This is a genomic window from Amycolatopsis coloradensis (assembly GCF_037997115.1).
Classification (GTDB): domain Bacteria; phylum Actinomycetota; class Actinomycetes; order Mycobacteriales; family Pseudonocardiaceae; genus Amycolatopsis; species Amycolatopsis coloradensis_A.
The window spans coordinates 5,102,568-5,157,301 of sequence record NZ_CP150484.1; the positions used below are offsets into that span (position 1 = coordinate 5,102,568).

General features: G+C 68.3%; 46 protein-coding genes. 22 read left to right on the plus strand and 24 right to left on the minus strand.

What is annotated here, in order from left to right:
* The first annotated feature begins 269 nt into the window (after window positions 1–269).
* Together LCL61_RS23850 and LCL61_RS42650 are read left to right on the plus strand one after the other, a co-directional pair.
* Window positions 270–584, plus strand: a complete 315-nt coding sequence (locus tag LCL61_RS23850; RefSeq protein WP_340681763.1) for a hypothetical protein — start codon at window positions 270–272, stop codon at window positions 582–584.
* Between the two features lie 476 nt (window positions 585–1,060).
* The gene (locus LCL61_RS42650; protein ID WP_425341931.1) at window positions 1,061–1,369 is read left to right on the plus strand and encodes a beta/gamma crystallin-related protein; all 309 of its coding nucleotides are present in this window, start codon (window positions 1,061–1,063) and stop codon (window positions 1,367–1,369) included.
* A 108-nt stretch (window positions 1,370–1,477) separates the two neighbouring features.
* On the opposite strand, the gene LCL61_RS23855 is transcribed toward LCL61_RS42650, so the two are convergent.
* Entirely contained in the window at window positions 1,478–2,092 is a 615-nt protein-coding gene (locus tag LCL61_RS23855) for a RidA family protein (RefSeq protein ID WP_340688662.1), read from the minus strand.
* Between the two features lie 339 nt (window positions 2,093–2,431).
* Here LCL61_RS23855 and LCL61_RS23860 point away from each other — a divergent pair, with 339 nt between their 5' ends.
* From LCL61_RS23860 to LCL61_RS23870, 3 genes are all read left to right on the plus strand, one after another.
* Window positions 2,432–3,487 (plus strand): AraC family transcriptional regulator, encoded by a 1,056-nt coding sequence (locus LCL61_RS23860; RefSeq protein ID WP_340681764.1) that lies wholly within the window; start codon window positions 2,432–2,434, stop codon window positions 3,485–3,487.
* A 425-nt stretch (window positions 3,488–3,912) separates the two neighbouring features.
* Window positions 3,913–4,353, plus strand: a complete 441-nt coding sequence (locus LCL61_RS23865; protein ID WP_340681765.1) for a hypothetical protein — start codon at window positions 3,913–3,915, stop codon at window positions 4,351–4,353.
* An 819-nt stretch (window positions 4,354–5,172) separates the two neighbouring features.
* Window positions 5,173–5,457 (plus strand): DUF1540 domain-containing protein, encoded by a 285-nt coding sequence (locus LCL61_RS23870; protein ID WP_340681766.1) that lies wholly within the window; start codon window positions 5,173–5,175, stop codon window positions 5,455–5,457.
* A 295-nt stretch (window positions 5,458–5,752) separates the two neighbouring features.
* On the opposite strand, the gene LCL61_RS23875 is transcribed toward LCL61_RS23870, so the two are convergent.
* The gene (locus LCL61_RS23875) at window positions 5,753–6,997 is read right to left on the minus strand and encodes a serine hydrolase domain-containing protein (protein ID WP_340681767.1); all 1,245 of its coding nucleotides are present in this window, start codon (window positions 6,995–6,997) and stop codon (window positions 5,753–5,755) included.
* 33 nt (window positions 6,998–7,030) lie between these two features.
* Window positions 7,031–7,867, minus strand: coding sequence for a hypothetical protein (locus LCL61_RS23880; protein WP_340681768.1), 837 nt, complete (start codon window positions 7,865–7,867; stop codon window positions 7,031–7,033).
* A gap of 224 nt (window positions 7,868–8,091) precedes the next feature.
* Here LCL61_RS23880 and LCL61_RS23885 point away from each other — a divergent pair, with 224 nt between their 5' ends.
* Window positions 8,092–8,574, plus strand: coding sequence for a hypothetical protein (locus LCL61_RS23885; protein WP_340681769.1), 483 nt, complete (start codon window positions 8,092–8,094; stop codon window positions 8,572–8,574).
* Window positions 8,575–8,605: 31 nt separating this feature from the next.
* Here the strand turns inward: LCL61_RS23885 and LCL61_RS23890 are convergent, their stop codons facing one another.
* The 7 genes from LCL61_RS23890 to LCL61_RS23920 all read right to left on the minus strand — a co-directional run bounded on the left by LCL61_RS23890 (window position 8,606) and on the right by LCL61_RS23920 (window position 19,018).
* Window positions 8,606–8,989, minus strand: coding sequence for a hypothetical protein (locus tag LCL61_RS23890; RefSeq protein ID WP_340681770.1), 384 nt, complete (start codon window positions 8,987–8,989; stop codon window positions 8,606–8,608).
* A 43-nt stretch (window positions 8,990–9,032) separates the two neighbouring features.
* Complete coding sequence (locus LCL61_RS23895; protein ID WP_340681771.1) at window positions 9,033–9,407, minus strand: hypothetical protein; 375 nt, start codon at window positions 9,405–9,407, stop codon at window positions 9,033–9,035.
* Window positions 9,408–9,437: 30 nt separating this feature from the next.
* A complete protein-coding gene (locus LCL61_RS23900) occupies window positions 9,438–13,463 on the minus strand; it encodes a hypothetical protein (protein WP_340681772.1) in 4,026 nt (1,341 codons plus the stop codon).
* A 1,113-nt stretch (window positions 13,464–14,576) separates the two neighbouring features.
* A complete protein-coding gene (locus LCL61_RS23905) occupies window positions 14,577–17,075 on the minus strand; it encodes a tetratricopeptide repeat protein (protein WP_340681773.1) in 2,499 nt (832 codons plus the stop codon).
* Between the two features lie 11 nt (window positions 17,076–17,086).
* The gene (locus LCL61_RS23910; protein WP_340681774.1) at window positions 17,087–17,491 is read right to left on the minus strand and encodes a hypothetical protein; all 405 of its coding nucleotides are present in this window, start codon (window positions 17,489–17,491) and stop codon (window positions 17,087–17,089) included.
* A 225-nt stretch (window positions 17,492–17,716) separates the two neighbouring features.
* Window positions 17,717–18,514 carry a hypothetical protein gene (locus tag LCL61_RS23915; RefSeq protein ID WP_340688663.1) on the minus strand — a complete coding sequence of 266 codons (798 nt, stop codon included), beginning with the start codon at window positions 18,512–18,514 and terminating at the stop codon, window positions 17,717–17,719.
* A 51-nt stretch (window positions 18,515–18,565) separates the two neighbouring features.
* Window positions 18,566–19,018 carry a hypothetical protein gene (locus LCL61_RS23920; protein ID WP_340681775.1) on the minus strand — a complete coding sequence of 151 codons (453 nt, stop codon included), beginning with the start codon at window positions 19,016–19,018 and terminating at the stop codon, window positions 18,566–18,568.
* A 220-nt stretch (window positions 19,019–19,238) separates the two neighbouring features.
* Here LCL61_RS23920 and LCL61_RS23925 point away from each other — a divergent pair, with 220 nt between their 5' ends.
* The 4 genes from LCL61_RS23925 to LCL61_RS23940 are packed head-to-tail and all read left to right on the plus strand — an operon-like array spanning window position 19,239 to window position 22,820.
* Window positions 19,239–20,561: a M20/M25/M40 family metallo-hydrolase gene (locus LCL61_RS23925; protein ID WP_340681776.1), complete on the plus strand. Its 1,323-nt coding sequence runs from the start codon at window positions 19,239–19,241 to the stop codon at window positions 20,559–20,561.
* Window positions 20,561–21,448 carry an alpha/beta hydrolase gene (locus LCL61_RS23930; protein ID WP_340681777.1) on the plus strand — a complete coding sequence of 296 codons (888 nt, stop codon included), beginning with the start codon at window positions 20,561–20,563 and terminating at the stop codon, window positions 21,446–21,448. Before LCL61_RS23925 ends, LCL61_RS23930 begins: the two co-directional genes overlap by 1 nt.
* A gap of 31 nt (window positions 21,449–21,479) precedes the next feature.
* Window positions 21,480–22,076, plus strand: coding sequence for a winged helix-turn-helix domain-containing protein (locus LCL61_RS23935; RefSeq protein WP_007029600.1), 597 nt, complete (start codon window positions 21,480–21,482; stop codon window positions 22,074–22,076).
* Window positions 22,077–22,820: an SRPBCC domain-containing protein gene (locus tag LCL61_RS23940; RefSeq protein ID WP_340681778.1), complete on the plus strand. Its 744-nt coding sequence runs from the start codon at window positions 22,077–22,079 to the stop codon at window positions 22,818–22,820.
* On the opposite strand, the gene LCL61_RS23945 is transcribed toward LCL61_RS23940, so the two are convergent.
* The 3 genes from LCL61_RS23945 to LCL61_RS23955 all read right to left on the minus strand — a co-directional run bounded on the left by LCL61_RS23945 (window position 22,813) and on the right by LCL61_RS23955 (window position 25,123).
* Window positions 22,813–23,034 (minus strand): DUF5703 family protein, encoded by a 222-nt coding sequence (locus tag LCL61_RS23945; protein ID WP_016334446.1) that lies wholly within the window; start codon window positions 23,032–23,034, stop codon window positions 22,813–22,815. The genes LCL61_RS23940 and LCL61_RS23945 overlap by 8 nt on opposite strands.
* Window positions 23,031–24,044 (minus strand): hypothetical protein, encoded by a 1,014-nt coding sequence (locus LCL61_RS23950; protein WP_340681779.1) that lies wholly within the window; start codon window positions 24,042–24,044, stop codon window positions 23,031–23,033. Before LCL61_RS23950 ends, LCL61_RS23945 begins: the two co-directional genes overlap by 4 nt.
* A 113-nt stretch (window positions 24,045–24,157) precedes the next feature.
* Complete coding sequence (locus LCL61_RS23955; RefSeq protein ID WP_340681780.1) at window positions 24,158–25,123, minus strand: aldo/keto reductase; 966 nt, start codon at window positions 25,121–25,123, stop codon at window positions 24,158–24,160.
* Window positions 25,124–25,259: 136 nt separating this feature from the next.
* Here LCL61_RS23955 and LCL61_RS23960 point away from each other — a divergent pair, with 136 nt between their 5' ends.
* From LCL61_RS23960 to LCL61_RS23975, 4 genes are all read left to right on the plus strand, one after another.
* Window positions 25,260–26,306, plus strand: a complete 1,047-nt coding sequence (locus LCL61_RS23960) for an LLM class F420-dependent oxidoreductase (protein ID WP_340681781.1) — start codon at window positions 25,260–25,262, stop codon at window positions 26,304–26,306.
* Window positions 26,306–27,145, plus strand: coding sequence for an undecaprenyl-diphosphate phosphatase (locus LCL61_RS23965; RefSeq protein ID WP_340681782.1), 840 nt, complete (start codon window positions 26,306–26,308; stop codon window positions 27,143–27,145). Before LCL61_RS23960 ends, LCL61_RS23965 begins: the two co-directional genes overlap by 1 nt.
* A gap of 64 nt (window positions 27,146–27,209) precedes the next feature.
* Entirely contained in the window at window positions 27,210–27,920 is a 711-nt protein-coding gene (locus tag LCL61_RS23970) for a histidine phosphatase family protein (RefSeq protein WP_340681783.1), read from the plus strand.
* 103 nt (window positions 27,921–28,023) lie between these two features.
* Window positions 28,024–30,066, plus strand: coding sequence for a M3 family metallopeptidase (locus tag LCL61_RS23975; protein ID WP_340681784.1), 2,043 nt, complete (start codon window positions 28,024–28,026; stop codon window positions 30,064–30,066).
* A gap of 54 nt (window positions 30,067–30,120) precedes the next feature.
* On the opposite strand, the gene LCL61_RS23980 is transcribed toward LCL61_RS23975, so the two are convergent.
* On the minus strand, window positions 30,121–31,311 hold the full coding sequence (locus tag LCL61_RS23980) for an aminotransferase class V-fold PLP-dependent enzyme (protein WP_340681785.1): 1,191 nt from the start codon (window positions 31,309–31,311) through the stop codon (window positions 30,121–30,123).
* A gap of 31 nt (window positions 31,312–31,342) precedes the next feature.
* On the opposite strand from LCL61_RS23980, the gene LCL61_RS23985 reads away from it, so the two are divergent.
* The gene (locus LCL61_RS23985; RefSeq protein WP_340681786.1) at window positions 31,343–32,716 is read left to right on the plus strand and encodes a PLP-dependent aminotransferase family protein; all 1,374 of its coding nucleotides are present in this window, start codon (window positions 31,343–31,345) and stop codon (window positions 32,714–32,716) included.
* Window positions 32,717–32,742: 26 nt separating this feature from the next.
* Here LCL61_RS23985 and LCL61_RS23990 read toward each other — a convergent pair whose 3' ends face one another.
* Together LCL61_RS23990 and LCL61_RS23995 are read right to left on the minus strand one after the other, a co-directional pair.
* Window positions 32,743–33,372: a hypothetical protein gene (locus tag LCL61_RS23990; protein WP_340681787.1), complete on the minus strand. Its 630-nt coding sequence runs from the start codon at window positions 33,370–33,372 to the stop codon at window positions 32,743–32,745.
* Between the two features lie 70 nt (window positions 33,373–33,442).
* Window positions 33,443–35,242, minus strand: a complete 1,800-nt coding sequence (locus LCL61_RS23995) for a right-handed parallel beta-helix repeat-containing protein (RefSeq protein ID WP_340681788.1) — start codon at window positions 35,240–35,242, stop codon at window positions 33,443–33,445.
* Window positions 35,243–35,330: 88 nt separating this feature from the next.
* On the opposite strand from LCL61_RS23995, the gene LCL61_RS24000 reads away from it, so the two are divergent.
* Both LCL61_RS24000 and LCL61_RS24005 read left to right on the plus strand, forming a co-directional pair.
* Window positions 35,331–36,200, plus strand: a complete 870-nt coding sequence (locus LCL61_RS24000) for a TetR/AcrR family transcriptional regulator C-terminal domain-containing protein (RefSeq protein WP_340681789.1) — start codon at window positions 35,331–35,333, stop codon at window positions 36,198–36,200.
* Between the two features lie 91 nt (window positions 36,201–36,291).
* Entirely contained in the window at window positions 36,292–37,440 is a 1,149-nt protein-coding gene (locus tag LCL61_RS24005; RefSeq protein ID WP_340681790.1) for an SWIM zinc finger family protein, read from the plus strand.
* Here LCL61_RS24005 and LCL61_RS24010 read toward each other — a convergent pair.
* From LCL61_RS24010 to LCL61_RS24025, 4 genes are read right to left on the minus strand one after another with little or no spacing between them, the layout of a single operon-like run.
* Entirely contained in the window at window positions 37,423–39,870 is a 2,448-nt protein-coding gene (locus LCL61_RS24010) for a DUF6493 family protein (protein ID WP_340681791.1), read from the minus strand. The two genes, LCL61_RS24005 and LCL61_RS24010, sit on opposite strands and share 18 nt — an antisense overlap.
* A 49-nt stretch (window positions 39,871–39,919) precedes the next feature.
* Window positions 39,920–40,945, minus strand: coding sequence for an NAD(P)-dependent alcohol dehydrogenase (locus LCL61_RS24015; RefSeq protein WP_340681792.1), 1,026 nt, complete (start codon window positions 40,943–40,945; stop codon window positions 39,920–39,922).
* Window positions 40,942–41,658 (minus strand): iron-sulfur cluster assembly protein, encoded by a 717-nt coding sequence (locus tag LCL61_RS24020; protein WP_340681793.1) that lies wholly within the window; start codon window positions 41,656–41,658, stop codon window positions 40,942–40,944. Before LCL61_RS24020 ends, LCL61_RS24015 begins: the two co-directional genes overlap by 4 nt.
* A gap of 1 nt (window position 41,659) precedes the next feature.
* Window positions 41,660–42,673 (minus strand): amidohydrolase family protein, encoded by a 1,014-nt coding sequence (locus tag LCL61_RS24025; RefSeq protein WP_340681794.1) that lies wholly within the window; start codon window positions 42,671–42,673, stop codon window positions 41,660–41,662.
* Window positions 42,674–44,213: 1,540 nt separating this feature from the next.
* Here LCL61_RS24025 and LCL61_RS42655 point away from each other — a divergent pair.
* Window positions 44,214–44,357, plus strand: a complete 144-nt coding sequence (locus LCL61_RS42655; protein ID WP_425342062.1) for a helix-turn-helix domain-containing protein — start codon at window positions 44,214–44,216, stop codon at window positions 44,355–44,357.
* Here LCL61_RS42655 and LCL61_RS24035 read toward each other — a convergent pair.
* Window positions 44,354–45,190: an NAD(P)-dependent oxidoreductase gene (locus LCL61_RS24035; RefSeq protein WP_340681796.1), complete on the minus strand. Its 837-nt coding sequence runs from the start codon at window positions 45,188–45,190 to the stop codon at window positions 44,354–44,356. The genes LCL61_RS42655 and LCL61_RS24035 overlap by 4 nt on opposite strands.
* A 54-nt stretch (window positions 45,191–45,244) precedes the next feature.
* Here LCL61_RS24035 and LCL61_RS24040 point away from each other — a divergent pair, with 54 nt between their 5' ends.
* Window positions 45,245–45,628, plus strand: coding sequence for a MerR family transcriptional regulator (locus tag LCL61_RS24040; protein ID WP_340681797.1), 384 nt, complete (start codon window positions 45,245–45,247; stop codon window positions 45,626–45,628).
* Between the two features lie 13 nt (window positions 45,629–45,641).
* Here LCL61_RS24040 and LCL61_RS24045 read toward each other — a convergent pair whose 3' ends face one another.
* Window positions 45,642–46,631, minus strand: coding sequence for a malate dehydrogenase (locus tag LCL61_RS24045; protein ID WP_340681798.1), 990 nt, complete (start codon window positions 46,629–46,631; stop codon window positions 45,642–45,644).
* A 500-nt stretch (window positions 46,632–47,131) separates the two neighbouring features.
* Here LCL61_RS24045 and LCL61_RS24050 point away from each other — a divergent pair, with 500 nt between their 5' ends.
* Window positions 47,132–47,713 (plus strand): DUF4360 domain-containing protein, encoded by a 582-nt coding sequence (locus tag LCL61_RS24050; RefSeq protein ID WP_425342063.1) that lies wholly within the window; start codon window positions 47,132–47,134, stop codon window positions 47,711–47,713.
* A 197-nt stretch (window positions 47,714–47,910) separates the two neighbouring features.
* Complete coding sequence (locus tag LCL61_RS24055; RefSeq protein WP_340681800.1) at window positions 47,911–48,555, plus strand: DUF4360 domain-containing protein; 645 nt, start codon at window positions 47,911–47,913, stop codon at window positions 48,553–48,555.
* Here LCL61_RS24055 and LCL61_RS24060 read toward each other — a convergent pair.
* Entirely contained in the window at window positions 48,503–50,635 is a 2,133-nt protein-coding gene (locus LCL61_RS24060) for an FUSC family protein (RefSeq protein WP_340681801.1), read from the minus strand. The genes LCL61_RS24055 and LCL61_RS24060 overlap by 53 nt on opposite strands.
* Complete coding sequence (locus LCL61_RS24065; protein WP_340681802.1) at window positions 50,632–53,193, minus strand: GH92 family glycosyl hydrolase; 2,562 nt, start codon at window positions 53,191–53,193, stop codon at window positions 50,632–50,634. The genes LCL61_RS24060 and LCL61_RS24065 overlap by 4 nt, the downstream gene beginning before the upstream one ends.
* 168 nt (window positions 53,194–53,361) lie before the next feature.
* Here LCL61_RS24065 and LCL61_RS24070 point away from each other — a divergent pair.
* The coding region (locus tag LCL61_RS24070; RefSeq protein WP_340688664.1) for a discoidin domain-containing protein at window positions 53,362–54,734 on the plus strand (1,373 nt) is incomplete at its 3' end.

The window sequence follows — 54,734 nt, forward strand, 5'->3', positions numbered from 1 at the left end:
GGGTCCCGTGATGGGCCCGGCCGTCCATCGCGTGCCGAGCGCCAAGATGCGGGTCTGTACCCGGCAAACTTCTTCCCGGCGGGTAGGCGATCCTTCGGCGGACGCAGGGCCATCACTCGATGACGGTTCATGGCGGGAATGCACCCGTTGATGTCTTTTCCGACACGCGGCGGAGGGCCTGCTGTGTCGCTCCTGAACGGAACGTATCGGGGCCGGGTGTCGCTGCCGGTGCTCGGCCGCATCGCGAGGCAGGGCTGCGCCCCCTCGCGGTGGGTTTTCCCGGGCTGGGGCGCTCGGGAGGCGAGCTCACGCCGGAAACGGCCACGGTCCCGGCACTCGCGGACTGGGCGGCGCGATGCGCCTCCGCGCTGAAGATCTCCGGGCCGATCGCCGTGGCAGGTCATGACATCGGCGGCGCCGTCGCCCAGCACCTTCTCGCATCCGGTCGGCTGGAGGTGTCCCGGCCGGCCTTGGTCAACTCGGTCCTTTACGTCTCCTGGCCGGCGCCGCCACCGAGCAGCGGATCGCTGACTATCCGGATCCACCATCGCCAACAACTGGTGCTGTACACGGGGCTGTGGTGACAAGATGCGGCTACGTCCCGGGCAGGACTCGGCCGACTACAAGAAATTCAAGGACACCGACGCCGTGTACGTCCCGAAGGGGTGCCTGCTGACCCGTCCCGGCGGGCACCGGCCCCCATACGGCGACCAAGAATCCACACTCGCGGCCCCGCGCCACCCCTCCTGCCGCCTGGCCCGGCCGGACACGCACGGCGGCATGTGCGGACATTCGGAGGCTCGGCACAGGGCGGGTTCGGCTGTGCCCGCTGTCGGATCGGCGGCCGTCGCGATGCAGGGTTCGGTACGGCGGGCGGCCGTAGGCATCTGTGATGGTTCAACATTTGAGACCGCCACCAGGAGTGGCGCGGTGGCCATTGAAAGGGCCACTTCCCAGCTGGGCAGGCAGGTACGATCATGATGATGAACCAGTCCTTGGAAAAGGCAAAGAATTCACCTCACAGGTGCATACGGTTACGATTCAAGCGCAGGAGACCTTCATGCCTCATGTCATCTTGTTCGAGCATGTCCGTTTTCATGGAGCACATAAGCACGTCTTCGTCGCGGAACCCAACCTCAACGCGTCAGACGACAGGTTCTTTAATGACAAAGTCTCGTCGGCTGTAGTTCTAGATGGCAGGTGGGCTTTCTTTCGACACGGCAACTTCAGTGATCTATTAGGCGTTCTCGGGCCAGGTAATTACCCATCGCTGCAAGATGTTGGAATCGCGAACGACGCCGTCTCGTCATTGCGGCCCGCAGTCGGCGCAGAGGCAGAGAAAGGTCTGATCGAGCCTCAAGGTGAATAGGTACCGGGAAACGCGAAGTCGCGTCTGACCTGCCCGCTGCGCTCCCGGACCGCTGCTGTGTCGGAGAGGTCGAGACCCTCAGTCCAGCCCCTCGGAAACCCGCTTTCCTCATGAGGCAGCAGATAGCCGTGTTCGGCAAGGCATCAGGCGGCCCCCGCGGAAGCCGGATGCGCGGATCCGGGCGAAGTGCCGAACATCAGCGTCCAACCGTCGAGAACCGGGCTCGAACGGCTCGACTACCAGTTGATGATGTTCCGCGATGCGGGGCCCCGCACGCGCCTCGTTAGAGCGCGGCCGTACATGAGGCGGGCGTAGGCCGCCGTCACCCCGCAAGGTCAACTGGAGCCAGAGCCGGGAATCAGTCGGCCGGAATCGCCGCGATCGCCTCGACTTCGGCCGTGTGGTCCGGCCCTGCCAGTGCGACGCCAGCGAGCGTCTGGGCCGGGAAGTCGCCGTCCGGTAGCCGGCCAGATGCTCGGTGCCCGCGAGCAAGGTGACGAGCTTGACCAGGTGCTGCGGCCCGACGCCCTGCGCGGCGAGCAGGGCCTCGATGTTGGCGAAGATCCGCCGCGTCTGCGTTTCGGCGTCCGGGCCGGCGAGGGTGCCGTCCGGGTTGACGCCGAGCTGGCCCGCGACGAAGACGAGCCGGTGGCCCGGGCGGCACTTCCGCGAGAGGGCTGTACCGCCCGAGCGGCGGTGCGACTGCCACCGTGCTCTGCACAGCCTCTGCTACGCATCGTCCTTCACGGCCCGGTTCGGCGGCTTCTCGCCTTCGACAGTGACCTTGGGCGCGTGATGGCTGTGCCGACGTGACCGATGCGGGCGATGTGCGGCAACGGCTCCAGCACCGCCCATAGAGCGTCGGTCGAGTCAAACCATCCCCGCCGACTTCGATACAGGCCCTAGGCGGTCCCGGCCGACGCGTTGTCGTCCCCGCGCACGAGAGGCCGGTCCGGAGCGGATCGTCGATCTCACGGGACGGTGCTTCCTTGTAGCTGTAAATTCGGCGGAAAGCCGGGGCGCGACCTGCGGACCACCGGCCCGGAGCCCGGGGGAGACGAGATGCAGGGCGGATACGGGGGACGCACGCGCGGGGCGGCGGTACGGGAACGGGGAGCTGGACACGTCGGCCGGGGCGGATCGGAGGCAGGCACGCCGCACATACTGTTCGAGGGTGACGATGTCGAGGCGCTGGACGAGGTAGTGACCGGGGAGTTCTCGCCCCATCGTCTGCGCGTCGGCCGAGGACACCGGTCGCCCGGCCGCTTCCGCCGCCTGCACCGGCGGGGTCTGGCGCTGTACGAGCTGGGGTGGGGCGTCCCGGTTGAGGTCGCGGCAGGCGAACTGCCCGACTTCCACAACGTCCACATCCCGCTCGCCGGTGAAGGTACGGTCCGGGTGGCGGGCCGCGAAGTCACCGCGTCGTGCTCGGTCGCCGGGCCCGGGATGACCCTGGACATGTCCCTGTCGGCCAGGGCGGACACGCTCATCCTGTGTCTGCCGCAGGCGGTGGTGGACAACGCCGTCACCGCGCAGACCGGTGAACCGCCCGCCGCCGCCGTGCGTTTCGCCCCCGCCCTCGCGGACGGCGACCCGGCGGTGGCCGCGTGGCTGGAGACCGCGCGAGCCTTCGCGCAGTTCACCGCGTCACCTCTCGCGGCCCGGTCACCGCTGGCCGCCGCGCACTTCGAACAGGTCCTCGTGCACGGTCTGGTGGACCTCCAGCCGCATGACCATTTCACCGCCCTTCCCGCGTACGCCCATCCGGCGCTGCCGCGTGCCGTGCGACGGGCCATGGCGTACTGCGAGGAACACGCGGGTGAGCCGGTGTCGGTCGCGGACATGGCCGCGGCGGCGCGGGTCAGCCCCCGCACTCTCCAGGAGCGCTTCCGAATCGACTTCGGGACCACCCCGGCGGCCTACCTGCGGCGCGTACGACTGGACCGGGTGCATCAGGACCTGCTGCGCATCGCGGACGGTTCCGCGTCCGGGACGGTCGCCGACGTCGCGACGCGCTGGGGCTTCACCCACCTGAGCCGGTTCGCCGCTTACTACCGCGAGGCGTACGGACAGGTGCCGTCCCACACCGCCGAAAGGCGCTACAGCCCGCCGGCTTGAGGCGTACTCACGACCGTTTCAGTAACGGACCCCGGGATTCCCGGGGTCCGTTTCCTTTCCGGGCCTATCCGCCGGAGCGAGACGGATCCGGGCCGTGCCGGCAATCCGATACACGCAGATCACTCGGCGGATAACGGATAGAGGGCGGTCGTCCGCCATCCGTACGCTGAACCGAGGCTGTCGTCAGGGTCTAGGGGGTTTCAATGCAGTTTGAAGGACGTTTACGACACAGTTCTAGCCCCGCTACGGTTTGAGAAACGATTCTGATCGTTTTCACTCGCACGCCATCAGAGTGGATCTGCGAACAGCTGAAGATAACATCTGCAGTGCCAGTGGTAACTGGTCCACCTGCTGGATTCGAATGGGGTGGCCTCATGCGCAGTCGCACTCGAATGGCGTCAGCCGCAGTCGATCACTGAGTTCAGTTGCGCGACGATACCGTCGAGGCCGGAATACCTTCCCGGCTGCTCTCGACACGATCGTTCCTTTCCGACGAAATAGAGGAGAAAGACATGAGTTCTCGCGCCAAGGGAATCGCGGCGTTCGCTGCCGCAGTGGCGGCGGTGGCGCTCACGCCGGCCACTTCGGCCCAGGCCGCCACCTCGGCCCCCTATGCCGAGTTCTTCGACAACGCCAACTACTGCTGCTCTTCGATCTATGACCCGGGCGACGGCGGCCGGTGCTACAACCTCCCGACTTACTTCGTCAACACGATTTCTTCGGTCCGGTCCAACACCCGGTGGATCCTGTACTCGCGCGCCAACTGCTGGACGGATTCCGGCGTGCCGACTCTCGACTACACCGGCAGCCTTTCCTACGTCGGCGACCAGATGAACGACAAAACGGTCTCGGTCAAGGTGTTCTGACACACGGTCGGCGGTGCCGGGTGACGGCACCGCCGACCGCTCCGGCATCGACCGCGCCGCGTATCCGCGTGTCCGGCCGGCCGACACTGACACGTACCAGGCCATAGTACCCGGCACTTGCCTGGTATTCCCGGGCCCGACTGCAACGCGCCTGGGCGATGACTCGGATTCGGGCGCCGCCCCCGAGGGGCGTGAGCCGCTCATCGCCGGCACCGGACAGCGGGGCGAACAGTCGGGTAAAGAACCAGTAGGCGAACCGGAAGTCCGACCGGTTGCGCAGGTCCTTGCGCGGGTTGTCGGCACCTTCGCGCTCCACTGCGAGAACACGGGCTCAAGATCCGTGCCGCGTGAGCGCACCGGTTGAGCAATTCGACCCGTCGAGCGGCGGTCAACGGTAATGGCCGGAAATCAGCGTTCGGTCGAGTGACCGGCAGTCAGGCTTGACGACAATACGCCCGTGTCGTGCATTCGCCTGCTGTGGCCTCGTGACGGGCCCGTCCTGGCTGCCTAGCCTGGTCTTGGCGGGGTGGTGCGCATGGCCACGTTGGTGTTCTCCAAGGAGGAGCCGGATCAGCTGCCTTGGTCACCTGAGATCGACCGAGGGAAGCTGATCGGTTTTGTGCTGGCTCATTTTCCGAGACGACGCCCCTGTTCGTCGCTCGGGCTACAGCACCGAAGCCAGGCCCTTCACAGCCGGCTCCCGTGCACCGCCGCCACAGGACAGCCGGCGGCTTCGAGTGGCACGCACCGGACACGAGCCGGGAAGGCTTCCGGTACCAGCATTCGAGCCGCGCCACGACACACCATCAGGAGATTCTCATGGAGATGCCCGTGGTGACCACGTGTGAGGTCGACACGTGCTCCTACAACCGCGACCGCGGCTGCCATGCCCTGGCCATCACGATCGGCGACCCCCTGCATGCCCACTGCGACACGTTCTTCCACGCCTCCTTCAAAGGCGGGGATCCAGCCGCCGTCGGGCATGTCGGCGCCTGCAAAATGTCCGACTGTCGGTACAACGTCGACCTGGAGTGCCAGGCACCTGCCATCGAGGTCGGTCATCGTCAGGATGACGCGGACTGCCTGACCTACGCACCGCTGTAGCACGGCGAGGACGGGTGAGGACCAGCGTGGGCTTCGGGGTGTCGGATGAGGCTTACCGACCGCCGACGAACACCGCCGACCGAGTAGCGTGCCCGTCGAGTATCCGGCCCCTCGTCGGCAACGGCGCGGTCCGAAGGCCAGCAGCACAGCGCCGCGGTGAGCCAGGCGACAGCTTCAGCCCCTTCATGGCACTGACCGAGAAGATCGACGACGCCCACCCCGGCACCGGGAACGCCGGGGCGGGGTGGGCTTGTCCTGCGGAATCACCTGGAGTTCCGCGACGCGGCCCCTTCCGTCATCCGAGGCAGGACCGGACGGCCTTCGCCAGGTTCGCCGCCCGCGGGTCGTCGGGCCGGAAGTTCCAGAGGTTCGTGACGTAGCCGAAGCCGACACCTGCGTCGGAGTCCGCGAAGCCGATCGATCCGCCGGAGCCCGGGTGGCCGAACGATCCCGGGCCGACCATCGGAATCGGCGGGCAGGATCGGTGGAACCCGAGCGACATGTAGAAGGAGCGGTCAGCCGGAATGTCCAGTCCGGACGGCAGCCCGTGCATCGGCGTCTTGTCGGTGTGGACGGCTGTCATCCTTTCGACCGTAGACGGCTCCAGCAGCCGGACCCCGTCGACCTCGCTCACCGTGGCGGCATACATCCGGGCCACCGATCGCGCGTCCGCGAGCATGTTCGCGGCCGGGAACTCCGCGGCGCGCCAGGCGCGTGTCGTGAAATACCCGGACGTGGGGTCCAACGCGCCGCCGAGCTCACCGGCCCGGGCTTGGACCGAATCCGGGCTCCACAGGGTTTCGATCCATTTGGTGACCGTGTCCGCTTCGAGTCCGGTCAGCTCGATCATCCCTGCGAGCAGCTCCTCCACCGTGAACGGAGCGGCGAACTCGATCTGTGCCACCCGTTCCTCTTGCTCCTCCGGCAAGCCGATCCAGGCGCTCAGCCCGAGTGGGGCGGCCACCTCGTCGGCGAAGAACCTGCCGAGCGACTTACCGGAGATCCGGCGCACGACCTCGCCGACCAGGAACCCGTAGGTCACGCTGTGGTATACGTGCTCGGTTCCCGGCTCCCACAACGGTTTCTGCGTCTCGAGGGCACGGATGACCGGATCCCAGGCGCACGCCTCGTCAAAGGTCAGCGGTCCGTCGACGATCGGCAGACCAGCCTGGTGGGACAGCAACCAGCGCACCGGGATCCGGTCCTTGCCCGCAGTGGCGAATTCCGGCCAATACCGGGCGACCGGGGCATCGAGATCCAGTTCACCGCGCTGTGCCAGGAGATGCGCGCAGATCGCGGTGGCGCCCTTCGTCGTGGACGCGACCTGGACGATGGTGTTCTCGTCCCACAGTCGGTTCGCCTCGCGATCGGCCATGCCGCCCCACAGGTCGACGACAGGGCGGCCGCCGACGTAGACGCTGCACGCCGCGCCGCCTTCCCCGGGATCACCGTCGAAGTTCGCGCGGAACGCGTCGGCGACCTTTCCCCAGCCTTCCTCGACGTTGTCACCACGACCGAGACCGCTCGTCGTTTCTGCCATTTCGTGGTCCTTTCCAGATTTGAGAAGCTGTACTCAGGCGGTCGCGCGGTGGACGACGATGTCGTCGAGTCGCGTGCGGGCGTAGATCCTGACCTGGTTCTCGTCCGTGTCCGGGTTGTCCTGTGCGGGCAGGGAGTTGCGCACCGCACCCTTGGTACTGTCGGCGTCCACGTGAGCGACGGAGCCTTCGCCGATGCCGATCTCAATGCCCCCGGCGGCGTTCGTCAGCTCCGCCTGGCCGCGTGTCATCCGACCGACTCGGATGGGGCAGTGGGCCCCCTTGGCGATGACATCGCCGTCGGCGCGGACGATGTCGAAGCCGCCGCCGGAGCCACCGAGTTCGACGTCGGACCGCGCATGGCCGATCCATACCTTCCCGGTCGAGCCCTCGTACCGGACGACGCCCTCGACCTCGTCGATCCGCAGCCCGGCCGCGCCGCCTTCCAGGCCGACGGCCCCGGCGACGTGCCCGATCTCGACCTCGCCGGCGGCGATGTTCCCCCGGAGCGCGGTGATGTGGTCGAGCCGGACCTGCCCCGACGCCACGTTCAGCTCACAGTCACCGAGCGGGCCGTCGGCACGCACCTTCGTCCACGCCGTGTTCAGGACCAGCCGTGACCCGGCGGGCAGCTCGACCGTGATGGCGACGGAACCGCTCTTGTCACCCGACTTGGTCGTCTCGACCGACAGCTCACCACCGGAGAAGGCGACCTTGGTGCCCTCGGCGACCTTCAGGTCCGATCTATTCGAGCCGGTGATGGGCTCGACCAGTACCACCGTGTCGGTCCGCTCGCTCGCGACGACCCGCACCCGGGCGCCCGCGGTGGTCAAGGTGGCCGTGATCGGGTTCGGAGTGGTGAAGGCAGGCATTTCGGATCTCCTGTCGCTGGGCGCGGGACCGGCTGGTGTCCCAGGCGGCTCGGCAACAATCGCCGCCGGCCCTGACACAGGACTGACGCGGCGCAGACACGGGCGTGCCGCAGACGTCAGTCGGCAGGAGCGTTGGTCAGATACGGCTCTGGCTCAGGTTTCGTGGTTCCGTAACGCTTTGTAATCGGGCGGTGGCTGTCCCGGTGATCGGGCATCATGGCCGAATGTCGGATCTTCAGTGGGATGAGGTCGAGGGCTTCTTCGACCCTGATCTGATGGGTGCGCTTCCCGATGTGTTCGTCCCGGGCACGTCCGCGGAAGACTGGCAGAGGGTGTTCGATCTGGTAGAGGCGCGTGGTTGGCAGCGGGAATTCCGCCGGGGCGACATGGCGCTGCCCTTGCCCTCCGCCGCCGAGGCACTCCTTCGCCCGGTCGATGCCGAACTGGTGGAGCTGAGGGTTTGGCCGGTTCCAGGGATGCTCGCGATCTTCCGTCTCATGGCGGCCGCGGAGATCGACTTCGACATCGACCTGCGGGAGTTGCAGGGGCAGACCGGCGTCGACACCTTGTGCGGGTTCCTCACCGAGATCGGGCGGAAGCTGGGCAAGCCGGTTCCCATGACTCCGGAAGGCGGAAGCCAGGCCCATCCGGTCCTCGGCTTCGATCCGGCGCTCGACCGAGTCGTGTTGCCGGCGGATCCGCTGTAAGCGGGCTTCGCGTGGGTATTCCACCTGAGCTTCAATTGTCGGTGCCGCTGTCCCAAAGCGCATAGAACGTAGATCGGGAAACAGGTGTGAGGCCGGGGTCGGCGAGGTCGAGTGCCTGGTCGGTGAGTCCGCCGGCGTCATTCTCGATATTCCGCCACCAGTAGCGGTGAACAGCCCCGGACGAATCCTGCTCGATTTGCTTGATGGCCACTGTCTCGTGGTCGACCACGATCGCCTCCCACAGCCAGCGGGCTCCTTCGTCGACCAGGCCTTCATGATCCACGTACTCGTAGTACTGGCGAAGCTCGGATCCCTCGTCCAACGCCCGATACCACGCGACGCTTGCCCGGAACGCGGCTTCAGTCTCCAGCGGCCAGTGCCGTTGTGCTGCCAGACGCCGGTAGTGCGCTTCCACGTCCGCCGGAAGATCGGTCGCTACCAGAGTATGCCGTCGGGAGCTAGGAGACGTCTGTCCGGATCTCACCCTCCGCGTCGCCTCCGACGGCGACAGCTCCAGGCCCGGAGGCCGCGACGTCGGCGGACGACGGCGGCTGCGTGCTCCCCGTGCCGCGGACCTTCGTCGTGATCGGAGCCGAACCCGATCCTCCGACGGCGACCGACCCCGCCCCGGACGCCCCCACCGTCGGCTCCTTCCTGCCCGGCGGGTTGAGGACCAGCTGCAGCACCACGTTGAGGACGACGAGGACTCCGAGCGCGAGCCACCATGTCAGTGACCAGCTGTCGCTCAGCACGTTGGTCACCACGCCGGTCGCCGCGGCCACCACGACCGATGCCACTACCGCCACCACGCGTTTGCGGCCGCCTGGACTCATCGGTGCCTCCGGTTCGATCTCGGGTGTTTCTCAGGTGAGGGACGTGGCCTGGTGGGCCAGCGCTTCGGGTCCGCCGATCGCGAGCGTGGCCGGTGCTGCGGCTCCGATGATCGCCACCAGGTCCTCGTATCGGGGGACGGCACGCCACAACCGGCGGAGCAGGCCTGCGGTCTGATCGATGGTCATCTCGGACGCGAGAGCCCCGATGCGCAGTGCGACGGCGGTGAACACGGCCTTGTCGTTCACGGCCATGGCGAGCTCGACGGCCGCCGTGAGCTGATCGGCGCTGAGGTGCGCCGCCAGCACGGTCAGCGCTTTCACCGCGACGATCTCGTTCCCTTCGTCCCGGATCCGGCCCAGAGCGTGCTCCGCGGCTTGAGGGCGTTGGTGGCGGTCCAGGTGCGCGATCGCCCTGACCATCACGGTGGTCCGGTCGTGGTCGAAGGTGAGCGAGTCGACGGCGTCGAGTGCGAGGGCTTCGATCTCGGGGGAGGTCACGCGGGCGGCCAGTACGGTGAGCGCTTCGGCACGCTCGGCGGAGTTCGGCGCGGACTTCACGACTTCCACCGCACGACCCAGCTGGGCCTCCTGCACCACCGGCAGAACCAGCAGGACGGTGGACGGCTCCGTGGCGGCGTCGAGCACCTCGTCCACCAGGGGGGCGCGGGCAGCGGGAGGCAGGCTGGGCGCGAGGGCGGCGAGGGCCCCGGCCCGTGACCGCTCACTCCGAATCGCCCGCGCGGTCTCCACAGTTCGATCCAGCAGTTCGGCCGCGTTGTCCTGGGCCGCCAGTCCGGTGACCACCCACGACCAGAATCGCGCGTCGTCGACGGCGATCGCGGCCTGGACGGCCAGGTTGAGCAGATCCCTCCGGGCGGCGGCTCCCAGGGGCGCGACGATGTCGGCCAGCGTCGACTCCCGCATCTGCACGCCGGGATCTCCGATAGCGCGCCGGATTTCGCCGTCGTCGAGGACACGGATGCCGGCCGGGCCGTCCAGCAGGTCGCGGAACTCACGCAGCCGATCGGCGGTCGAACCGGTGGCGTCCGCGTTGGCGGCGCTGGTCATCACCCGTTCCAGCCGTCCCGCGTCCACGTGCGGCGCGACCGCGGCCAGCAGCGTCAGCCGCGTGTCCCGCAGCGTGAAACTGCTGATGTCGTCCAGCGCCTGGTCCAGGGCGCGGTCGCGGGCGGGACCGGTCAGGTGCGCGGATACACCGATTCCCAGTGGTGCCCGGAACCTCAGGTCCGAGATGGTGGCGATGTCGGCGGCCGAGTGGTGGACGGCGTGTGCGCGGCGTGGGCCGCCGAGATGTGCGGCCATTCTGATGAGTGCTTCGGCTCGTGCCGTTCTGTGCTGTTCGTACTCGAGGCTCACGATGGTCCTGATGAGCTTCTCGACTTGATCGGCGTTCAGGTGGCCGGAAATCGTGCGTAGCACGCGGACGCCGTGGCGGCGTTGGTCTTCGCTCGTGATCATTTCCGTGAGGGCTTCGCGGTCGAGTGAGTTCAGCACGCGGGTCAGTTCGCGCGTCTTGGCCGGCTCCGTCAGGAGGGTGGCGGCCAGAGCGAGTGGTTCCCGGTTGAATTCGCCGATCCTCGATACCTGGTCGTAGGCCGCGACGACGAGGTCGAGTATTTCGTCGCGTAATGGCCCGCTCAGATGCCCGGCGGCGAGGGTGGCTGCTTCGGCCTGGTAGGGGACATGGTCGATCTCGGTGATGGCTTGCCATGCCTGCGCCAGCAAAGGACCACGGAGGAACGCGAACATTCCGGCGAGCACACGTCCGCGGCGGTGCAGGTAGTAGATCTGGCCGGCCATCTCGACGGCTTCTCGCATCGCCCGTTCACCGGCCTCGCCGGTCAGCCGTCGGCTCACCACGGCCAACGCCTCAGCCCGGAGGTCGGAGAAGTACACGTTCCTCGCGATGTCCACGGCTCGTTCGAGCTGGGCGTCGTCGAGCAGGTCGATCACCAGTGCCAGCACCTTCGCCTGTGTCTCGGAAGCGTGGTACTCGAGACCGGCGGTCAGGTCGAGCACCTCGTCCACCAGCGCCGAGCGGGTGGCGTCGTCCAACGGCGCTGTCGCCGCTGACCGCGCCAGCATCACCACCTTGGTCTCCTCGTGCTCGTCCGCCCGGATCAGATCCAGGACGTGGTCCAGCTGATCGCCAGTGAGGAACCGCGACAGCTCGGCGAGCAGGTCTGCCCGGCTCCACGCGCTTTCGACCGCCCGCACCGCGGCGAGGACCTCGTCCCGGGCGTCGCGGGCCTCGTCGGCGTCCTGGAGCAGGGGCAGCATGGCGAGCAGGTCCTTCGCCCGGCGTTGGGGGTCGGCGATCCGGTTGACGTGGGCGAGTGCGCGGCGCGTGTCCCACATCCCCACGCGCACGAGCGCCGGAAGCAACGCGGTCGGCACCGCCTTCGCGCGTCCCACCAGCACGGCGGCCAGCATCGCGTATTCGCTCTCGAGGGTGATGTCCCGAGCCGGCCTGCCCGCCGCGATCTGAGCGTCGGTCCGCTCTTCCGCGACGGCGCGCCCCAGTGCGATGCTCGCCAGGTAGTCGTCCAGTGTGCCGGCGCGGTCGTGGACGTCGGCCCACAGTGTGCCCGTGGTCATGGCCGGGAACCGGTCGACGCACGTCAGCAGCTGTTGCAGTTCGTCGTGCCGTCCGGCTCGGTGCAGGTGCATGGGCAGGTGGTAGAGCGGATACCGGTCGTCGACGTCCGCCAGTTCGCGGTTCGCCTGCAGCGAAGGCAGGCCTCCGGCCAGGCCGCCGAACTCCGCGAGGTAGAGGTCGGCGAACCGGTGGTGCGCCTCCCGCGCGGCCTGCCGCAGATCCGCCTCCGCCACCGGGTCCGCCTCCGGATCGGCCGGGTCGGTGTCGCCATGAAGGAAATCGCGGAGGCTCGAGTGGTGGATGGCGTAGCTCGGCGCCCGATCGAGGTCAGCGGTGTCGATGGCGAGGAAGGGCCGGTACCTGTGGTTGCACAGCTGCCGAATTACGCCCGGGTCGAGCTTGGTCAGCCGCGTGAGCTGGGCGGCGGTGACGGGCTGGGCGGCGGTCGCAAGGGTCGTCAGCAGCACGAGGTCCTGGGTGTGGAAGAGCGCGTCGTCCCAGGACGCGGTGACTTCCCGCCGGTAGTAGGCGGTGAGGCCCTTCGGCAACCCGTCCAGGGCGGACACGTCGAACTCGCCGTCCTCGAGCCGCAGCACCATGTACCGCAGGTACACCCAGACACCGCCGGACCGGTCGAGCAGGCGCTCGACGAACTGCGACTCGGTGATGCCCGCGGCAGCGAGCCGGGTGGAGAGTGGCTCGGTGCGCGCCCGAACGGCCAGGAACTGGCGGACATCCTCGAGGTTCGCGGGATCCTCGGCGGCGAAGCGGGCCACCGACACTTGCTCGCCTGCGGGCAGACGGGTCACCGGGACGCCCTCGCGGTAGGTCGCGACGATCTGCACCCCATCCGGCAGCGTGCTGGGCAGCCCTAGGGCACGCTCGGCCGTGGCTTCGTCCAGGCCGTCGACGACTATGCGCAAAGGTTCCCCGGCCGTCGCCGCCATCTCGGCCGCCGCAGCGAGGATCGCGGGGAAACGGGCGGGATCGCCTGCCCAGCCGGGCAGGCGGCCTCCCGGTGCGAATTCCTCTTCGAGCCCGTAGCGGGTGATGAGCTGGGCGGCGAGGCTCTGCAACGCTGTCCTGGTGTCGCCGCCGCCGACCACCTGGGTGAAGTGACGCGGGCACCGCCAGCGCTCGGAAAGCCATGCGGCGAACGCCGTCTTGCCGACACCTGCCGTCGCCGCCACGAGTACATAGCGGCCTTCTCGCCCGCTCAGCCGCTTTTCAATGGTGTCCAGCAACCACTGACGACCGACGAACCGGTCGAGCCCCGCAGCGGCGAGCACTTGCGAGTAGTTCAGCGTGGCCACCGACAGCGGCAGGATCTCGACACCGTGATAGTGGTCGTCGCCCACTCGCGTGCTGGCATGGGTGAGGGACTCGCCGGCAGCGATGGCACCTGGACCGCTGGCCGTGACCTTCTTACCTGTCACCGGGCCGCCCGTTCACGCCGTTCCCGCCGCTCGTCCACGGGTTTTATATCGGCGCCGAGTACCTTTTCGTTCCATCGCTGCGACCCGGAGAAGACCAGCAGCACGCGGAGCCCTGCAAGCTACGGCCGCGCGAATCGGCACCCGCAACAGGGTTTCATGCCACCTCCAGGCGCAGCGCGCTTCTCTTTTCCTCCGCATAGCCTGCAGCCATCCCCGCCCCATCACTTTCCCGACGCGCAGCCGCCGTCGAAGAAACGCCGCCGCGGCCTGAAAGTCGCGCTCGCGCTGTCTTGGTCGCATTTCTCGGCTTCGTCGGCACAGTCGTCGTACGCTCGTGGATGTCGCCATCGGCACGAGATCAGACACCCGGATCAGCGGACCTTGGATCGGGTTCGGTGACAGATCCCATTAGGTGCACCGCCGGCGAATCCACCAGTCCGGACGAAGCACAGTCGCTGATCGAGGCCGGCAGTTCATCACTGGCTGCGACATCGATCTCCGCGCGTGTCGATCTGAGTTGCCCGTCGACATACCTGTGCCTCGAGATGACGAACTCACGTCCGCGTCCACCCGCCGAAGCCCATGTCGCGCATCCTCTCGGGCGAAGAGACAACCATGATCTCGTCACCTCCGACGAACACGCGCTGCCACTCCGGCGGCTATGGGATGGCAGCGACAAACCACACTGCTCCGTGGCGAACACGAGACGCACAGCCGTCGGCACGTCCATAGCGCTCGCGGGCTCGACGACACTGCCATCGGCTTACCAGCCCGGCCCAACTCCAGTCGTACCCAATGAGCGGCCGTCTCGCGAATCGGCGTCCGCAGGTATCGGTCGCAGCCGTTTCACGCAAGGATACCCAGCCGACCATGGCTTCGGGGTCGTTGAAGGCCGACGGCAGATCCTCGGGACCTAAGCGTGGGGGAAGAACTTTGGTCAGTATCGACAGCCCGAAACCACGGGTCGCGACCTGCCCAGGCACGCGGATCAACGCCGAGTGGACCAAACCCTGCCCACGGAGCAGATCGGTTGCCGAAAGCGTGCCCCGCTCCCGGCCACTTCCGCCGGTCCGACGGGACGCGAGCGCAATCACTGGGCTGTTCTTCGAAGTGTCACCTTCCGCGGGCGCGGCGAAGACTGGCGCGTACGGCGCGGGTTTCGGGGTGGCCGGGCCCCAGTATCCGCTTGTAGGCGGCAAGGGTGGCTTTGTACAGCGGGATCGCTTGCCGGAGATCCCCCGCCGATTCGTAGGCGCCGGCGAGATTGTGTCGAGAGGACAGAGTGTGCGGGTGACTGGGACCGAGTACCCGTTCGCGGGCGGCGAGAGTGGCCTCGTGCAAAGGGATCGCCCGCCCGAGGTCACCTGCCAGCCAGCAGGCGTAGGCGAGGTTGTTGCGGGAGATCAGAGTGTCGGGGTGGTCCGGGCCCAGCACTCGCTCACAGTCGGCGAGGGTCGCTTCATACAGCGGGATCGCCTGCCCGAGTTTTCCCGCCATCTCGTAAGCGGCGGCGAGGTTGTTGCGGGAGGTCAGGGTGTCCGGGTGGTCGGGGCCCAGTAGGCGCTCGCGGTCGGCGAGGTTGGCCTCGTACAGCGGGATCGCCTTCCTGAGATTCCCCGCCATCTCGTAGGCGCCCGCGAGATTGTTGCGAGACGTCAACGTCCTGGGGTGGCCGGGGCCCAGGACCCGTTCACAGTCGGCGAGGGTCGCTTCGCACAGCGGGATCGCTTGCCTGGGATCACCTGCTGACCGGTAGACGCCGGCGAGATTGTTGCGGGAGGTCAGGGTGTCCGGGTGGTCGGGGCCCAGCACCCGTTCGCGATCGGCCAGAGCGGCCTTGTACAGCGGGATCGCCTTCCTGAGATTCCCCGCCATCTCGTAGGCGCCGGCGAGGTTGTTGCGGGAGGTCAGGGTGTCCGGGTGGTCGAGGCCCAGCACTCGCTCGCGATCGGCGAGGGTGGCTATATGAAGCGAGATCGCGTATTCGAGATTCCCCGCCGACCGGTAGGCGTAGGCGAGGTTGTTGCGGGAGGCCAGGGTGTCCGGGTGGTCGAGGCCCAGCACCCGTTCGCGATCGGCCAGAGCGGCCTTGTACAGCCGGATCGCCTGCCGGAGATCTCCCGCCGATTCGTAGGCGCCGGCGAGATTGTCGCGGGAGGTCAGAGTGCCGGGGTGGTCAGGACCCAGCACCCGCACACAGTCGATGAGGCAACGGTCCAAGTATCCCGTCGCCATCGCCACTGCTCCCTGATTCCCCAGAAATCGCCCCAACTGGCCGAGGACGAAGATGGTGTCGCCGGTGTCGTCCTCAGGGGCGGTGTTGCCGATGAGTGATTGAGCGTGGGGCACCAAGACCCGCAGCCCTGGCCAGTCTTGGGGCGCCTCGGGATTCAGCGGTCGGAGTGCCCGGCTCAGAGCGCTGGTGGCGTGGTCACGTGCGTGTGCGACGTCGACCGGGCTGCGATGAAGGTCATCGGGGTCGGGGGTGCGGGTGACCGCCTGCACGAGCCTGTGCACGCTGATCACTGCACCGTTGAGGGTGATCATGGCGTAGGCGGCCAGGCGTCCCAACGCCTTGGTCACGGCGAGCTCGTCATCGATCTCGTTCAGCAGCGTGGTGGGAATGTCGTCGGGGGCGTACCAGGCAAGCACTCGCAACACCTTGCCCGCCAACGGAGTGTCGGCGAGCCGATCAAGGGTGACGTGCCAGATCCGGGCCATGGTCCGCTGCGTGTTCCCGCCCTCGGCGGTTTCGCCGTACATGGTGGCCGGGTACCGGCCGAGCAGGTCGAGGTATTCGCCAGCTGTGGAACCGGTTTCGGCCATGAAGGCGCCAGCTTGCTCGATGGCCAGCGGCAGAAATCCCAGTTCGGCACACAAGGTGTCCGCGCCGTCGGTGCCGGCGGCGGGGTCGTGGTGGGTCAGGATCCGGGTGAGCAGTTCGTGCGCCTGACCGGGTTCCAGGACGTCGAGTGAGAGCGGCGTGGTGGCGATGTCGTGCCAGCCGGTGGTGCGACGGCTGGTGATCAGCACCTTGCCCCCGGGCAGGCGAGCCAGCAGCGTCGCCGCGTCATTCGGTCCAGGAAGGTTGTCCAGGATCAGCAACCAGCCGCTGTGGGTGGCCAGCCAGCGCAGGCCGTGCTCGGTCTGCTGCTCCAGCGGCAGAGTTCCCACTGCGGGTTGCAGCGCGACCGCCAGGCGCGCCAAGCCGGTCTCGATGGACGTGGGGGCGTCGGCGGTGATCCACCACACCAGTGAGTGGCCGGCGCGGTGCGTGTCGGCGTAGTGCGCGGCCAGCGTGCTTTTGCCGACCCCGCCCAAGCCGTGCACCGCGGTCACCACCACCGATCCCGACGAGGACGCCGTGATCGCCTCCCGCAGCCGCTGCAGGTCCCCGCCACGGCCGACGAACATCGCGGACCGTTTCGGCAGGTTGATCAGACCGGCCGGTGCGTCGATCTGCTCCATCGGCGTGACGACCGCGGGTACGTGGACGTGGTGCGCATAGGTGTTGTGCTGGACATTGTGGTTTCCCACCTGCACGCCTTGGCCGCCGCGGATCTCGTACGCGGCGGCCGGTTTTCCGTCGGAACCGTAGGGGTTCGAGGGCATCGGCGACGGTGTCAGCCGAAGGTGTTGGTCTGAGTGTTGTGGTCGCCGACCTGCACGCCTTTGTTGCCGTGCATCAGCACCCGGTACTTTCCCTCCTGGGTTCCGGCGGGATCGGTCAGCTCCAGGACCTTGAGCGCCGCCGCCACAAGCTCGTCATCCGCTCCCGCGTCCGCCGCGGCCAAGGCCGCGGTGAGTTCGCGTCGCCGCGCGGCCCCGTCCTCGATCGGCGTGATCGCGTCGGACTCGACCGCCTCCACCACCTCGGGCGGCACGGAATCGCTACGGCGCAACGTGCGGAGGGCCAGCGTCTTCACCCCCGAATATGCGTCCTTCACCGCGTTCGACGCCGTCTCACGCGCCCCCACCGCCGCACCTGCGGCCAACGCCGCTACCACCAGCTCGACCGACTCGATCACACCGAACCCCTCACGTCGCCACGACCGTCAACCGTCGATATCGGCCACGACGCTCAGACCGCTACAGCCCCGCCTTCAGGCGCGAACAGTCAACGCACTCCTGCACGGCCGGTCTATCCGGCGAACACCGGATAGACCGGCTCGCCGCGGATGAGGGTTCTGCCCCGTCGAGAACCTCAGCCATGGCACGGGCCGGGCGGGGCGGCGCCCGGCCCGTGCGTGCCGTCAGGCCAGGCGGACTTGGAAGACGGCGACCCGGGCGTCATGCCCGTCCACGCGCATGTCCACAGTCTTGGTGTCGATGAACTGCTCCTGGACGACGCCGTTGCCCGCCAGCCAGTTGATGCGGTCGATCCCGGTGCCGAAGCATCGGCGCTCCGCGTCCAGGCTGGTGGCCTTGTAGTAGTTCGGGTTGTTGGTATCCGCGGTCCAGAAGACCAGGCGCCCGACGTTGTGGTGCGCGAGCACGCGACTGGCGTGGATTCTCTTGTGCTCGTTCCACTCGTCGCGCAGGTCGGTGCGCTGGTCGCCGTTGTACGCGTTCGCGATGTAGTGCGAGTTGATCAGCGCGAACTGGAGCGTCGGGTAGCTCTGGTGACGCACCACGACCTCGTTGATCCAGCGCGGCGGGGTCACCCCGCTGATGCCGCCGTGCACATACGTGGTCTTCGCGCTCGCCACCTCCCACGGCTGCGGGATCGAGATCGGGATCCGGAACGACGTGTTGTGCCGCAGGAACGCGTTGTTGTACAGGGGCCCGAAGTAGTGGTCGATCATCGCGGGCTCACCGGTGTCACCCTCGTTGATCTCCTGCCAGCCGACCAGAGGCCGCACCAGGGGGTCACAGTTGCGGACGGCGTCGATCGCGGCCTCGCGCGCCCCGAGGTTGTCGCGGCCGATGTTGGCGGTGACGATCGGCAGCCGGATCCATCCCGTCGCGGCGGAAGCCGTGTCGGCACCGGCGGCCAGGACGCCGAGCGCGGCACCACCACCGAGAGCGAGCGCCTTGCGTCTGTTGAGCATTCCGGACACAGCAGATTCCCTTCTCGCGCTGTCACAGCGGGACACAGCCCGTCAAAGTGTCACAGAATGCGGTGCGGTTGTGACCTCCGCGCGCCAAAACTGCCGCTTGCCGGTCAGTGCTTCGGGTGGAGGCGGGCCGCCGCCGTGACCTCGATCCGTCCAGTCGGTCAGCGCGCCACCCGGTCGCCGATCCAGCGCTCCAGGACGACAAGGCGCTCGTCCCGCGGGGAGCAGGGTGCCGGTGGCGGCCGGGACACTGCGCAGGTGGGCCAGGGTCTTGCTGGCGGGTAGCTCGTCGAGCACCTCGTGGGTGAGCGGGCGGTCATCCCGGCCAAGTGCGGCGAGTAGCGCGCTGACGTTAGGGGGTGCGAGCCAGGCCATGGCAGTGTCGGGCCGTCCGACGAGGGTGATCGCGTGGTGCAGTGCCGCGAGCTCGGCGCGGTCGCCGAGGAGGCTGCGTTCCCGCTTGCCGAGGGTGCAACGCAGGCAAGGACTCAGGCTCAACTGCCACGTCTGTTGGCAGGTCGGGCAGCGGCCCCAGAAGCTCGCGCACAGCGGTGCTACGGTGCCGTGATCGTTCAGCGGCGAAGGTGCTTGTCTGCTTGCGCGCGATCACCCGCTGCCTGCCCATGACGCGGCGGCAGCCGCCTGAGTGGGTCTTCACACGCCGTCCACCACGCGGTGGCAGCGGGTCGGACGGCTCCGCCAATGGTAGGAATGCCTGGTGACCGAACCGAATTTGATCGAAGCAGCCGCCGACGAGGCAGTCACCCTCACCAGTGAACTGATCCGCATCGACACCACCAACACGGGTGACCCCGACACGCTGGTCGGTGAACGCGCCGCGGCGGAGTACGTCGCCGAGAAGCTCACCGACGCGGGCTACGAGATCACCTACGTCGAGTCCGGCGGCAAGGACCGCCACAACGTGATCGTCCGGCTGCCGGGCGCGGACCCCTCGCGCGGCGCGCTCCTGATCCACGGTCATCTCGACGCCGTCCCCGCCGACGCCTCGGAGTGGTCGGTGCACCCGTTCTCCGGTGCGATCCAGGACGACTACGTCTGGGGCCGCGGCGCGGTGGACATGAAGGACATGTGCGGCATGGCGCTCGCGCTGGCCCGGCACTACAAGATCAACGGCATCGTCCCGCCGCGTGACCTCGTCTTCGCCTTCCTGGCCGACGAAGAGGCGGGCGGCAAGTACGGCGCCCAGTGGCTGGTCGAGAACCGGCCCGAGCTGTTCGAAGGCGTCACCGAGGCGATCAGCGAGGTCGGCGGCTTCTCGATCACGCTGAAGGACAACGTCCGCGCGTACCTCATCGAGACGGCCGAAAAGGGCATCCGCTGGATGAAGCTGCGGGTGCGCGGCACCGCCGGTCACGGCTCGATGATCCACCGCGACAACGCCGTCACCAAGCTGTCCGAGGCCGTCGCCAGACTCGGCAACCACCGCTTCCCGCTGGTCATGACCGACTCCGTCCGCGAGTTCCTGGACGGCGTCACCGAGATCACCGGCTGGGACTTCCCCGAGGACGACATCGAAGGTTCCGTTGCCAAACTCGGCAACATCTCCCGGATGATCGGCGCGACCCTGCGCGACACGGCGAACCCGACGATGCTCACCGCGGGCTACAAGTCGAACGTCATCCCGTCCGTCGCGGAGGCTTCGGTCGACTGCCGGATCCTTCCCGGCAGGCTCGAGGCGTTCAACGCCGAACTGGAGGAGATCCTCGGCCCGGACATCGAGAAGGAGTGGATGGAGCTGCCGCCGGTCGAGACGACCTTCGACGGTGCCCTGGTCGACGCGATGACCAACGCGGTCCTCGCCGAGGACCCGGGCGCCCGCACACTCCCGTACATGCTCTCCGGGGGCACCGACGCGAAGTCGTTCCAGTCGCTCGGGATCCGCAACTTCGGCTTCGCCCCGCTGCAGCTGCCCGCGGACCTCGACTTCTCCGCGCTGTTCCACGGGGTCGACGAGCGTGTCCCGGTCGACGCGCTGAAGTTCGGCGTGCGCGTACTCGACCGCTTCCTCCGCTCTTCCTGATGCCCGGTCTGCTGGCTGCCGACGGGACACCCCTGCACTTCGAGCGCTGGGGTGATCCGACGGCGCCGGTGACCGTGGTGCTCCTCCACGGGTACGCCCTCGACAGGCGCAGCTGGCGTGCCATCGCGCCGGTGCTCGCCGAGGCGTCCGAGGAACCTCTCGCCGTGGTGGCCTACGACCAGCGTGGCCACGGAGAATCCGGTGAGGTCCGGGCGTCGTCGGCGACCATGGGGAAGCTCGCCGACGATCTGGCCGAGGTACTGGACAAGGTGGTCCCCGGCGGCAAGGTGGTCCTGGTCGGCCATGACATGGGTGGGCTCGCGATCCTGTCACTCGCCCAGCGCCACCCGGACGTCTTCGCGGCGAGGGCGGCCGGGATCGGGTTGCTCGCGATGTCGGCGGGCGGCGTCACCCCGGACGCGATCTGGCCGAACGCGCTCGGGAAACTCGGCCGCGACCTGGAGATCGTCTTCGGGACGAAACTGATCGGCCTGGTACGGGAGCACACGAGCAAGGCGGTGACCGCCGGCCTGAGGTGGTGGCTCTTCGGCGACGACCCGGTGCCCGCCGACGTCGAACTGACCGTGCGGATGATCCGCGGCAACTGGCCGCAGACGGTGTCAGCCTTCCGCCCTGCACTGGACGCCTACACGCGGGAATCGGCGCTGTCGCAGGTCGGGGCTGTGCCGGTGACGGCGATCGTGGGGGAGCGGGACAAGCTCGTGCCGACGGCGGATGTCGAGGAACTGGCGGGCGCGGTGGAGAACGGGACGGCCGTGGTCCTGCCCGGCGTCGGGCACGTCGTCCCACTCGAGGCGGCCCCGCAGGTCATTCCCCGCCTGCTCGCGCTGGCGAACCAGGCCCGCCGACAAGCCAGACTGTCTTGACAAAATCTGTTTTCGGTGACACCTTCTTGGCATGTTCTCCGTTGCGGTGATCGAGGACGCGGAAGCGGCCGAAGTGTCGCTGGATCCGGTCCGGGCCCGGCTGCTCGCCGAACTCGCCGAACCGGCATCGGCCACGATGCTGGCCGCGCGGGTCGATCTGCCGAGACAGAAGGTGAACTACCACCTTCGCGCGCTGGAGAAGCACGGGCTCGTGGAGCTGGTCGAGGAACGGCGGAAGGGCAACGTCACCGAGCGCATGATGCGCGCGACGGCGTCGTCGTACGTCATCTCGCCCACGGCGCTCTCAGCCGTGCAACCCGATCCGGCCCAGTCGCCGGACCGCCTGTCCGCACGCTGGCTGCTGGCCGTCGCCGGCAGGTTGGTGCGCGACGTCGGCCTGCTGATCACCGGAGCGACCAAGGCGCGCAAACGGGTCGCGACCTTCGCGATCGACGGCGAGGTGCGGTTCTCCTCCGCCGCGGACAGGGCCGCGTTCGCCGAAGAGCTCACCGTCGCGATCACGAACCTGGTGAGCAAATACCACGACGAAGGCGCCGAACAGGGCCGCGATCACCGGATCGTCGTCGCCGTCCACCCGAGCGTCCGCACCGAGCCCGAGGAGCGCTGAATGGGCCACGAATTCGAGATCACCGACCGCGTCGAGATCGACGCGACGCCGGAACAGGTCTGGGACGCCATCGCGACCGGGCCGGGGATCACGTCATGGTTCATGGGACGCAACGAGGTCGACGGCGGCGTCGGCGGCACTGTGAAGACCGCTTTCGGCGGCTTTGAACCCACCTCGGCGATCACGGCGTGGGACCCGCTGGAACGCCTGGTCTACGGCACGGAACCCGCCCCGGACGGACGCTTCGTCGCCTACGAGTTCCTCATCGAGGGCCGGTCCGGCGGCAGCACCGTGCTGCGGACCGTGACGAGCGGTTTCCTGCCCGGCGACGACTGGGAAGACGAGTTCGAGGCGATGACCGCCGGCGGCGAGCTGTTCCTCCGCACCCTCGTCGAGTACCTCAACGCCTTCGCCGGCTGGAAAGCGGCGCCGGTGACGGTGTTCGGGCCGATGATCGAGGATTGGGACAGCGCGTGGCTGACACTCGGCCGGGAACTCGGCCTCGCCGGGCGGCCGCGGCCGGGGGACCGGGTCCGCGTGTCCACCGGCCCGGTGTCCACTGTGGACGGCGAGGTCTATTTCGCGAACGCGCAGACGGTCGGGATCCGGACCGCGGACGCGCTTCTGAGGTTCGTCCGCGGTTTCGCCGGGCCGATGTGCGCGATGCATCACCTGTTCGGCGACGTCGACTCCGCGGAACAGGACGTGCTCTGGGCCGAGTGGCTCGGCCGGGTGTTCAAGTGATGAGGCCGGGCAGGGGGGTGGCGGTGCGCTTGCGGCGCAACCACACCCTCCTGGTCCCATCGGAGTAGAGCCGGACGGTCGACAGTTCCCAGCCCGCGAACTCGGCGTGGATCGACAGCTGCGTCGCCGCCGCCCGCCGGGAAACACCGGGCGGAAGCTGCAACCGCCGGTACTCCCAATCCCCTTCGACCACCGCCTCGTCCACGACTGTCATGGCGTGATCACCTGGATCCCTTCTCCGATGGCCGAGCCGACGACCACACGGCCGCCCTGCTCGTCGACGGTGACCGAATCTGGCTGCCGCACGGTGGGGAACCGGTGTTTCTCGATCGGTTCTCCACCGCGGACGTCGAAACCGACTACCTCGTTGCGTTCGGTGAGCGTGACCCAGACGAGGCCACGGGCGCGGTCGTAGGCGATGCCGTACGCCCCGCCCGGCACGGGATAGCGCTGGCGCAGCAGCAACGGCGTCGTGGAGAACGCCAGCAGCGCGCCCGCCCGCGCGTCGGTGACGAAGACGCGTCCCAGATCGTCGGTGACGGCGTTGGCCGCGCCGTCGCCCGCCCGCAGGCCCTCGCCGATCTTGCCCCCGACGAGGTCGACGGCGAACAGGGCGGTGCGGAGCTTGTCGAGCACGACCACCCCGTCACCGGTGTTCAGCACGTCGTCGGCGCTGTAGATCTGGCCGGTGATCGTCTTCGGCCCCGCGTTCTTCGACAGCACCTCGACGGCCTTGCGGTCCCGCACCGAGACCAGCGTCGCTTCACCGTCGGCGAGACCGGCCGACGGCTGCCCCGCGACCGGGACCGTCTCCAGCGCGCCACCGGGCAGCGAGACCTTCGCCAGCATGCTCTTGCCAGGGACGCTGGCGAGCACCTGGGAACCGGAGACGGTGAGCCGCTCGGCGGGACCCGGCAAGGCCACGGTCGTCTTAGGGGAGTCCAGGGCGGCGAGATCATAGATACGCAGCGACGGCGGCTCCGAAACCGCGGCGACCAGCGTCTTGCTCGCCTCGTCGGTCACCAGCGCCTTCACGCCCGGCACCGCGAACACCGACCCCGCGGGCTTGACCGTCACAGCAGGGGAGACCGCCGCGGTGGCCGCGACGGGGTTCTGCACGATCTGCAAGGAGTCGTTCGGCGTGTCGTCCGTACTGCAGGACGAGAGCACCAGGACACCGGCGAGCGGGATCGCGATCCGGGAAACGGCGGACAGCCGACCCACCTTGGTGCCTCCACCTGCTACTCGTCGAACGGACTTGTCCAGCATCCTCCTGGAACTCCACCACGTCACGTCAGCGTCACCCAACAGTCACCTAATCCAGTATTCGAGACGGCTCAGAGGCCGCGTTCCGGGTATCCGACCTCGATCGCGCTGACGTCGTCGAGCGCCGAGCGGATGGCTGGCGGGAGCGTGATCTCCTCTGCCGTCAGCGAACCGGTCAGCTGACCGGTGTCACGGGCTCCGACCACGGGCGCGACCACTCCGGGCCGGTCGCGGACCCACGCCAGCGCGACCGCCAGCGGCGAGGTGCCGAGGCCGTCCGCGGCCGTCGCGACCGCCTGCACGATCCGGGCCGCGCGATCGGTCCGGTGATGTTCGACATAGCCCGCGAAAACACTCGAAGCGCCGCGCGAATCGGCGGGGGTCCCGCTGCGGTACTTGCCGGTGAGCACGCCCCGGCCGAGCGGCGCCCACGGCAGGAGCCCGATGCCGTGGTGCTCCGCCGCGGGGACGACTTCGCGATCGACCCCGCGCTCCAGCAGCGAGTACTCGACCTGCGTCGAGACCAGTGGGGCGACGGCCGAACTGCGGGCCGCGGCGGTCGCCAGCTGCCAGCCCGAGTAGTTGGAGACGCCGACGTAGCGGACCTTCCCGCTGGTGACGGCGTATTCGAGGGCGGCGAGCGTCTCGTCGACCGGTACGGTGGTGTCCCAAGCGTGCAGCTGCCAGAGGTCGATGTGGTCGGTGCCGAGCCGTCGCAGCGATCCTTCGAGCGCGCTCAGCAGGGCACCGCGCGAGGCTCCGCCACCGAACGGGCCGTCGGTGCGCCGGGCGACGGCCTTGGTGGCGAGCACGATGTCGTCCCGGGGGACCAGGTCGCCGAGCAGCGCGCCGAGGACGCGTTCGCTCTCTCCCTCGCCGTAGATGTCGGCGGTGTCGACCAGGGTGCCCCCGGCGTCGACGAACGCGACCAGCTGGCTGGCCGCCTCCTCCGAGTCGGTGTCGCCACCCCACGTCATGGTCCCGAGGGCCATCCGCGAGACCCGAAGTCCCGACCGGCCGAGCTGTCGCTTTTCCACGACGGGCGAGCCTAGCCGGAAGGCAAGTGCGGGTCGCGGAGCAGGTGAGCGTGTCGTGATCGAGTACCACCGTGCGGGTCATCGGCTGTCAACACCCTGAACGGAGGAGTGACACTCCGATGGATACATTCACGCCGTGCGACTCGGACTGAACTTGGGCTATTGGGGCGCGGGGAACGACGCGGCCAACCTGGCATTGGCGAAGAAGGCGGACGAACTGGACTACGCGGTCGTCTGGGCCGCGGAGGCCTACGGTTCGGACGCGCCGACGGTGCTCTCATGGGTGGCGGCGCAGACCTCACGGATCGACGTGGGCAGCGCGGTGTTGCAGATCCCCGCGCGGACACCGGCGATGACCGCGATGACCGCCGCGACCCTGGACACGCTTTCCGGCGGCCGGTTCCGTCTCGGCCTCGGTGTTTCCGGCCCGCAGGTCTCCGAGGGCTGGCACGGCGTGAAGTTCGCGTCGCCGCTCGGCCGCACTCGCGAATACGTCGAGATCGTCCGCAAGGCGCTGAGCCGCGAGCGGGTCCGGTACGACGGCGACCACTTCCAGCTGCCCCTGCCCGGCGGGCCCGGCAAGGCGCTGACCCTGACCGTGCACCCCGTCCGCGACGAGATCCCGGTGTACCTGGCCGCCATCGGCCCGAAGAACCTCGAACTGACCGGCGAGATCGCGGACGGCTGGCTGCCGGTGTTCTATTCGCCCGAGCACGCCGGTGAGCAGCTGAAACTGATCCAGGCCGGCGCGGACAAGGCCGGACGTACCCTCGACGGCTTCGACGTCGTCCCCACCGTCCCGCTCGTTGTCGGTGACGACTGGAAGGCCTGCGCCGACGCTGTCCGCGGGTACGCGGCGCTGTACATCGGCGGGATGGGCAGCCGGGAGAAGAACTTCTACAACCAGCTCGCCTGCCGGATGGGCTTCGAGCGCGAAGCCGCCGACGTCCAGCAGAAGTACCTGGGCAGGGACTACGAGGGCGCCATGGCCGCAGTCCCGCTGGAGTTCATCGACGCGACGTCGCTGCTGGGGCCGAAGGAGCGCATCGCCGAACGGATGCAGGCCTTCGCCGGATCGGGCGTCACGACGCTGACCGTCGCGCCCGCCATGCCGGACCCGGAGGGCTCCGCACGCGCCCTCGAGATCGCGGCCGAGGCCATCGAAACGGCCGGTGTCGCCTGATGGGATGGTTCGAAGCGCTGGTCCTGGGGCTCGTTCAGGGCCTGACCGAGTTCCTGCCGATCTCCTCCAGCGCGCACCTGCGGATCACCGCGGCGCTCGCCGGCTGGGACGACCCGGGCGCCGCGTTCACCGCGGTGACCCAGATCGGTACCGAACTCGCGGTCATCCTGTACTTCTCGGCCAAGATCGGGAAGATCCTCCGCGCCTGGTTCTTTTCGATCTACAAGAAGGACTGGCGCCAGGACCCCGACGCCCGGCTGGGCTGGCTGATCATCGTCGGCTCGATGCCGATCGTGGTGCTGGGCCTGCTGCTGCAGGACGCCATCGACGAAACCTTCCGTGACCTGCGGATCACCGCGACGACACTGATCGTGTTCGGCCTGATCCTTCTGGTGGCCGACCGCATCGGGAAGCAGCAGCGGACCCTCGACCACCTGACCGTGCCGCACGGCCTCGGTTTCGGGTTCGCCCAGGCGCTGGCGCTGATCCCGGGTGTCTCGCGTTCCGGCGGCACCACCAGCGCCGGTCTGCTGCTCGGCTACAGCCGCGCGGAGGCCGCGGAGTACTCGTTCCTGCTGGCGCTGCCGGCGGTGTTCGGCTCGGGGCTGTACAAGCTGACCGACATCGGCAAGGACGGCGCCCCGGCGCAGTGGGGGCCGACGATCCTGGCGACGCTGGTCGCGTTCGGCGTCGGGTACGCCGTCATCGCCTGGCTGATGTCCTACATCAAGACCAAGAGCTTCGTGCCGTTCGTGATCTACCGGCTCGTACTCGGTGTCCTGCTGTTCGTGCTGATCTTCACCGGTGTCCTGGACCCCGGCGCGGGCCCGCACCTGTAGATCCTCACGCATCCAGGGGACGAATCGCGTAGCCGGGCAAAGCACGACACGTAGGGTGGGCCACGTGAGTACTGTGATCCTTCTGCGCCACGGCAAGTCCACGGCGAACGGTTCGGGCGTCCTGGCCGGGCGCACGCCCAAGGTCGGCCTGGACGACACCGGCCGGGCGCAGGCGGCCGCGCTCGTCGAGCGCCTGGCGCCGGTCCCGCTCGCCGAGCTGGTGGTCTCGCCGATGCTCCGCTGCCGCCAGACGGTCGCGAAGCTGGCCGAGGCACGCGGTCTGGACAAGATCAAAGAGCCTGGTTTGTCCGAAGTGGACTACGGCGAATGGACCGGGCGCGCGCTCAAGGATCTGTTCAAAGAACCCCTGTGGCGCGTCGTGCAGGCGCATCCCTCGGCCGCGGTCTTCCCTGGCGGAGAAGGGCTCGCCGAGATGCAGGCGCGGGCGGTCGCCGCCGTTCGCGCGCACGACGCGAGGATCACCGCTAAGTACGGCGAGAACGCAGTGTGGCTCTTATGCAGCCATGGCGATGTGATCAAGGCGATCCTCGCCGACGCACTCGGCCAGCATCTCGATTCCTTCCAGCGGATCGTGGTCGATCCGGCGTCGGTTTCGGTCGTCCGGTACACCGAGACTCGTCCGTTCGTGTTGCGCGTCAACGACAACGGCGGCGACCTGACCGGTGTCGCCCCACCCGAACCGAAGGCCAAAGCCAAGCGCGGCAAGGGAAAACGCAGCTCCGACGCGGTGGTGGGCGGTACCACCGGAGCGTGACCACCGCCGTCGGTGGCGTCACCGCCACGGACGGCATCCACCGGCCCCTCGCTGCCCGTAAGGTGGCCAGACCAGCAGATTCGACGACCCGGGAGCAACACCGATGATTTCGCAGGACAACCCGTTCGCCGCGCCGAGTGAGCTGCCCTACGCCCTTCCGCCGTTCGACCGGATCGCCGACGAGCACTTCCTTCCCGCCTTCGAAGCGGGCCTGGCCGAGCACGCCGCCGAGATCGAGGAAATCGCCGGCTCGGCCGAGCCGGCGACCTTCGAGAACACCATCGTCGCGCTCGAAAAGTCCGGCAGACTGCTGTCCCGCGTCTCCAGCGTGTTCTTCAACCTCGCCGGGTCGAACGCGAACGACGAGATCCAGCGCGTGCAGGCCGAGATGGCGCCGCGACTGGCCGCGCACGCCGACGCCATCAACCTGAATCCGGCGCTGTTCGCCCGGATCAACTCGCTGTTCGAGCGCAGGGACGAACTCGGCCTCGACGCCGAATCGCTGCGCCTGCTGGAGCGTCACCACACCGACGTGCGCCGCGCCGGCGCCGGTCTTCCCGAAGCCGACCAGAAGCGTCTGCGTGAGTTGAACGAGCAGATTTCGACGCTGTCGACCCGGTTCCAGCAGAACCTGCTCAAGGACACCAACGAACTGGCCGTGGTCGTCGACGACGTCGCGGAGCTCGCCGGTCTCGGTGAGGACGAGATCGCCACGGCCGCCGAAACCGCCGGCGAGGAGGGCAAGTACGTCCTCAAGCTGACCCTGCCGACGGCGCAGGCCGCGCTGGCCTCGCTGGAGGATCGCGCTCTTCGTGAGCGGATTTTCACCGCGTCGGTCTCCCGCGGCAATCGGGGCAACGAGTTCGACAACAACGAGGTCGTGGCCCAGCTGGTCCGGTTGCGTGCGGAGAGGGCCGCCGTGCTCGGCTTCCCCGACCACGCCTCGTACGTCATCGAGGACGAGACCGCGAAGACCGCTCAGGCCGCTGTCGGTCTCCTGGAACGGCTCGCGCCCGTTGCGGTCGCCAACGCCAAGGCGGAGGCCGAAGAACTGCAGCGCTACCTCGAAGCCGACATCCCCGGCGCGATCCTGCGGCCGTGGGACTGGGCGTTCTACGCCGAACGCGTCCGCAAGGACCGGTTCGAGGTCGACACCGCCGCGCTGCGCCCGTATTTCGAGCTGAACCGGGTGCTGGCCGACGGCGTGTTCTTCGCCGCGTCCAAGCTGTACGGCCTGAGCTTCACCGAGCGGGAAGACCTGCCGAAGTATCACCCCGAGGTCCGGATCTTCGAGGTATTCGACGCCGACGGCACGGAACTCGGCCTGTTCCTGCTCGACTACTACGCCCGCGACTCGAAGCGCGGCGGCGCCTGGATGAACAACTTCGTCGACCAGACGAGGCTGCTGGGCACGAAGACGGTCGTGGTGAACGTGCTCAACGTCGCCAAGCCGCCGGCGGGGGAGCCGACCCTGCTGACCTTCGACGAGGTCGTCACCGCGTTCCACGAGTTCGGGCATGCGCTGCACTCGCTGCTTTCCGATGTCGAGTACCCGATGTTCTCGGGCACCAACGTCCCGCGTGACTTCGTCGAGTACCCCTCGCAGGTCAACGAGATGTGGATGCTCTGGCCCGAGGTGCTGGCCAACTACGCCAAGCACCACGTGACCGGTGAGCCGCTGCCGCAGGAGCAGATCGACAAGCTCCTGGCGTCGCAGCAGTACGGCGAAGGCTTCTCGACCACCGAGTACCTCGCGGCATCCCTCCTCGACCAGGCGTGGCACTCGCTGGGCACCGAGGACAACGTCGAGGACGTGCAGCGGTTCGAGGCCGAGGCGCTGACCAAGGCCGGTGTCGCGCTGGAAGCCGTGCCGCCGCGCTACCGCACCACGTACTTCGCGCACATCTTCAGTGGCGGCTACAGCGCCGGGTACTACTCCTACATCTGGAGCGAGGTCCTCGACGCCGACACCGTCCAGTGGTTCCGTGAGAACGGCGGGCTCAGCAGGGAGAACGGCGACCACTTCCGCCGCGAGCTCCTCGGGCGGGGCGGCAGTGTCGACCCGATGGCGGCCTTCCGCGCGTTCCGTGGCCGCGACCCGGAGATCGAGCCGCTGTTGAAGCGCCGCGGCCTCGCGGGCGCCTGACCTCCCGACGGTTCCCCGCCCGGACACCCCCAGTGTCCAGGCGGGGAACCGCGCTCAGGCGGCCAGCTCGGCGACGGCAGCGGCCACGTCGTCCACTTCCCGTTCGGTGTTGTAGTAGTGCGGGCTCAGCCGCAGGCACCACTCGACGTCCTTGTCTCCGAAGTCGAACTGCGCGAACTGCCGGTAGCTGAGCGCCGAATTGATCCGGCGGGCGTCCATCGCCTCCTTGAAGGGCACCGCTTCCCAGCCCTTGATGGAGAAGGTCACCAGCGCGCCCAATTCCGGCCCCCGGTCGAGCACTTCGACGCCCGCGATGGCGCCGAGACCGTCCCGCAGCCTCGCCGCGAGCGCGGGGGTGCGTCGTGAGATCGCCTCCAGGCCGACCTCACGGGCATACCGCGCCGCGGCCGCGCAGCCGAGCACGGTGGCGTAAGGGAATTCCCATTCTTCGAAGCGGGAAGCCGACTTCGCCGGTTCGTACGCGCCGGGCGCGCTCCAGCGGGCACCGTGCATGTCGATGAACAGCGGCTCATGCCCGGCGTCGAGGAACCGGTCGGAGACGAACAGGAACCCCGAACCGCGCGGACCACGCAGGAATTTGCGGCACGTCGAAGTGAGCAGGTCGGCTCCGATCTCCTCGACGTCGACGGGGTACTGGCCGATCGACTGACAGGCGTCGACCAGGTAGAGCAGGCCGAGCTCCCGGCAGCGCCGCCCGATTGCGGCGACCGGCTGGACGAGCCCCGAGTTGGTCGGGATGTGCGTGGCCGCGACCAGCTTCGGTCTCCTCGTGCGCATCAGGGCCGCCATGGCCTCGACGTCGACACCGCCCTCCCGGGTGTCCGGTGCGTGCACGATCTCGACACCGAACCGCTTCCGTAGCGAAAGGAACGCGATCTGGTTGGAGATGAAGTCGTTGCGGGTGGTGAGCACGACGTCGCCGGGTTCGAACCGGATCGAGGAAAGCGCGGTGGAGTAGGCGTGGGTGGCGCTCGCCGCGAAGGCGATGTTGCGGGGCCTCGCGTTGATCAGGGCCGCGATCTCGTCGTAGAAGCCGGTGACCTCGCTCGCGCGTGCCGCGGCGGCCTCGTACCCGCCGGTCTCGGCTTCGAGATTCAGGTGATCGAGCATCGCGGCCAGTACCGGCTTCGCCAGGAGCCCGCAGCCCGCGTTGTTGAAGTGGACGACCTTCTCGCTGCCCGGGGTATCGGCTCTCAGGGCCGGGACGTCCAGTAGTGATCTCACCAGAATCTTAGTAGCACTATTATGTTGCTTCATGTCGGATAGTAGCACTTCCGCGCTCGTCGCCCAGCTGCGTTCGCTCATCCGCACTGCGGCCGCGGGGGAGAGGCTGCCCAGTAGCCGGGAGCTGATCGAGCGCTACCGGGTCGGCCCGGGAACGGTCTCTCGCGCGATCGCCCTGCTGGCCGCCGAGGGCACGGTCGTGACCCGCCCCGGGAGCGGGACCTACGTCGCGGCGAAGGCGACGACGGTGGGCGAGCCGCTCGACACGGCGTGGCAGACGGTCGCGCTGACCGATCGCAGCGTCGACACCAGATCCCTCACCGGCGCCCTCGGCCCGCCACCGGAGGGCGCGATCCTTCTCGACGGCGGATATCCGCATCGCTCACTCCAGGCGACCCGCTTCCTGAGCGCGGCGCTCGCGCGGGCGGGACGCCGTCCGGATTCCTGGGACCGGGCCCCCGCCGCCGGACTGGCCGCGTTGAGGTCGGTGTTCGCGGGGCCGGCCGGTGCGTCACCGGACGACGTCCTGATCACCGCGGGCGGCCAGAGCGGGCTGTCCATGGCGTTCCGGGCGATCGCGGCACCCGGCAGCCCGGTCCTCGTCGAATCGCCGACCTATCCGGGAGCACTCGCCGCCGCGCGGGCGGCGGGGCTCCGCCCGGTGCCGGTCCCGATCGACGACGACGGGGTCCGCCCGGATCTGCTGGCCGAGGCGTTCGCGATGACCGGCGCCCGGCTGTTCTACTGTCAGCCCACTTTTCACAACCCGACCGGGACGGTGCTCGCGGCCGAACGGCGCACGCGGGTGCTGGACGTCGCCAGGGCGGCGGGCGCGTTCGTCCTGGAGGACGACTTCGCCCGGTATCTCTCCCATGGGGTGACCGCACCGCGTCCGCTGATCACCGACGACCGGGACGGCACGGTCGTCCATCTGGCCTCGGTGACCAAGGCCGCCGCGCCGAGTCTTCGGATCGGCGCGGTGATCGCGCGAGGGCCGGTCCTCGACCGGATGAAGGCGATCCGGCAGGTCGACGACTTCTTCGTCTCCCGTCCGCTGCAGGAGGCCGCCCTCGAACTGCTCAGCGCGCCGTCCTGGGAACGTCACGTGCGGAAACTGGGCTCGGAACTACGGCAGCGGTGCGGAAAGGCGGCCGCGGCGCTGGCAGGGGAGCGTCCTGAGTGGACTGTCGCGCGGCTGCCCGAGGGCGGGCTGCACCTTTGGGTACGGCTACCGGCGGGGAGTGACGCGAACGCGGTCGCCCGCGCGGCGAGGGAGCGGGGAGTCGTGGTCGGGGCGGGGGACCGGTTCTTCGCCGCCGAACCAGCCGGACCGTTCCTCCGGCTCGGCTTCGCCGCCGCGGCCGACGTCGCCGAACTCGCCGAAGGCGTCAGGCGATTAGGTTAAATGTATAACGACCTATACAGCGTGGCTCAGGCTAAAGCCGCGTCAAACAACAGATAAAACCCACCGCCAAGGACGACACCCGCGGCCATCCCGGCCGTGACTTCGGCTTTGGTGTGATCTCCGAGTTCGACGCGGGACCAGCAGACCCAGGCGACGCCGAGGAAGACCAGTGCGAGCCAGGGGCCGTAGACACCGATCAGCATCACGGCCGCACCCGCCGCCACCATCGCATGCATCGAGATCTTGAACTCGAGCCCGAAGGTGATCGCGAGCGCGGCGATCAGGCAGACGAGCTCGGCGGCCGCGAGCGCGATCATCTCGTGCGGGGCACCGCCGGCGATCAGGCCGACGAAGCCGGCGGTCAGCGAGCCGATGCAGACCGCGAACGGGACGAGCCGTCCGGCGCGATCGGTGACATGGTGGCTGTCCCACTTACCCTTCCTGGCGCCGCGCACGATCACGGCCATCGGGATCAGCGAGCCGGTGACGCCGACGACGAGACCCCAGAGCACCGTCTCGCCGACGTGATATCCCGTGACCTTCCAGCCGACGATCAGCGGGAGACCGAGTACCCAGACCCAAGGGGCGAGCACCTCGGTCGCGATCCGCGCGAGACGTCGGCGGGTCCCGGGGGCTTCCGTGGTCTGGGTCGGCATCGCGCGTGGTCTCCTCGGGAATCGTGGCCGGAGCGGCTTCTGCCGGACTCGCGCCCGGCAGAAGCGGTGATCATCGTTCCAGACCCCGGCGGCCCGCCCGCGCGAGAATGTCCGCGCCCGCCGGATCCGCCCGGACGGCCTCGTCGAAGCTCTCTTTGGGCAGCACCGTGTTCCCGGCCACGGTCACCGTCTCGGGTGGGGTGTCGTAGCCGTCGGGCAGGGCGTCCCAGAAGTTGCCGACGAAGGCGACGTTCTCCATCGGCGGTCCCACCTGGAGCACGATCGGAGCGTCGGCCCGGTGGACGATGTTGCCGAGAACGGTGATCCACGCCGCGCCGTAGTCGGTGTAGAGGCCGAAGTTGTACGACGTGAGGACGTCGCGGATGACATTGCCGCGTACCAGCGCCCCGCCGGTGAACGACGAGCCCTGCGGGGCCGACAGGTAGATCCCGCCGCCGTCCATGAGCTTCCCCATGCTGCGTTCGACGAGGTTCGAGATCACCTGCGTGCCCTTGGCGCGCTCGCCGCCGGTGACCACGATGCCGTTGTGCGGGACGTCGCGGATCTCGTTGTGTGCCACGACGGTCTCCCCGGACTCGACCACGAGGACGGCGGGTGAACCGCGGTACTCGGTGCCGATGTGGTGGACGAGGTTGTCTTCGACCGTGGCACGGGTGCTCGTGTGGACGGCGATCCCGCTGCCCGAGATCTCGTCGAAGACGTTCGCCAGGATCCGTACGTCGGTGGCGTCCTCGATCAGCAGTCCTCCCGCGCCGAGCCGGGTGAAGTGGTTGCCCTCCAGAGAGACCCGGCTGACGGACGTGAGGCTGACGTTGGCGGGCAACTGGACCGGCTCCGCGGGCACGTGGACGTAGCCCACGTCCGCGCCGAGATCGATCTTCTGGAAGTCACCTCGTTCGTAGCGTGCGTTGCCGTGATAGTGCAGGTAGCCGCCGGTGCGGGCAGGGCCGGACCAGGTCGCGTCGGTGAAGCTGAAGCCGCGCAGCACGAGGTCGTGCACACCTCGTGCGCTGATGAGCGTTTCGAGCACCGGAGCGACGACGCTGGTCTCGCCGATCTCCTCTCCAGGGCGCGGGCGGTAGTGCAGGACGTGGTCGCCTGTGTCGGTGCGGCTGACGGCGAAGGTTCCCGGCCCGGTCAAGAAGGCCACGTTGTTCTCTAGCGTGGACGGTGCGGCGAGGCCGTCCCAGGCACCGTCGCCGCCGGCGCCGTACCACTTGGCGTCGTAGAGGGATTTGGCGTGATCGAAGGCGGGCTGAGCCATGGTGATCGTGGTCGAGGAGGCGTCACCGGAGATCGACGCGACCGCGAGCCGGGCTTCGGACCACGGGTAGACGCCCGGATACACGAACTCCAGCCCGGACGGGTCCGGCCACGACTGAGGCTCCGCGCTGTCCGTGACGTAACCCGTTGCTGTTTTCGTCACGTTTCCCGGGAGTCCGTCCGTGCGGGCCGCTCGCGCCACGGGTTTGCCGTCGACCGTGAGCTGTCGTGGTGCCAGGTCGCCGATCGGCGCGGTCCAGACGCCATCGTCGCCCGTCGTCCAGCCGGTGATCTCGCGGCCGCCGCTCAGCTCGACCTCGGCCTGATCGGCTGTTCCGTAGTCGGCTGCCTGGTAGATCACGCGGAAGCCGTTCGACCCGGAATCACCCTGTGTGTCAGTGAAGACAAGAGGTTCGTCCAGGCGGTGGACGCCAGCCGAGAAGGAGACGATGACGTCTCCGGTCATGGTGGCCGTCGCGGCACGGACGGCCTTCTGAGCGGCTTTCGGGCTGGCGAACGGCTGTTCGGCGGTGCCGGGCCAGTCGTCTCTGCCGACAGGGGATACGAAGAACCTGATTTCGGGCATGCTGAAGCGCTCCTGCGGGAGGTATATGGGATATACTGAAGTTTATCAGCTAAACACGAACGAGCGAAGAGCGTCAAGGGAGTAGCGGGTGGCGGAAGACGACGCGCAGCCGGATCCGGAGCGTGCGATCGAACTGCTGTGGGGGGCGTCCGAGCCGGAGCGGCCCGGGTTGAGCCTGGGCCGGATCGTCGCGGCGGCCGTCGAGGTCGCGGACGCCGAAGGGCTCGCCTCGCTGTCGATGCGCAAGGTCGCGGAACGGTTCGGCACCACCACCATGTCGCTCTACCGGTACGTCCCCGGCAAGGCGGAGCTGGTGGAGCTCATGCGTGACGCGGTGTACGGCGAGTTCCCGATGGGGTCTTCGGACGGGCTCGGCTGGCGAGCGGGCCTCGAACGCTGGGCGCGGCGGGCCTGGGAGATGCACCACCGGCATCCGTGGCTGGTCCACAGCTCCGGGTCCCGCCGCCTCCCTGGGCCGAACATCATGGCCGGCTACGACCACGCGCTGGACGTGGCTTCGCGTAGCGGTTTGGCGCCGGCGGAGGTGATCGCGGTGGTGAACCTGGTGGGCGGATTCGTCGAGTCGGCCGCGCGCCAGGCGGGGGAGGCCGCGGAGCTCCAGCGGCGCACGGGGGTGACCCATGAGCGCTGGTGGAGCGAACGCGAGTCCCTCTTTGAGCGCCTGGACCGCTATCCGGCACTGGAGCGGCTGTGGAAGGCCGGGGGAATGGACGCTCCGCTGGACACCTTCGAATTCGGGCTGCGGCGGACCCTTGACGGTGTCGAGGCGCTCATCCAAAGCCAGGGGAGTGAGGTAATCAGTGACGAAATCGGGGGAGGGGAGTGTGTCGTCTGCGGTAAGCCGTTGGATGGGGGAGGGCGGGGCAGGCCTCGGGACTACTGCTCGCGGGCGTGTCAGCAACGTGCCTACCGGCGTCGTCAGGCTCAAAGTGTATAACGACCTATTCGGCCGGGCAATCAACAAGATCAACTACAAGCTTGTGAGAAAATCCGCAAAGACTGTCGGGGGCCCTGGCTAGGGTTGCCCGGTGATCACCGAGGTCTTGCTGGAGCAGCTGGAGGAGGACGCCTCGACGTCCGTGCTCTTCCAGGGTTTTCTGGAGCCCGGAGCACAGGCGGCCCAGGCGCTGCTCGTGCTGGGGAAGGTCGCCCGCACCCGGTTCTGGACGCCGCCGTCCATGGTGAAGCGGTTGATCGCCGAGTCCGATCCGGTGTTCACCGCGGACCGGACGACGCTGCGAGCGGAGGCTTTCTCGCCGTGCTGCGGCGTTTACGCCAGGCTCGATCTGCTGGAGGCGGGTGAGCTCGGTGAGGGTTGCACCAATGTGGACCTGTCCGAGGCGACGCGGACCGTTCTGGCCGGGGTCGTCGCCCAGGATCCGTTGCACCTGACCGTTCGTGGCGAGGGAATCCGCCTCCGCACGCTCGACGGGCAGAACGACGAGTCCGTGGTGCCGTTGCCGGATCGCTGGGTGTCGGGGTTCGCCGAGGTCGCCGCTGTCACAGCGGGTGCGGTCGAGAAGGCGGAGCTGGACAAGGCGGAGCTGGACAAGGCGGAGGCGCGGAACTTCCTGCGGAAGCTCCCCACTTCGGTCGGCAAGTCTTGGGCGGTGGCGTCGGGCCGTGGGCTCCGGTTGACGTCACGGCCGGGCCGGGACTCGATCCCGGCGACCGGGCTCCATCGGTTGCGGATCGTCGAGCCGCTCATCCGGTTCGTCCAGGGACTGACTGTCTACACGCGCTCGGACAGCGAGGTCGCGACTTGGGTGCTTCGGTTGGAGCGAGCGCGGCTCGTCGTCACGTTGTCTCCGGAGCCGTCCCGCGGTTTCTCGGGCGAAGGCGGTTGGCTGAACGTGCTGGCGGCCGGGCTCGAAGCTCCGGAACTCGTCGCGGGTCGCGCCGGGCACGACGTCGTCGACGGCACGTGGTTCTCGCGTGAGCTCCCGAGCGGGGCCGTTCCGGCGAACGGCCGGCTGGCGAAAGCCCGGGAACTTCTCGCCGCCGGAGCCGTCCGTATGTTGCCGGATGGTGGCTACGAGATCACCCGCGCCGGCTCGGTGCAGCGTGTCCGGCTTTCGCCCGCCGGGTGCACGTGTGCGTGGTGGGCCAAGCATCAGGAGAACCGAGGGCCCTGTTCGCACGTGCTGGCGGCTCGGATGTCAGCCGCTGAGTCGTGACGCCGCCTTCGCCGCTTTAGAGCTGCCCTTGAAGCCTGCGAGCCATTCCTTCGTTTCGGCGCTGACCGTGCCCGCTCCGCGGTCCACGAGGTCCGCGGCGAGCTCCAGCAGCGCGAAGATGCCGCGGTGGGAGGGCGCCAGCTTCGGCAGCAAGGTGTCCAGTGTGGACAGTACGGCGATCGGGTGTTCGTTCGCGATGACCGAGAGCCGGGGTGTCAGCCGCGTGATGATGAGCTGCGAGCCGAGTACGCCCAGCGCCTCGGCGAGCGCGCGGGGGCCGAGCATCCGCTGGTCCAGCAGGGTGAGGACGGCGTCCGTCCCGAGTTGGACGGCAGCGGGGCGTTTCAGCGCGAGAGTGGTGGCGAGGAGCATTGTGCCGGGGAGTCCAGGGACCGAGGGGCTGTCGAGGAACGGGGGCAGCGCGGCCTTCTCCACGGGATAACCGACTTCGATGTCGTTGAAGTACAGGTTCCCGGCGACGGTGGCTTCGAGGTGGTCGCGGTCATACGGGGAGGAGACCGCTTCGTGGCATTCGGTGAAGCCGAGCCACTCGGGGGCCCGGCCGTCGAAGGGGATGCCCAGCCAGGGAACTCCCGGTGAGACGGGTTCCGGGGTTTGTTCGACGTTCAGTGTGTTCGAGCCGTAGTGGGTCAGGCCGGCTTTCGCCGTCCAGGTGGTGGGCGGTCCGGGTTCGCCGCGGAGTGCGGCGGCGGGGTCGGCGGATTCGGGGTGCCGGGCGCGGGCCGCGGCGAGGGCGGTCCAGCTCGTGCCGTCGATGGCCGGTCCGCCGAGGGCGTAGCGGATGGTGTCGGCGTGCGGTCCGGTGAGATCCGCGGCGAGCGCGAGGGCCGCGGATCTCGTGTCGGGGGCGAGCCGGAGCAGTGCGTCGGCGACGTCGTCTTCGGCCGCGTCGGGGTATTCGAGCATGCGGGCGACGAAGACGACCGGGTCGAGCCAGCCGCCATGGTGGGTGGCGGCGGAGACGGGGACGGCGGTGCCTTCGAGGAGGGCGGTGATCCGGTGGTGGAGGGGGCGGCGCCAGCCGTCGACCTGCGGCAGGGGAGCGACGTCGCGGCCGGTGAGGCCGAGGACGAGGGTGGCGATCATCTTCGGTACCGCCGCGCTGTACTTCTGGTCGGTGATTCGGGCGGCGCGTTTCACCAGCGGTTTGAGGGCGTCCTGGAGTTCGCCGGCGACACGGTGGGCGCCGTCGAGGGCGGCCAGGAGTAGGTCGGCCTGGTCGGGGTCGGCGAGCAGGGAGGAGAGGGCTTCGGCGACCGCGGCCGGGGTGTCGGGGATTTCGAGCGGGACGGTCAGCGTCTTGCGCTGGTCCCACGGTGTTCGGGTGGGTTCCGGGTACTCGGTGGTCTCGATGACTGGTGCCGCCTCAGGGGCGACACCGAGCCGGGCGGTGGCGATGGCGCGGACGTCGGAGGCGTCGTGGGTGAGTGCCGCTTCGAAGACTTCGTTGGCGAGGTCGGTGAGTTCGGGGCGCCGGTCGGCGATGCGGCCGGCGAGTTTGAGGGCGAGTTTGGCGGTGGCGGCGCCGCGTCCGGCGGCTGCGGCGGGGAGGTGCTGGAGTGCGGCTTGGTCGTCCAGGGTGCCTTGTTTGTCCACGAGGGACAGTGCTTTGACGGCGAAGGAGACGGTGCGTGGGAGGCCGCTTCCGCACAGCCGGGCATAGCGGTGCTGAGCCGCTGTGCGTTCGTCCGGGGTGGGGGCGAGCGCTTCGTGGAGCGCGGCGTACCACTGGGCGCGGAAGGCGGCGAAGTCGCGGGCGAGGATGTCGAGGGTGAGGTCGAGGAGCCGGGTGCGGTCGAGGTCGCCGGTCTCGGTGAGTTCGAGCAGCGCGGTGGACCATTTGTCCTCGTCGCGGACGTACTTGTCGAAAGCGGCGAAGCTGGCGTCGCTGTTGCCTTCGATCGTGAGCAGTTCCCAGATTTCGGTGAGGGCTTCGCGTTCGGTCCGGAGCCGTTCGGCGAGTGGTTTCCCGCCGAAGCGTCCGGCCCAGCGGAACCAGCCTGCGTGGTACTCCGGTGTCCGGATGGGTTCGAGGTCGCCGTCGAGGATCATGCGGCGGATGGCTTCCCAGGCGGTGTGGTGGCCGATCATGCGCAGCGCGATCGTCTTGCGTTCGGTGAGCGAGCGGTCCTGCAGGACGCGTTCGAGGATCGTGGGTGAGGCGATCCAGAGTTTGCGGAGCAGGGGGTCGCTGGCGGGGAGGGCGGTCCAGAGGGCGGTCGCGGCTTGCTGGGCCCTGAGCGGGTTGCGGGCGCCGTAGGTGTCGGGCTTGATCTCGACGAACTCGCGGCTGTCCTTGAAGGCGGCCAGGAGTTCGGGGACGAGGGCTTTCCGTTCGGCGGGGGAAAGCTCGAGGGTCCGGTCGAGGACTTCCGAGGGCTGGCCGGTGAGGAGCTCGTCGAGGTGCACGGGCCCATTGTGTCGTGAGTGGTAAGGGGTCCTTCACGGACCGAGCACCTCAGGGGACGAGGATCGCGCGGCCGCGGATGCGTCCGGCGTCGAGGTCGTCGAGCGCGGTTTGGAACTCTTCGAGCGGGTAGCGCGCGGTGTGGAGTTTCACGCGGCCTTGTGCGGCGAGGACCATGAGTTCACAGAGGTCGGTGTAGGAGCCGACGAGGTTGCCTATCAGGTTGATCTCGGTGGAGATGACGTCGATGGTGGGGACATCGATGTTCTCCCCGTAGCCGACGACGTGGTAGTCGCCCGCGCGGCGCAGCATGGCGAGACCGTCCTTGGTGGCGCCGCCTTCGCCGACGAAGTCGATGACGGTTTCGGCGCCTTCGCCGCCGGTGAGGTCGAGGACCTGGTCGATCTGGGTGCCGTCGGCGATGACGCCGTGGTCGGCGCCGATGGTGACGGCGAGTTCGACGGCGTCGGGGTTGCGGTCGACGACGACGAGTTCGACGGCGGTGAGGGCTTTGAGCACCTGGATCCCGATGTGGCCGAGACCGCCGGCGCCGATGACGACGCAGCGGTCGCCGGGCCTCAGCCTCCGGGCCGCTTTCGCCGCGGCGTGGTACGCGGTGAGACCCGCGTCGGCGAGGGCGGCGACGTCGGCGGGTTCCAGGCTGTCGTCGATGCGGACGACGCTGCGGGCGGAGGTCTTGAGGTATTCCGCGTAGCCGCCCGCGGTGTCGATGCCGGGGAACTGCGATCGGGCGCAGTGGACGTCGTCGCCGGAACGGCAGGCACGGCAGAGGCCGCAGGTGATGAGGGGGTGGACGATGACCTTGTCGCCTTCGGCCACGTTGGTCACCGCGCTGCCGACGGCGTGTACCCAGCCGGCGTTCTCGTGGCCGATCGTGTATGGCAGGGTGACGCCGGATTTCTCGGCCCATTGGCCTTCGAGGATGTGGAGATCGGTGCGGCAGACGCCGGCGCCGCCGATGCGGACGATGACGTCGTAGGGGCCGGTGGGTTCGGGTTCGGCGACCTCGGTCAGCTGGAGCTTTTCGTGGTAGCCAATGACCTGGATCGCTTTCACGATGCGTGGACCTCCTGGTTGCGGGGTGTCTGATCGGCGGCGGATTCCGGGTAGCGGGTGCGCAGCAGGTCGCGGCAGAAGTGCGCGTTGCCGTCGATCGAGATGCGGACGGAGCGGGCGAAGCGCAGCCGAAGCGGGACTTCTTCGCGGGGGTAAGGCTTTCCGTGGTCGTCGACGAGGACCGGTGCCTCCGGCGCGGTATCGAGTCCGAGCGCGGCCCGTCGGCGCAGGAGTGCGTGGGTGGTGCGGTGGTCGGGCAGGTCGGCGAGGGTGATGTCGTGGAGTCGGTCGTCGGTCAGTTCCCGGTTCTCGCGCAGGAGCCGGGTGAGGGCGCGTTCCATGGCCGCGGTGTGGGCTTTGCGGCGGAAGGTGAGCCGGAGTGCGTCGAGGTCCTGGTCGGCTTCGGCGCCGAAGGTGCCGCGGTAGCCGGCGTCGGCGGCCAGGCCGCGGTTGATGAGGTCGGAGTCGTGATGGTCGTCCAGCACGACATGGACCCGGGACACTCCGTCGAGCGCGGTGAGGACGTCTTTGGCGTCGGAGGCCATCAGGTAGGCGAAGTTCGGTGAGCAGAACGACGTCGGGAGCCTCAGATGGACGGTGACCTCCGTTCCGTCGACGGTGAGGGAGCGGACGAAGCCGAGGTCGGTGATGGGTTCGTCGAGTTCAGGGTCGAAGACGGCGTGGAGTGCGGTGTAGGCGTCGTGTTCGCGCATGTCAGGCCACCGAGACGGCTTGGGTTTCGATGCGCCGGACCTGGAGTTCCTCGGGTACGGGGAGGTCGTACATCGCGGCGGCGTTGAGGCCGAGGATCTTGCGTTTCTGGTCGATGGTCAGCGGTGCGTATTCGGTCATGTCCTCGGGGATCTGGAAGTCGACGAACCGTTCGACCAGCCACTTCGGGGTCCAGAGCGCGTAGTCGCTGGAGAACTGGATGCGGTCTTCGTCGAGCCAGTAGAGCAGTTCGCCGATGATCTGGGCGAAGTAGCGCGGGCGGGTGTGGATGAACGGCATCGCGACGGCTAGGCCGGCGTGGACGTTGGGTTCCTGGGTGGCGATCCAGCAGAAGTCTTCGAGCCGGGGGAGCCCGCAGTGTTCGACGACGAAGTCGAGGTCGGTGTAGTCGGTGGCGACCTTGTCGATGTCGGCGACGTCGAAGGCGTCGCGGTCGAGCGGGCGGATGGTGGGGCCCTTGTGGATGTGGATGTTGCGGATGCCGAGGTCGAGACACGTTTCCAGGTAGCGGCGGCACCAGGGGTCGTCGAGTTTGTAGCCGCGGGAGTCGTCCCGCCATTCCGCGGTGTAGAGCTTGACGCCTTTGAGGCCGAAGCGTTCGGCGTCGCAGCGGAGCTGGTCGAGGCCGGCTTGTTCGAGGCGCGGGTCGAAGTAGTGGTTGTAGGTGAGTTTGTCCGGGTGCTGTTTGGTGAGGGCGAATGCCTCTTCGGTCTGGCCGAAGCCGTTCTTGTAGAAGGCGCCGAGGTGGGCGGGCTGGAAGATGGCGTGGTCGACGTAGCCGTCCTGGAAGAGGTCCTTCATCAGGCGCGCGCCGCCGTAGTAGAGGTATTCCTCGTAGGACCACAGCTCGGATTCCGGGCTGAGGTTGCGGTGGTAGTCGTAGAAGCAGTCGATGAACTGCTTGCCGTGGATGTTGGCCTGGTTCTCCGGCCGGGCGTCCCAGAGCGCGACGTGCGCGTCCACGATGAAGTAGCTGTCGCCGTCCTTGGTGTACATGGGTCTTCCTCCGCGTTCGTGACCGCCGTTGGCACGTTGGAGGTGAACGGTAGGGGGGTCGGCGCAGGTCAGGGAGGCAGTCGGTGTCTCAGTTTGAGACACCGGCGGGCCTGTGTGGCAATGACCGCGGACGTACGCTGGGCGAAGGTCCGAACGCGCTGTGGCGTCCCGGGAGGTCGATGTGGAGAGCGCGAATGCGGTGATCGCGCCGCGGTTGCGGGCGTCCTGGCAGCGCAGCGCCCGGTACGGCGCGCCCGAGGACGAGGTCCGGCCGGTGTTCACCGGGTCGTTGGACACCGGTTCGCTGCTGTACGAGTGCGGCAACGAGGTGTTGCGGGGTCTGCAGGCGACGTTGGCGAATGAGCCGGNGCTGCTGTACGAGTGCGGCAACGAGGTGTTGCGGGGTCTGCAGGCGACGTTGGCGAATGAGCCGGTCAGCTTGATGATCACCGACAGTGAGGGCTTGGTGCTGAGCAGGCTGTGCACGGACGCGTCGATCGTCCGGTCGTTGGATCGGGTGCATCTGGCGCCGGGGTTCTACTTCGCGGAGAGCAACGCCGGGACCAATGGGCTGGGTTTGGCGCTGGCCGATCGCGCGCCGACGTTGGTGCGGGCGGCGGAGCATTACTGCACGGGGTTGCGGGGTTATACGTGTGCGGCGGTGCCGGTGCTGGATCCGCTGACCGGTGCGCTGGCCGGGAGCGTGAATCTGACGACGTGGTCGGATCAGTCGTCGGAGTTGCTGCTGGCGCTGGCGCAGGCGGCGGCCGGGAACACGGCGGCGTTGATGCTGGCGCGGGCGTCGGGGCGGACGCCGCGGCCGGCGCCGCGGGGTGAGGTGTTCCGGGTGCGGCCGGATCGGTTCGATCCGGCTGATGTGCCGAGTCTGTCGCGGGGCTGGTCGGACGCTCTCGGTGAGGTGGGTTCCGCGTTGAGCCGTGGGCGGGTGGTGGCTGTCGTCGGTGAGACCGGGTCGGGGAAGACGGCGCTCGCGTCGGCTGCGCGGCGGGCGACGTGGCCGAGGGACCGGGTGCTCAACGCGCGTCCGCCCGCGCCGGACGACGTGGACACGTGGCTGACGTTGTGGACTCCGGAACTGCTCAAGGACGAGACGTGCGTGATCGTCTCGGGGGTGGACACGCTCCCTGCGTGGGCGGCCGCCGAGCTGGCTGGGTTGTTCGCCGGCGCTCGGCGGGAGGGTGAGCCGCCGCCGTTCGTGCTGACCGCGGAGGACGCCGGTGCGCTCCCGGAGGCGCTCGCCCCGCTGGTGGAGGTCGTGGTCGAGGTTCCGGCGTTGCGGTTCCGGCCGGATGACGTGCTTCCGCTGGCCCATCATTTCGCCCGCCGCGACCGGGGTCGCGAGGTGGTGTTCACCCCGGCCGCGGTGCGGGCGCTGACCGCTTGTGACTGGCCGGAGAACGCCAAGCAGTTGCGCCGGGTGGTGCGGGAGGCGGCGTCGAGGTCGGATGTGATCGACAGCAGGCATCTGCCGGCGGAGGTGTTCTCCGGGGTGGGGCATCGGTTGAGCCGGTTGCAGGCGATGGAGCGGGACGAGATCGTGCGGTGTCTCGCCGAGCCGGGGTCCACTGTGGTCGGTGCGGCGGAGAAGCTCGGGATGGGCCGGGCGACGCTGTACCGGAAGATGGGCCAGTACGGGATCAAGGCGCGGCAGTTCCGCTCTTAGAGGGCGGCGAGCCTGGCGAACCCGTCTTCCCCGTGCCCCGCGTCGATGGCTCGCTGTACTTCGGCGCGGGCGGCGGACAGGATGCCGTTGTCGAGGTCTTGCGCGCGGATCGCGTCGAGGATGTGGTCCATCGTCGCGGCGGTGGATTCAAGGGTGCCGGCGTCGCCGGAGTAGTTCCCGGTGGCGACCTGTTCGGCGAGCAGGTCGATCATGGCGGGGAAGAAGCCGAGGAGTGCTTTGGCGTGTGCGGCGATGTCGGCGGCGGCGATCCCCTCCGCCTTGGCGAGCGCGAGCATGTGGATCACTCCGCTCATGGAGGTCCAGAGCATGTCCTGCAGGGATGCGTCGAACGCTGCGGCGTGGCCGGGTGAGTCGCCGACGTGCAGCGCGTTCTCGCCGAGGGCGGCCAGTGTGGGCCGGTGTGTTTCGTAGACGTCGGCGGGGCCGCTGAAGAACAGGGCCGCGTCTGGGCCGCCGATCGCGTCGGTGGTGGCCATGATCACGCCGTCGAGGTAGTCGATGCCGTGTTCGGCGGTCCAGGCCGCCATTGCGCGGGCCTGTTCCGGTGATCCGCCGCTGAGGTTCACGAGGGTGCGGTCTTTGAGCGCGTCGGTGTCGAGGATCGACCGCGCGACGGCGTAGTCCCGGACGCAGACGATCACGAGCGGGCTGGCCGTGATCGCTTCGGCGGCGGTCGTGGCGACGGCGGCGTCGAGGCCGTTTTCCTTGCCAGGAGTGCGATTCCAGACGGTGGTGAGGTGGTCGGCGGCGGTGAACGCGGCGGCGAGGGCGTGCCCCATGGGGCCGAGTCCGAGGACGGTCACGGTGGTCATGGCGGCTAAGCTAAACCTTGACATTGACGTGAGAGTCAAGTCCGGGGAGTGTGGATGCGGATCGGGGAACTCGCGCGGCGGACCGGCGTCAGCGAGCGCGCGCTGCGGTACTACGAGGAGCAGGGTCTGCTCACCCCGGAGCGGCGTCCGAGTGGTTATCGCGTCTACGGGGACGCCGACGTGGCGGCGGTGCGGCGGATCAGGATCCTGCTGGCGGCCGGGCTGAATACCGCGCAGATCCTGGAGATCCTGCCCTGTATCGTCGACGAGGACGGCTGGTTGACGCCGGATTGCCCGGAACTGGTGGTGGCGCTGCGGCAGCAGCGCGACCGGATCGACGAGGCGATCGGTGAGCTGGAGACCACCCGCGCGAACCTCGACACGATCATCGGCAGCGAAAAGGCGGCCGCGTCCCGGGGGACACGGCCGCCTTCGTGAAGGTGGTTCAGGCTCAGATGAGGCCGAGCTTCTTCACCGCGTCGCGCTCTTCGGCCAGCTCGTTGACCGAAGCGTCGATGCGGGTACGCGAGAAGTCGTCGATCTCCAGGCCCTGGACGATCTTGTACTCGCCGTTCGCGGCGGTGACCGGGAACGAGGAGATCAGGCCCTCCGGGACTCCGTAGGAGCCGTCGGACACGACGGCCGCCGAGGTCCAGTCACCTTCGGGGGTGCCGTTGACCCAGGTGTAGACGTGGTCGATCGCGGCGGAGGCGGCCGACGCCGCGGAGGACAGGCCGCGGGCCTCGATGATCGCCGCGCCGCGCTTGGCGACGGTCGGGATGAAGTCGTTGGCCAACCACGCCTGGTCGGTGATGACCTCGGTCGCGGGCTTGCCGGACACCTCGGCGTGCGCGATCGACGGGTACTGCGTCGCGGAGTGGTTGCCCCAGATCGCGACCTTCTTCAGCTCGGTCACTGGCACGCCCAGCTTCTTCGACAGCTGCGCGAGGGCGCGGTTGTGGTCGAGGCGGGTCATCGCGGTGAACCGCTCGGCCGGGACGTCGGGCGCGTGTGCCTGCGCGATGAGGGCGTTGGTGTTGGCCGGGTTGCCGACCACGAGGACCTTGATGTCGCTCGCCGCGCCGGCGTTGATGGCCTCACCCTGCGGCTTGAAGATGCCACCGTTGGCCTCGAGCAGGTCGCCGCGCTCCATGCCCTTCGCACGGGGACGGGCGCCGACGAGCAGGGCGACGTTCGCGCCCTCGAAAGCCTGCTTCGGGTCGTCGAAGATGTCGATGCCCGACAGCAGCGGGAACGCGCCGTCTTCGAGTTCCATCGCGGTGCCCTCAGCCGCCTTGACCGCCTGCGGGATCTCCAGGAGCCGCAGCTTCACCGGGGTGTCCGGGCCGAGCAGCTGACCGGACGCGATGCGGAAGAGCAGCGCGTAGCCGATCTGGCCGGCCGCACCGGTGACGGTGACGTTGACAGGGGCTTGGGTCATTGCGGTTCTCCAGCTTGAGGCGACATCGACTTGTACCGCGATGCTAGTCCTGTCCCGCGTCGCCGTTCGGGTGCGTCCAGTCACTGTTTTCTTGATCGATGCGGTCCGCGGCCGCAGCACACCGCCGGGTGACCCGGCTCACGCACTCCGCCGCGTGGGGAGGGAAGTCCGTGTGCGGTACGGAAAGCCTGTCTCTCCGGAATCGTCAACCGCGAACCCGCGAAAGTCTTTTTCATATCGTGCGAAGTGAATGGTGTTTTCCCGGTCCGGCGGCGTCTCCATTTGCTCCGGAAAACGGTTACAGACCATTACTTCATTTTATGAACCGATTGCCGGGAGGTTTGCGTCCGATCGGCGGGCGGCATCGTGAAGATCTTTTCGCTAACATGAGTCCGCCCAGTTCCCCGCCCCCCCGTGTGGAAGTTTTCGGGAAGGATCTCATGCTCAATGCAATGGTCGCCGCCGTATCGCTTTTCTCGTCGATAATAACACCGAACAGCATGTCCCCGCCGCCGGGCCCGCCGCCCGATCGCGTCGTCATCGACGTCGTCACCGTCAACGGCTCCGGATGTCCGCCGGGTTCGTCCGCGGTCGCCGTCGCCAAGGACAACACCGCGTTCACCGTCACCTACAGCGAATACACCGCCCAGGTCGGTGTCGGCGCGAAGCCCACCGACTTCAGGAAGAACTGCCAGCTCAACCTCAACGTCCACGTTCCGCAGGGATTCACCTACGGCATAGCCAGTGCCGACTACCGCGGTTTCGCCTATCTCGAATCCGGCGCCAAGGCGCTGCAGCGGGCGAATTACTACTTCCAGGGGAATTCGCCGACCGCGCACGTCAATCATCCCGTCAACGGGCCGATTTCGGACAACTGGCAATTCCGTGACGAGGCCGAAGGTGGTGTCATCATCTACAAGCCGTGCGGTGAGGACCGGAACCTCAACGTGAACACGGAACTGAGGGTCGGTGCCGGTTCGTCGGATCCGAAGAAGACCACCAGTTTCATCACGATGGATTCGACCGACGGCGCGTTCAAGACCACCTACCACTTCTCGTGGAAGACCTGCCCGACCTCCTGACAGCTGTTTCCGGGTGACGGCCTGCTTCCCGGTGCGGAAGAAGGCCGTCCCACCCATGCCCGGTCAGGGTCTTGGCTGCCCTGAACGAGGGCTTCACCGCTCGTCGCCGCCCGCTCGGCGGCGGCGAGCCTTCTCGACGACCTCATTTTCGGCGGTCACCCCCGTCCGGTGACCGAAACCGTTCTTGGGAGGATCCCATGCTCAACGCGCTGGTTGCTGCCGTAACGCTGTTCTCTTCGGTCGTCACTCCGAACGCCTGGGTGCCGCCCCCGTTGCCGTCCGACAAAATAGTCATCGACGTGGTGACCGTCAACGGGACCGGATGCAAACCGGGTACGGCCGCCGTTTCCGTCTCGCCGGACAACACCGCGTTCACCGTCACCTACAGCGAATACACCGCCCAGGTCGGCGTCGGCGCGAAACCGACCGATCTGCGCAAGAACTGCCAGCTCAACCTGTATGTCCACGTGCCGCAGGGATTCACCTACGGCATCGCGGGCACGGATTACCGCGGGTTCGCCTCCTTGGCCGCGGGAGCCACCGGGCTGGAACGGGCCAACTACTACTTCCAGGGCAATTCCCCGACGTCCTATGTGACCCACAGCCTCAAAGGCCCGTTCGAGGACAACTGGCAGTTCACCGACAACATCGAAGTCGGCGCCATCGTCTACAAACCCTGCGGCGAGGACCGGAACTTCAACATCAACACGGAACTGCGGGCCGCGGTCGGCACTTCCGATCCGAAGAAGACCACCAGCTTCGTGACGATGGACTCGACCGACGGTTCCATCAAGACCACGTACCACTTCTCGTGGAAGAACTGTCCCAAGCCGAAGAGCTGATCCTTGACGGCTCCGGATCCGTGGCCTCGACCCCGAACGCGCGGCCCAGCGCGATCACCGTCTCGTCGAGATGCCCGAGACTGGTGAGCACCGAACGCGCCCGCGGATCGTCGATCCGGTCCGCCACCGGCGTACCGTCGTCCCGGATCAGCATCCCGTGCCCCGAACCGCCGGGATCACCGATCGCCTTCCTCAGCACCGCGGTGTTCTCCCGGATCCGCCCGGTGTACAGCAGCAGCCGGTCCGCCTCGTTGAGCAGCAGCCCCGGCTGCGACCGCGCGGCGACGTGGCGGGCGCGGAAGGCGATCGTCTCCACCGTGGTGAGCACGTGCCAGCCGTAGTCACGGCGGCTGCTGAGATTCACCGGATGGGTGAGCGGCTCGATCGTCGTGCGGACCTTGTCCACCGCCCGGTCCAGATCACGCGACTTCTCGATGACGCTCACGTTCTCCGCGCCGGACAGCAGGCCCGCAGCCTTCTCGACGAACTCGTCCAACTCCTCCAGCAACGCCGAGACGTCGTCCAGCATCACCGCCCGCGTGCGCACCGGCACGATCACCACCGCCGCCAGCACCCCGGCCGCCGCGCCCACGGCGGTCTCCGCGACCCGGATCCACAGCACCTCGAGGCTGAACGTCCCCAGCAGGCTGTACAGCAGCCCGAGCATGCTGGTGATGAAGAACGCCATGATCACCTGCGATACCCGCGCTATGTAGACCATGCCGAACACGCACACCAGGATCAGCGCCAGCGTCGCCGGCACACTGCCCGACACCAGCAGCGTCAGCACCAGCCCGCCCACGATCCCGATCAGCGTGCCGCCGAGCCGCCGGACTCCCTTGACGAACGTCGCCCCCGCGGTCGACGAGCCGATGAACACCACGAACACGGTCAGCACCGCCCAGTACCACCGCTGGCTCGACACAAGCTCTCCGCCGAGCACGGCCAGACCGCCGCCCACCACGGCCTGGATGGCGCTGCGCGTCTGGTTGTCGTAGGCGAACGCCGCCGACTTCTCCTCCTCGGGGTCTTCGGGATCGTCGGCGGCATCGGAGACGTCGTGCTCGGCCACCCGCTGTGCGCGCACGTCGGCCAGCGCGAGTTCGGCGAGCGCGCGGCGGACGCCGTCACCGGGTGCGGCGTGCTCGTCGATCCGGCTGCCTTCCACCAGCATCTTGCTGAACTCTTCGGTCTCGCTGATCAGTGGCAACTCTCGCGGGTCGCGCTCGATCAGCGACCGGAAGCGCCGCATCCGGGCGATCAGATCGTCGCGGACGTCCTCGTCGAGGTCCTCGGCGCAGGTGCGCTGCACCGTGATCGTGAGCCACTGCACCGCCAGCTCGACCTCGATCGCCCGGCGGCGGAGCCGGTTCACCGAGTCCGCGCCGATCACCTCCGGCGCGGTGTCCTCGATGAGCAGGACGGACTCGTGCATGCGGGCGTTCGTCGTGCGGAGCCGTTTACGGGTGCGTTCGCTGCCGCCCACGGCGAGGTGGTCTTCGGACGCGCGCACCACCGCGGCGAGCCGGGCCCGGAACGCCCGCCGGATCCGGAGGAACTCCGCGTCGGTGTGCCTGCGCACCAGGACGAACCGGACGACCGCGTTGGCCGCGATCCCGATGGTCAGCGCCAGCAGCAGCGCCGGGACCTGCTTCAAATGGGTCTGCAGGAACATCGCGAAGAAGAACAGGAAGAACGACAGCGAGCCCAGCGCGATCCCACGCGAGCCGAACCGCTGGGCGTAGACCGCGACGAAGATCAGCAGGACGAACACGACACTGTCCAGTGGCGGCACCGCCGAGCCCACGCTCGCCGCCGTGAGCGACGCCGCACCGAGCATCAGCCCCAGCACCAGCGTCACCGCCTGCTGGCCCGGGGTCGCGTCGTTGACGGTGAAGGCTGACGTCATCGCCGCGATCGCTGCGACGAGGATGATCGTGAGCGGCTGATGGAACGGCAGGATCGCCAGCACCGCGACGACGATGCTGAGGACGGCCGAGAAGCCGAGCCGGAGCCGGACCAGGCCTGGATCGGAGGCGACCAGACGGTCGGTCGTGGCCTGGGTGATGCGGGTCATCATCGGGCGAGCAGCTCTCCTTGGGCGAGGGTGACCCGCCGGGCGGTGGACGAGGTGACGCGAAGACGGTATCGGGCGTACCTCGCCGGGACGGCGAGGGCGAACGGCCGCGTCTGACGGCGCCAACGGAACGTCTCGCCTTCACGCTGGTCCAGCAGCGTCCAGTGCTCGCCGTCGTCGGATCCCTCCAGCACCCACGAACGCGGATCACCCCTGCGGCTGCCCGAGGTCAGCGTGTACATCACCATCTCCCGCGACCCGTCCTCGACTGGGAACTCGATGACCGGTTCGCGCTCGGGGAAGGTGGCCTCGGTCTTGGTGGTGTCGTCGAACAGGGGACCGTCGGCCATCGTGATGTCCGTGAGCGGCCGCGGGTCGGCGGGCTCAGCTGGGGAGCGGCCCCAGTCCGACGGCTGCTCGCCCATCGTGAACCGCAGCACGGCGCCCTCGGCCAGCGTGGAATGCGGGAGCGAGCTGCTCTCGTGCGGACGTCCGTCGATCGTGAGCCCTTGCACGTACACGGTGTCGCCGGTGTTGCCGGGCGCCTCGATGACCAGGTCCTTCCCGTTCTCCAGGTGGACGGTCGCCTTCGTGAACAACGGTGCGCCGAGCACGTACTCGGGGCTGCCCATCGCCAGCGGATAGAAGCCGAGCGCGGCGAAGACGTACCAAGCGGACATCTCGCCGTTGTCCTCGTCGCCCGGATAGCCCTGGCCGAGGTCGCTTCCGACGTAGAGTCGCCGCAGGACTTCCCGCACGATCCGCTGCGTCTTCGCCGGCGCGCCCGCGTAGTGGTAGATCCAGGGGATGTGATGGGACGGCTGGTTGGAGTGTCCGTACTGTCCCATCCGGACGTCGCGGGCCTCGGTCATCTCGTGGATCAGCCCGCCGTAGGAGCCGGGTTTGAGGCCGGTCTCCGGGGTCGCGAAGAAAGTGTCCAGTTTGGACTCCAGCGCTTCGGTGCCGCCGTGCAGCGCGGCGAGCCCGGCGCCGTCGTGGGGTACGGAGAAAGCGGTGTTCCAGGAGTTCGTCTCGGTGAAGTCGCCGCCCCACGCCTCAGGGTCGTAGCCCTCGGCGGCGAAATGGCGGCTGCCGTCGCGATTGCGACCCTGGAAGAACCCGATCAGAGGGTCGAAGTGGTTCGCGTATTGCTGCGACCGCTGCCGGAAGTACGCGGCGTCGTCGTGGTGCCCGAGCGCTTCGGCGAAATTGGCCAGGCCGAAGTCGTTGATGCAGCCCTCCAGTGCCCAAGACAGGCCTTCGTGGACCGATGTCGGCGTGAAGCCGAGGAAGATCGACTCGTGCAGGCCCTTGCGGCCGACACTCTGCCCGCGTGGCGTGACCGTCGCGTTCTTCAGCGCGGCTTCGTAGGCGGCCTCGACGTCGAAGCCGCGCACGCCTTTGAGGTACGCGTCGGCGAACGCCACGTCGGAACTGGTGCCGGTCATGAGGTTGGCGTAACCGGGGGAGGACCAGCGCGAGATCCAGCCGCCTTCGCGGTACTGCTGGACGAACCCGTCGATCATCCGCCCGCACCGGCCGGGCGTGAGCAGGGCATACGCGGGCCACGTGGTGCGGTAGGTGTCCCAGAAGCCGTTGTTGACGTACATCTCGCCGTCCACGACCTTCGCGCCGGTCCTGGTGCGCGTGCTGGGCCACAGGCGGCGGATGACCGGGCTCGCGTGACGGACACCCTTCGGGGTGACTTCGTGCGCGGAGTTCGGGTACAGGAACAGCCGGTAGAGGTTCGAGTAGAACGTGGTGCGCTGGTCCTCGGTCGCGCCCTCGATCTCGACCCGGCCCAGCACCTCGGCCCACTGCGCGCGGGCCTGGTCACGGACCTGCTCGAAGCTCGTGCCTGCCGGGATCTCCTGGTCGAGGTTCCGCTTGGCCTGCGCGAGGCTGATCAGCGACGTCGCGATCCGCATCGTCACCTCGCCCGCGGCGAACTCCAGGAAGCCGGTCACCGTGCGCCACACCGGACGCCGGATCCTCCCTCCGCGTTCGGCCGGGACGTCGAACTCGGCGTACACGAACATCCGCCGCGTCCCGGTCGACAACCTGCTGCGCACCCATGTGTGGCCGGTGACCACGCCGTTCGCCGCGTCGAGCCGCAACCCGCCCCGGTTGCGGGCGTTGTCGAACAGCAGCCAGCCGCGATCACCCGGGAAGGTGAAGCGGAACAGCGCCGCGTGATCCGCCGGTGCGATGTCGGTGGTGACGCCGTTGGCGAACCGGACACCGTAGTGATGCGGCCGATCGACCTCGTCGTCATGGGAGAACGCGAGCGCGCGCCGGGACCGGTCGGCCTCGACCGGACCGATCCCCGGCATCACCTGGAAGGTGTGCCGGTCGCCCATCCACGGGCTCGGCTGATGCGACAGCGCGAACGCCTGCAGCGCCGGGCGGTTCGCGGCGTCGTTGTGCCGGTGATAGCTGTAGATCCAATTGGTGGCGCCCGCGTCGGTGACCGGGGACCAGAAATTGAAGCCGTGCGGGACCGCGGTCGCGGGGAAGTTGTTGCCGTGGCAATGATGGTTAGAACGCTCATTGCCACTCACGACCCCTGCGCAAAGTGCCCAAGACGAACACTACTGCCTGGCCGACGTCCCTTGTGGATGGTCAAGACACGCCAGGCTCATCGGTAGCCCCTGGTCAAGACATGACCCATTGCTTACCTCTCAACATGAAGCACGCCTTAGGCCCATCCAGGAGTACAGGTGAATCGAATGGTGAAGCCGGGCATCGCCGCGATCGCGGCGATCGTCCTGCTCGCTCAGCCCGTGACCGCTTCCAACGCCACGGCGGAGTCCCTGCTGTCGGTCGACAAACGCACCACGACCTCCACCGTGGAGAGTGAGGGTTTCAGTGGCGCGCTCGCCGTCGACGGCGATTCGACGACCCGATGGGCGAGCCTGGAGGGCGATCCACAGTGGATCGCAGTCGATCTCGGCGGCCCGGCGGACATCAGCCGGATCAAGGTGTTCTGGGAATCGGCCCACGCGAAGGACTATCAGGTCCAGGCGTCCGACGACGGCCAGAACTGGCGCGGCGTGAAAACCGTCGTGGGCAGCGACGGCGGCCTCGACGAGTTCACCGAGCTGAACACCTCCGCCAGGCACGTCCGGATTTTCGGTACGGCACGGGCGACCGTTTACGGGTACTCGCTGTGGGAGCTGGAGGTCTACGGTGTCCGGACGGGAGACGGCGACATCCAGCCGCCGTCGGTGCCGACCGGGCTGCGGCAGGCGTCGTCCACCACCGAGAGCATCACGCTCGGCTGGACCGCGTCCACCGACAACGTCGGGGTCGCCGAGTACGAAGTCCTGCGCAACGGCAACGTCATCGGCCGGTCCACGACGACTTCCTACACCGACACGTCGCTGGCGTCGGGCTTCGACTTCCAGTACGCGGTGCGGGCGCGCGACGCGGCGGGGAACCTGTCCGGATCGACCGTGCCGGTGAAGGCGTCCACCCGGCCGGCGGCGTCCGACGGCATCGTCATCGCGCTCGCCGGCGACATCGCCAAGGCGGAGCTGCCGTCCGAGCACCAGCGGACGGCGGAGCTGGTGAGCAAGATCAACCCCCGGTACGTGCTGACGGTCGGCGACAACCAATACGTCGACGGCACCATAGAGGAGTTCCGGACCTATTACGACAAGACCTGGGGCAAGTTCAAGAAGATCACCAAACCCACGCCGGGCAACCACGAGTGGAACAACGAGCTGGCGGGATACAAGCAGTACTTCGGGAAGATCGCGACACCGAAGGGGAAGCCGTACTACAGCTTCGACGTCGGCGCCTTCCACTTCGTCGCGCTCGATTCGGATCCGGTGTACAACGGCGGGGGCGCCGAGCAGGTGGCGTGGCTGCGCAAGGATCTGGCGAAAACGAAGAAGTCCTGTATCGCCGGATACTGGCACCACCCGCGCTTCAACTCGGGGAACTCCGGCGACGCGAAGAGCGTGGCGCCGTTGTGGAACGAGCTGGCCAGGGCGAAGGCGGACGTCGTGTTCGCCGGGCATGATCACCATTACGAGCGGACGAAGCCGCTGGACGTCAACGGCCACATCGACGAGGCCAACGGCGTGCGCTCGGTCAT

What these genes read in the sequence shown, in the direction of transcription:
- LCL61_RS42650 (WP_425341931.1), top strand. Translation starts at nt 1,061, where the DNA reads ATGCCTCATGTCATCTTGTTCGAGCATGTCCGTTTTCATGGAGCACAT.
- LCL61_RS23860 (WP_340681764.1), top strand. Translation starts at nt 2,432, where the DNA reads ATGCAGGGCGGATACGGGGGACGCACGCGCGGGGCGGCGGTACGGGAA.
- LCL61_RS23870 (WP_340681766.1), top strand. Translation starts at nt 5,173, where the DNA reads ATGGAGATGCCCGTGGTGACCACGTGTGAGGTCGACACGTGCTCCTAC.
- LCL61_RS23875 (WP_340681767.1), bottom strand. Translation starts at nt 6,997, where the DNA reads ATGGCAGAAACGACGAGCGGTCTCGGTCGTGGTGACAACGTCGAGGAA.
- LCL61_RS23880 (WP_340681768.1), bottom strand. Translation starts at nt 7,867, where the DNA reads ATGCCTGCCTTCACCACTCCGAACCCGATCACGGCCACCTTGACCACC.
- LCL61_RS23885 (WP_340681769.1), top strand. Translation starts at nt 8,092, where the DNA reads ATGTCGGATCTTCAGTGGGATGAGGTCGAGGGCTTCTTCGACCCTGAT.
- LCL61_RS23895 (WP_340681771.1), bottom strand. Translation starts at nt 9,407, where the DNA reads ATGAGTCCAGGCGGCCGCAAACGCGTGGTGGCGGTAGTGGCATCGGTC.
- LCL61_RS23905 (WP_340681773.1), bottom strand. Translation starts at nt 17,075, where the DNA reads ATGCCCTCGAACCCCTACGGTTCCGACGGAAAACCGGCCGCCGCGTAC.
- LCL61_RS23915 (WP_340688663.1), bottom strand. Translation starts at nt 18,514, where the DNA reads ATGCTCAACAGACGCAAGGCGCTCGCTCTCGGTGGTGGTGCCGCGCTC.
- LCL61_RS23930 (WP_340681777.1), top strand. Translation starts at nt 20,561, where the DNA reads ATGCCCGGTCTGCTGGCTGCCGACGGGACACCCCTGCACTTCGAGCGC.
- LCL61_RS23935 (WP_007029600.1), top strand. Translation starts at nt 21,480, where the DNA reads ATGTTCTCCGTTGCGGTGATCGAGGACGCGGAAGCGGCCGAAGTGTCG.
- LCL61_RS23940 (WP_340681778.1), top strand. Translation starts at nt 22,077, where the DNA reads ATGGGCCACGAATTCGAGATCACCGACCGCGTCGAGATCGACGCGACG.
- LCL61_RS23945 (WP_016334446.1), bottom strand. Translation starts at nt 23,034, where the DNA reads ATGACAGTCGTGGACGAGGCGGTGGTCGAAGGGGATTGGGAGTACCGG.
- LCL61_RS23965 (WP_340681782.1), top strand. Translation starts at nt 26,306, where the DNA reads ATGGGATGGTTCGAAGCGCTGGTCCTGGGGCTCGTTCAGGGCCTGACC.
- LCL61_RS23975 (WP_340681784.1), top strand. Translation starts at nt 28,024, where the DNA reads ATGATTTCGCAGGACAACCCGTTCGCCGCGCCGAGTGAGCTGCCCTAC.
- LCL61_RS23985 (WP_340681786.1), top strand. Translation starts at nt 31,343, where the DNA reads ATGTCGGATAGTAGCACTTCCGCGCTCGTCGCCCAGCTGCGTTCGCTC.
- LCL61_RS23990 (WP_340681787.1), bottom strand. Translation starts at nt 33,372, where the DNA reads ATGCCGACCCAGACCACGGAAGCCCCCGGGACCCGCCGACGTCTCGCG.
- LCL61_RS23995 (WP_340681788.1), bottom strand. Translation starts at nt 35,242, where the DNA reads ATGCCCGAAATCAGGTTCTTCGTATCCCCTGTCGGCAGAGACGACTGG.
- LCL61_RS24020 (WP_340681793.1), bottom strand. Translation starts at nt 41,658, where the DNA reads ATGCGCGAACACGACGCCTACACCGCACTCCACGCCGTCTTCGACCCT.
- LCL61_RS24025 (WP_340681794.1), bottom strand. Translation starts at nt 42,673, where the DNA reads ATGTACACCAAGGACGGCGACAGCTACTTCATCGTGGACGCGCACGTC.
- LCL61_RS42655 (WP_425342062.1), top strand. Translation starts at nt 44,214, where the DNA reads ATGGAGCGGGACGAGATCGTGCGGTGTCTCGCCGAGCCGGGGTCCACT.
- LCL61_RS24035 (WP_340681796.1), bottom strand. Translation starts at nt 45,190, where the DNA reads ATGACCACCGTGACCGTCCTCGGACTCGGCCCCATGGGGCACGCCCTC.
- LCL61_RS24040 (WP_340681797.1), top strand. Translation starts at nt 45,245, where the DNA reads ATGCGGATCGGGGAACTCGCGCGGCGGACCGGCGTCAGCGAGCGCGCG.
- LCL61_RS24045 (WP_340681798.1), bottom strand. Translation starts at nt 46,631, where the DNA reads ATGACCCAAGCCCCTGTCAACGTCACCGTCACCGGTGCGGCCGGCCAG.
- LCL61_RS24050 (WP_425342063.1), top strand. Translation starts at nt 47,132, where the DNA reads ATGTCCCCGCCGCCGGGCCCGCCGCCCGATCGCGTCGTCATCGACGTC.
- LCL61_RS24055 (WP_340681800.1), top strand. Translation starts at nt 47,911, where the DNA reads ATGCTCAACGCGCTGGTTGCTGCCGTAACGCTGTTCTCTTCGGTCGTC.
- LCL61_RS24060 (WP_340681801.1), bottom strand. Translation starts at nt 50,635, where the DNA reads ATGATGACCCGCATCACCCAGGCCACGACCGACCGTCTGGTCGCCTCC.